This window comes from Acetobacter malorum, from assembly GCF_001580615.1.
Taxonomy (GTDB): domain Bacteria; phylum Pseudomonadota; class Alphaproteobacteria; order Acetobacterales; family Acetobacteraceae; genus Acetobacter; species Acetobacter malorum.
The window spans coordinates 57227-114897 of the sequence record NZ_LHZC01000050.1; the positions used below are offsets into that span (position 1 = coordinate 57227).

Annotated in this window: 47 protein-coding genes, 2 pseudogenes and 1 riboswitch (2 of these 50 running past the window's edge); of the genes and pseudogenes, 24 read left to right on the forward strand and 25 right to left on the reverse strand. The window is 56.5% G+C overall.

Features of this window, described 5'->3' with window-relative positions:
* A protein-coding gene (locus tag AD930_RS08870; RefSeq protein WP_156476952.1) for a DUF2987 domain-containing protein crosses the window boundary here: on the forward strand, nt 1-430 show its 3' portion. 323 nt of this gene lie to the left of the window's left edge; 430 of the gene's 753 nt are visible here — the last part of the coding sequence; its start codon lies off the left edge, out of view; the stop codon is at nt 428-430.
* Nucleotides 431-1188: 758 nt separating this feature from the next.
* Here AD930_RS08870 and AD930_RS08880 read toward each other — a convergent pair.
* Nucleotides 1189-2193, reverse strand: coding sequence for a ferritin-like domain-containing protein (locus AD930_RS08880; protein WP_043550237.1), 1005 nt, complete (start codon nt 2191-2193; stop codon nt 1189-1191).
* Nucleotides 2194-2322: 129 nt separating this feature from the next.
* The gene (locus AD930_RS08885) at nt 2323-3006 is read right to left on the reverse strand and encodes an ATP-dependent Clp protease proteolytic subunit (protein WP_197056201.1); all 684 of its coding nucleotides are present in this window, start codon (nt 3004-3006) and stop codon (nt 2323-2325) included.
* Between the two features lie 188 nt (nt 3007-3194).
* Between AD930_RS08885 and AD930_RS08890 the strand changes: the two genes are divergently transcribed.
* The 5 genes from AD930_RS08890 (at nt 3195) to recJ (ending at nt 9862) form a co-directional block, all read left to right on the forward strand.
* Entirely contained in the window at nt 3195-4259 is a 1065-nt protein-coding gene (locus tag AD930_RS08890; protein WP_061506004.1) for a hypothetical protein, read from the forward strand.
* A gap of 153 nt (nt 4260-4412) precedes the next feature.
* Nucleotides 4413-5642: an LL-diaminopimelate aminotransferase gene (locus tag AD930_RS08895; protein WP_061502001.1), complete on the forward strand. Its 1230-nt coding sequence runs from the start codon at nt 4413-4415 to the stop codon at nt 5640-5642.
* On the forward strand, nt 5639-6955 hold the full coding sequence (locus tag AD930_RS08900) for a homoserine dehydrogenase (RefSeq protein WP_043550239.1): 1317 nt from the start codon (nt 5639-5641) through the stop codon (nt 6953-6955). The genes AD930_RS08895 and AD930_RS08900 overlap by 4 nt, the downstream gene beginning before the upstream one ends.
* Before the next feature lie 52 nt (nt 6956-7007).
* A complete protein-coding gene (gene glpX, locus AD930_RS08905; protein WP_043550241.1) occupies nt 7008-8009 on the forward strand; it encodes a class II fructose-bisphosphatase in 1002 nt (333 codons plus the stop codon).
* 41 nt (nt 8010-8050) lie between these two features.
* Complete coding sequence (gene recJ / locus AD930_RS08910; RefSeq protein WP_061505957.1) at nt 8051-9862, forward strand: single-stranded-DNA-specific exonuclease RecJ; 1812 nt, start codon at nt 8051-8053, stop codon at nt 9860-9862.
* Between the two features lie 27 nt (nt 9863-9889).
* On the opposite strand, the gene AD930_RS08915 is transcribed toward recJ, so the two are convergent.
* The 3 genes from AD930_RS08915 to AD930_RS08925 form a co-directional block, all read right to left on the reverse strand.
* Nucleotides 9890-10507, reverse strand: a complete 618-nt coding sequence (locus AD930_RS08915) for a GNAT family N-acetyltransferase (protein ID WP_061505958.1) — start codon at nt 10505-10507, stop codon at nt 9890-9892.
* Between the two features lie 17 nt (nt 10508-10524).
* Complete coding sequence (gene rpoH / locus AD930_RS08920; RefSeq protein ID WP_043550246.1) at nt 10525-11412, reverse strand: RNA polymerase sigma factor RpoH; 888 nt, start codon at nt 11410-11412, stop codon at nt 10525-10527.
* A 401-nt stretch (nt 11413-11813) separates the two neighbouring features.
* Nucleotides 11814-12779, reverse strand: coding sequence for an RluA family pseudouridine synthase (locus AD930_RS08925; protein ID WP_244150550.1), 966 nt, complete (start codon nt 12777-12779; stop codon nt 11814-11816).
* Between the two features lie 209 nt (nt 12780-12988).
* On the opposite strand from AD930_RS08925, the gene AD930_RS08930 reads away from it, so the two are divergent.
* Entirely contained in the window at nt 12989-14077 is a 1089-nt protein-coding gene (locus AD930_RS08930; protein ID WP_061506006.1) for a FecCD family ABC transporter permease, read from the forward strand.
* Nucleotides 14074-14889: an ABC transporter ATP-binding protein gene (locus AD930_RS08935; protein WP_061505959.1), complete on the forward strand. Its 816-nt coding sequence runs from the start codon at nt 14074-14076 to the stop codon at nt 14887-14889. The genes AD930_RS08930 and AD930_RS08935 overlap by 4 nt, the downstream gene beginning before the upstream one ends.
* A gap of 10 nt (nt 14890-14899) precedes the next feature.
* On the opposite strand, the gene AD930_RS08940 is transcribed toward AD930_RS08935, so the two are convergent.
* A complete protein-coding gene (locus AD930_RS08940) occupies nt 14900-16363 on the reverse strand; it encodes a protein adenylyltransferase SelO (protein WP_061505960.1) in 1464 nt (487 codons plus the stop codon).
* Nucleotides 16364-16576: 213 nt separating this feature from the next.
* Here AD930_RS08940 and AD930_RS08945 point away from each other — a divergent pair, with 213 nt between their 5' ends.
* The 4 genes from AD930_RS08945 (at nt 16577) to AD930_RS08960 (ending at nt 19683) form a co-directional block, all read left to right on the forward strand.
* The gene (locus AD930_RS08945; protein WP_061505961.1) at nt 16577-17674 is read left to right on the forward strand and encodes a branched-chain amino acid aminotransferase; all 1098 of its coding nucleotides are present in this window, start codon (nt 16577-16579) and stop codon (nt 17672-17674) included.
* Nucleotides 17675-17887: 213 nt separating this feature from the next.
* Nucleotides 17888-18295 (forward strand): PadR family transcriptional regulator, encoded by a 408-nt coding sequence (locus AD930_RS08950; protein ID WP_156476953.1) that lies wholly within the window; start codon nt 17888-17890, stop codon nt 18293-18295.
* Complete coding sequence (locus AD930_RS08955; RefSeq protein WP_061505963.1) at nt 18292-18864, forward strand: DUF1700 domain-containing protein; 573 nt, start codon at nt 18292-18294, stop codon at nt 18862-18864. The genes AD930_RS08950 and AD930_RS08955 overlap by 4 nt, the downstream gene beginning before the upstream one ends.
* Before the next feature lie 27 nt (nt 18865-18891).
* Complete coding sequence (locus AD930_RS08960; RefSeq protein ID WP_061505964.1) at nt 18892-19683, forward strand: GIN domain-containing protein; 792 nt, start codon at nt 18892-18894, stop codon at nt 19681-19683.
* Between the two features lie 75 nt (nt 19684-19758).
* Here AD930_RS08960 and AD930_RS08965 read toward each other — a convergent pair whose 3' ends face one another.
* Nucleotides 19759-20091 carry a DMT family transporter gene (locus AD930_RS08965; protein WP_061505965.1) on the reverse strand — a complete coding sequence of 111 codons (333 nt, stop codon included), beginning with the start codon at nt 20089-20091 and terminating at the stop codon, nt 19759-19761.
* Nucleotides 20092-20345: 254 nt separating this feature from the next.
* On the opposite strand from AD930_RS08965, the gene AD930_RS08970 reads away from it, so the two are divergent.
* From AD930_RS08970 to AD930_RS08990, 5 genes are all read left to right on the forward strand, one after another.
* A complete protein-coding gene (locus AD930_RS08970) occupies nt 20346-21761 on the forward strand; it encodes a TolC family protein (RefSeq protein ID WP_082781795.1) in 1416 nt (471 codons plus the stop codon).
* A 95-nt stretch (nt 21762-21856) separates the two neighbouring features.
* The gene (locus AD930_RS08975) at nt 21857-23017 is read left to right on the forward strand and encodes an efflux RND transporter periplasmic adaptor subunit (RefSeq protein ID WP_167375163.1); all 1161 of its coding nucleotides are present in this window, start codon (nt 21857-21859) and stop codon (nt 23015-23017) included.
* Nucleotides 23007-26111 carry an efflux RND transporter permease subunit gene (locus AD930_RS08980; protein ID WP_061505967.1) on the forward strand — a complete coding sequence of 1035 codons (3105 nt, stop codon included), beginning with the start codon at nt 23007-23009 and terminating at the stop codon, nt 26109-26111. Before AD930_RS08975 ends, AD930_RS08980 begins: the two co-directional genes overlap by 11 nt.
* Complete coding sequence (locus AD930_RS08985) at nt 26099-26767, forward strand: response regulator (protein WP_043550253.1); 669 nt, start codon at nt 26099-26101, stop codon at nt 26765-26767. Before AD930_RS08980 ends, AD930_RS08985 begins: the two co-directional genes overlap by 13 nt.
* Nucleotides 26764-28248 carry a sensor histidine kinase gene (locus AD930_RS08990; RefSeq protein ID WP_082781796.1) on the forward strand — a complete coding sequence of 495 codons (1485 nt, stop codon included), beginning with the start codon at nt 26764-26766 and terminating at the stop codon, nt 28246-28248. Before AD930_RS08985 ends, AD930_RS08990 begins: the two co-directional genes overlap by 4 nt.
* Before the next feature lie 11 nt (nt 28249-28259).
* Here the strand turns inward: AD930_RS08990 and serS are convergent, their stop codons facing one another.
* The 8 genes and pseudogenes from serS to AD930_RS09030 form a co-directional block, all read right to left on the reverse strand.
* The gene (serS, locus tag AD930_RS08995) at nt 28260-29528 is read right to left on the reverse strand and encodes a serine--tRNA ligase (RefSeq protein ID WP_061505968.1); all 1269 of its coding nucleotides are present in this window, start codon (nt 29526-29528) and stop codon (nt 28260-28262) included.
* A 3-nt stretch (nt 29529-29531) separates the two neighbouring features.
* A complete protein-coding gene (tatC, locus tag AD930_RS09000) occupies nt 29532-30359 on the reverse strand; it encodes a twin-arginine translocase subunit TatC (RefSeq protein WP_061505969.1) in 828 nt (275 codons plus the stop codon).
* Nucleotides 30356-31033: a Sec-independent protein translocase protein TatB gene (tatB, locus tag AD930_RS09005; RefSeq protein WP_082781797.1), complete on the reverse strand. Its 678-nt coding sequence runs from the start codon at nt 31031-31033 to the stop codon at nt 30356-30358. Before tatB ends, tatC begins: the two co-directional genes overlap by 4 nt.
* Before the next feature lie 321 nt (nt 31034-31354).
* A pseudogene (gene scpB / locus AD930_RS18465) lies at nt 31355-32161 on the reverse strand (SMC-Scp complex subunit ScpB); the annotation flags it as partial.
* An 83-nt stretch (nt 32162-32244) separates the two neighbouring features.
* A complete protein-coding gene (locus AD930_RS09015) occupies nt 32245-33282 on the reverse strand; it encodes a segregation and condensation protein A (RefSeq protein WP_061505970.1) in 1038 nt (345 codons plus the stop codon).
* 11 nt (nt 33283-33293) lie between these two features.
* Nucleotides 33294-34325 carry an SPOR domain-containing protein gene (locus AD930_RS09020; protein WP_061505971.1) on the reverse strand — a complete coding sequence of 344 codons (1032 nt, stop codon included), beginning with the start codon at nt 34323-34325 and terminating at the stop codon, nt 33294-33296.
* Nucleotides 34325-36112, reverse strand: a complete 1788-nt coding sequence (argS, locus tag AD930_RS09025; protein ID WP_061505972.1) for an arginine--tRNA ligase — start codon at nt 36110-36112, stop codon at nt 34325-34327. Before argS ends, AD930_RS09020 begins: the two co-directional genes overlap by 1 nt.
* A 39-nt stretch (nt 36113-36151) precedes the next feature.
* A complete protein-coding gene (locus AD930_RS09030) occupies nt 36152-37321 on the reverse strand; it encodes a deoxyguanosinetriphosphate triphosphohydrolase (RefSeq protein WP_061506008.1) in 1170 nt (389 codons plus the stop codon).
* A gap of 170 nt (nt 37322-37491) precedes the next feature.
* Here AD930_RS09030 and AD930_RS09035 point away from each other — a divergent pair, with 170 nt between their 5' ends.
* The 4 genes from AD930_RS09035 to AD930_RS09050 all read left to right on the forward strand — a co-directional run bounded on the left by AD930_RS09035 (nt 37492) and on the right by AD930_RS09050 (nt 40758).
* Entirely contained in the window at nt 37492-37863 is a 372-nt protein-coding gene (locus AD930_RS09035) for a HesB/IscA family protein (RefSeq protein ID WP_043550264.1), read from the forward strand.
* Nucleotides 37860-38642: an exodeoxyribonuclease III gene (locus tag AD930_RS09040; protein ID WP_061505973.1), complete on the forward strand. Its 783-nt coding sequence runs from the start codon at nt 37860-37862 to the stop codon at nt 38640-38642. The genes AD930_RS09035 and AD930_RS09040 overlap by 4 nt, the downstream gene beginning before the upstream one ends.
* Nucleotides 38643-38702: 60 nt before the next feature.
* Nucleotides 38703-40079 carry an amidase gene (locus AD930_RS09045; RefSeq protein WP_061505974.1) on the forward strand — a complete coding sequence of 459 codons (1377 nt, stop codon included), beginning with the start codon at nt 38703-38705 and terminating at the stop codon, nt 40077-40079.
* A gap of 103 nt (nt 40080-40182) precedes the next feature.
* On the forward strand, nt 40183-40758 hold the full coding sequence (locus AD930_RS09050) for an energy transducer TonB (protein ID WP_156476955.1): 576 nt from the start codon (nt 40183-40185) through the stop codon (nt 40756-40758).
* 40 nt (nt 40759-40798) lie between these two features.
* Here the strand turns inward: AD930_RS09050 and AD930_RS09055 are convergent, their stop codons facing one another.
* Nucleotides 40799-41494 carry a glutathione S-transferase gene (locus tag AD930_RS09055; RefSeq protein ID WP_061505976.1) on the reverse strand — a complete coding sequence of 232 codons (696 nt, stop codon included), beginning with the start codon at nt 41492-41494 and terminating at the stop codon, nt 40799-40801.
* Between the two features lie 274 nt (nt 41495-41768).
* Between AD930_RS09055 and AD930_RS09060 the strand changes: the two genes are divergently transcribed.
* Both AD930_RS09060 and AD930_RS09065 read left to right on the forward strand, forming a co-directional pair.
* Entirely contained in the window at nt 41769-42122 is a 354-nt protein-coding gene (locus AD930_RS09060; protein WP_156476956.1) for a TonB family protein, read from the forward strand.
* Between the two features lie 563 nt (nt 42123-42685).
* Nucleotides 42686-42964, forward strand: a pseudogene (locus AD930_RS09065) (transposase); the annotation flags it as partial.
* A 127-nt stretch (nt 42965-43091) separates the two neighbouring features.
* Here the strand turns inward: AD930_RS09065 and AD930_RS09070 are convergent.
* The 9 genes from AD930_RS09070 to AD930_RS09110 all read right to left on the reverse strand — a co-directional run bounded on the left by AD930_RS09070 (nt 43092) and on the right by AD930_RS09110 (nt 57075).
* Nucleotides 43092-44567 carry an amino acid permease gene (locus AD930_RS09070; RefSeq protein WP_082781799.1) on the reverse strand — a complete coding sequence of 492 codons (1476 nt, stop codon included), beginning with the start codon at nt 44565-44567 and terminating at the stop codon, nt 43092-43094.
* Between the two features lie 183 nt (nt 44568-44750).
* Nucleotides 44751-46340: a tetratricopeptide repeat-containing sulfotransferase family protein gene (locus tag AD930_RS09075; RefSeq protein ID WP_197056226.1), complete on the reverse strand. Its 1590-nt coding sequence runs from the start codon at nt 46338-46340 to the stop codon at nt 44751-44753.
* A gap of 174 nt (nt 46341-46514) precedes the next feature.
* Nucleotides 46515-47441 carry a response regulator transcription factor gene (locus AD930_RS09080; protein ID WP_061505979.1) on the reverse strand — a complete coding sequence of 309 codons (927 nt, stop codon included), beginning with the start codon at nt 47439-47441 and terminating at the stop codon, nt 46515-46517.
* Entirely contained in the window at nt 47428-49146 is a 1719-nt protein-coding gene (locus tag AD930_RS09085; RefSeq protein WP_061505980.1) for an ATP-binding response regulator, read from the reverse strand. The genes AD930_RS09080 and AD930_RS09085 overlap by 14 nt, the downstream gene beginning before the upstream one ends.
* A 145-nt stretch (nt 49147-49291) precedes the next feature.
* Nucleotides 49292-51106 (reverse strand): allophanate hydrolase, encoded by a 1815-nt coding sequence (gene atzF / locus AD930_RS09090; protein ID WP_061505981.1) that lies wholly within the window; start codon nt 51104-51106, stop codon nt 49292-49294.
* A gap of 4 nt (nt 51107-51110) precedes the next feature.
* Nucleotides 51111-54710, reverse strand: a complete 3600-nt coding sequence (gene uca, locus AD930_RS09095) for an urea carboxylase (RefSeq protein ID WP_061505982.1) — start codon at nt 54708-54710, stop codon at nt 51111-51113.
* 93 nt (nt 54711-54803) lie between these two features.
* Nucleotides 54804-55439, reverse strand: coding sequence for an urea amidolyase associated protein UAAP2 (locus AD930_RS09100; protein WP_061505983.1), 636 nt, complete (start codon nt 55437-55439; stop codon nt 54804-54806).
* Between the two features lie 11 nt (nt 55440-55450).
* Entirely contained in the window at nt 55451-56182 is a 732-nt protein-coding gene (locus AD930_RS09105; RefSeq protein ID WP_208598588.1) for an urea amidolyase associated protein UAAP1, read from the reverse strand.
* A 205-nt stretch (nt 56183-56387) separates the two neighbouring features.
* Nucleotides 56388-56488, reverse strand: a riboswitch (guanidine-I (ykkC/yxkD leader).
* Between the two features lie 266 nt (nt 56489-56754).
* Nucleotides 56755-57075, reverse strand: a complete 321-nt coding sequence (locus tag AD930_RS09110; protein ID WP_061506010.1) for a non-heme iron oxygenase ferredoxin subunit — start codon at nt 57073-57075, stop codon at nt 56755-56757.
* A 482-nt stretch (nt 57076-57557) separates the two neighbouring features.
* On the opposite strand from AD930_RS09110, the gene AD930_RS09115 reads away from it, so the two are divergent.
* Nucleotides 57558-57671: the 5' end (the start) of a TonB-dependent receptor gene (locus tag AD930_RS09115; RefSeq protein ID WP_061505984.1), read on the forward strand. Its footprint extends 2373 nt past the window's final position; only the first 114 of its 2487 coding nucleotides appear in the window; its start codon is at nt 57558-57560; its stop codon lies beyond the right edge, outside the window.

Consider the following 57671-nt stretch of genomic DNA (forward strand, 5'->3'; position numbering starts at 1 on the left):
GACAAAGGCTCTGTGGGAAGAAAATCCGCCTTTGATGGCCAACCTGACATCAGATGAGTTTATCGTTTTCACCTTCCAGGTTGCCGTCGCCACGCCCCAGCCGGACCACTTTACCGATGCCGAAGCGCGCCACTGGCTGCGGCAACTCAATAACTGCATGGAAGATGTGGTGGGGGTAATTGTTGCTTTCATGCTGCCGGATGCGCATCGACTAATTGTCTCCGTAGCCCCGCATAGCCGACTGGAGGCAATCAAAAATGACCAGCCCCAGCTTCTTCTGGATAACCAGAGCGATACACCGCAAACGTTCGTGTTCAGACCGCAGGACTACCCACGCGATACGCTCTTCCGTAGCACCAAGGCGTTCAATCAGGTCCTCATAAAAATCCCGCTTGATCCCCATGCAAGCATGAAGCGGAAATCACATTAAATTCTGTTTTTTTGAATGAATGCTCTTTATCATAAAAAGACAGTAAGAACACATTAGAAAAGCCACCATCACAATTGATACTTTTACGCATTTCGTCAAAATATCCTCGTCGCTTTGAAAAAATGCAAGCTCGTGCATTTTGGCTAAGCACAAGAGCGGCGTGAAGATCGTTGAGAAGCAGCCAATATATAAAGATGTCGATATGAATTTATCGACATTAAATGTGTCTATGGCATATTTCATGCCATCAAATGGCAATGATTTTATTTTTATCCACAAAAACAAAGAATAATAAAGAAAGAATATAAAAAGTACCAAAGAAACAGATATTACCCGTATCAGATCTTCTTTCTGTTCATTCATAGAAAACGTTGTAAATGAAAGCACCAGCATTCCAACAAAATTCATAAATGCACAAAAAGAAGAAACAGGAATGACCTACTTCAAAAGCTTTGTCTGATTTTCCCTTAGTAAAAAAATATAGGGCTTTTGCGTCCTGCTTAATTGCGGAGAAAGAGAAAAGGCACAGGCTTTACCGCTCCTGAATATCGCCACTCACCCTCTCCTGAATGCCATAAAATTTTATGGCGATTAATCCTGCTGAAATCCCTCTAAATTATATTAATATCGAAACAATATTGGTAGAATAAAATACTGACGCGTATTCAATTGGTTATCAGTGAAAATTTGAGCGCTGCGTCTGTCACGCTCTGATGGTGTGCGGGAAGGAGTACTCCCCCTGCCCGCACAAACCTTAATCAGTGCCGGTTGGCGCGCACCAGCCCGGAGACAAACTGCCACCCGCGCCCGACATCACGAATGACGCGTGCAATGGCCGGAGCCGTGGTGGGACGCAGCAGGCGCGGGTCATAGCCCGCAAAGCGCCTGTCATCTTCTTCCAGACACAGATCCATAAATTCCGGCAGGTTCAGATCAACGTTGGCAATGTCTTTTGCACCGGTGACCGTGAAGTTGTTGTCCTGCGTATGGACCTCACCCTTATCATCCACAGAGGTGGCAAGGCTCATGCGTTCATAGGCAAGAAATGCCCAGACCGCCCAGACTTTCATCTCAAAGAACGGACGACGCCACCAAGGCATGACTGCCCGATACCAGGCCAGCCAGTTGGCAAACAGCAGAATGTGGCGACATTCTTCCTGCATCACCGGCTCGAACGTATCAATCAGCTCGGGCGGGAAGAAACCGGAACGCTGTGCCAGTTCAAACAGGCCAAAAGCGAAGAAGCTGTCCACGCACTCAGAAAAACCGGTGACGAGATAGGCCCATTCGACGTCTTTCGGCTCAATATACGGCGGTTCCGGCGCCATTTTGATGTCGTAGGCCTCAACCAGCTTGGACAGAACTTCCTTATGCCGGTTTTCTTCCCACGCATTGCGGGAAATGGCGTCCTTGATGTCCGGATCTGTTACCAGACGGGCGTAAGCTGCCATACGCAGGCGGGCCTTGCCCTCGGTCTGCACGGCAATGTCCCAGATCGGCAGAGACGTAATGCGATGCAGCGTTTCCGGGTCCAGCTTCGGCCAGTCAATGACGGAAGGCCGATAGGGGTTGAAGGTTTCGCGGAACATAGCCGCAATCGCCTTCTTATGCGCGTCAGAGCCCGGCTTCAGCGGGCCTTTGACAGGGCTGAACCAGTGCCGGGCTTTATAATCGGCCTCAACCACAGCCTCATGATCGGGCGGCGGGGGCAGATCATCCACACTGTCTGGCAGGCGGGAATAGATATCGCTGAGAGAACCCATGGCAGGAACCCGTTTACTGGGGGCGCTGCGCCACCCGCCCCTGCCAAAACAGAAGCGGGCCACGCAGGGCCCGGGACAACAAACTGACTCCTCCCCCTCCGCAGAAGGAGAGGAGCGCGGGTCTTCCGTTTAGTGAATGTCGGAAAGCTTCGAAATGATCTTTGTCACTAGACCATAGTCAATTGCTTCTTTCGCGGACATCCAGTGGTTGCGGTCTGTGTCCTTGACGATTTTTTCGTACGTCTGGCCGGTTTCCCGTGCGAACAGGCGGTTCAGACGCTCACGCATCTTGATGATTTCGCGTGCTTCGATGTCGATATCGGTTGCCGGACCACGCACGCCGCCCATCGGCTGATGCAGCAGGAAGCGCGTATTGGGCAGGCAGAAACGACGATCTTTCTGGCCAGCAGCAAAAATCAGCGCACCGGCAGAAGCAACCCAGCCCGTGCCGATCATGTTGACCGGAGCAACCGAATCGACAAAGCGGATCATGTCATGGATGGTGTCACCACTTTCCACGTGTCCGCCGGGAGAGTTCACATACACATCAATCGGCTTGTCCGACTCACCGGCCAGCGCCAGCAGACGCGCCGTGACGTCCCGCGCCACCTTGTCGTTAATCCCGCCAAAAATCAGCACTTTGCGCTGTTTGAACAGCTTGTTCTCCAGCTCCCCTTCCGGGGCAGCCGGGGTTTTGGCGTCTTCTTTTTCCGGTGCGTCCGGGGACTCCGGGTTCTCATCATCCAGCCGGATAGGATCGCAGGGGGAAATGCCCGTCATGCCAGTCTCCGCATGTTCTGTGTCTCTGTTCATGTCTCTTATCCTGCTCTGCCTGCGCGCCCCTGCCAAGGGGCAATCATGCGAGGGTGATCCCCTATCTCGCCACAACGGCCTGAAGAGGGTAGAGTGCCCCCTGTTTTTCACCCTGCCAGCGGAGCAACCATCACGTCATGCAGCAAGCGTGCCCAGACCAGGACCGGCCTTTCCGGCACCGTGTTTCCATGGCTTTTCAGTCCGGCAGCCCGTTTCGGTCCGGGCTACTGGTCGCAACAGGCGTGCTCTGCCTGACAGGATGCAGCCATAAGGACGCCGTGGATACGACGTTTGAGTGGATGCAGCATATGCGCGGCGGGGTTATTGCCGCACAGCGGCCACCACCACCCGGCATTTATGACCCCTACCCGCATGTGGGCCTGACGCCGACGACAACGCCGGAGGTCCCCTCCCCTCAGGCCCGGTCCCTGATCACGCAACAGCTCATCCGTGACCGTAACCTGATGTACCGCACGGTGGCCGCAAACGGCACCCTGATGCCTGAAATCCCGCCACCGCCCGGTGCCGCTGCATCAACCGCACCCAAAGCGGGCACGGCCTCACAGACCGGGAACGGCACCGCGCAGCCTGCTACGCTCCCCGAGGGCACGGCCGGGGCCATTATGGATGCAGCAGAGGCCCCGCCCCAGCAGGCCGCCGCCACGGCTGCCTCTGCCGGGAAAAACGCTCAATCCGCAGTTCCATCTGCCCCCTCGTCTGACTCCGGCACTCTGACCAAAACCGGGAAAAAGACCGAAGCTGGCAAGCAGGACGCCGAAGTCGCCATGCCGGAAGTCGGGATGCCGGAGGTGAAAGCCACCGCGCAGACCCCGCCCACCCCGGCCAGCGCCATTCCGCAGATCCCGGCAGGGCCACCCGCGCCGCCATCCTTCCCCGGGTTTGATGTTCCGTCAGACGCCTATCTGCCGGATGCGGTTCGCCCTAATTATGATCTGTCTGATGCCAAGGGCACGGCAATTCATTGCATCCCGCAGTCCGACCAGATTTCCTCCGGGCAGGATGATGCGTTTGCAAAACTGGTCGCCAAAACACCGCATGGGCCATTCTATGTGCGGGGCTTTGGGTCTGCCGCCTCACTTGATGCGCAGGATCAGGCTGACGCCGTGCAGCTTGGGCTGCTGCGCGCCCAGAATATTGCCAAAAAGCTGATCAGCCTGAACGTGCCTTCCTCCGCCATTCACATTCGCGGGGACGCGTTTGGCATGGGCGCACGCATTGCCACGACGCCCTGATACGCCTCTCCGCCCTGCCCGTGGGATAATCTTAGAGTTGAGAACAGATTATCCCATTGGGGCGGTTGCCTGTTCCATTTCTGCCATTACTATGTTTTTCCCCCGTAATCGTGCGGGGTCTGACCCCTTTCCTAACAAGGGCATTTGAAGTCCATGACCGAAGAATTCCATCGCATCCGTCGCCTGCCGCCTTATGTTTTTGCCTCTGTCAATCAGGCCAAAGCGGCAGCCCGAGCGCGGGGCGAGGATATTATTGACCTCGGCATGGGCAACCCGGACAGCCCCACGCCGCCGCATATTGTGCAGAAGCTGGTTGAAACTGTGCAGAACCCGCGGGCGCACGGCTATTCCGTCAGTAAAGGTATCCCGGGCCTGCGTAAGGCTCTTGCCGGATATTACGAGCGCCGCTTTAACGTGAAGCTCAACCCGGATACGGAAGTCATCGCCACACTGGGCTCCAAGGAAGGGCTGGCCAATCTGGCCTCCGCCATTACCAGCCCGGGGGACACCATTCTGGTGCCTAACCCGTCCTACCCCATTCATCAGTTTGGCTTTATTATTGCCGGGGCTTCTGTACGCTCCATTCCCGCCACGCCGGATGATACCATGCTGCGGGCGCTGGAACGCGCTGTGCGCCATTCCGTCCCCAAGCCGACGGCGCTGATTGTCAACTTCCCATCCAACCCCACGGCCTATCTGGCGGATCTGGATTTCTACAAGGAACTGGTGGCGTTCGCCCGGCGGGAAGAAATCTTCATCCTGTCTGACCTCGCCTATGCGGAAATCTATTTTGGGGATCTCGTGCCGCCCTCCATTCTGGCGGTGCCGGGGGCGAAGGATATTGCGGTCGAGTTCACCTCGCTCTCCAAAACCTACTGCATGGCAGGCTGGCGTATGGGGTTTGCGGCAGGCAATGAGCGGCTGATTGCGGCCCTCACCCGCATTAAATCCTATCTGGATTATGGGGCCTTTACCCCCATTCAGGTCGCTGCCGTGGCTGCTCTGAACGGCCCGCAGGATTGCGTGGCCGATATCCGCGCCCTGTATAAAGAGCGCCGGGACGTGCTGATCCGTGGCCTGCATGCCGGTGGCTGGGACGTGCCCTCACCGGAAGGTTCCATGTTTGCATGGGCCCCTATCCCCGAACCCTTCCGGGAAATGGGCAGCGTTGAATTTTCCAAACTTCTGCTGAAAGAAGCTGGTGTGGCCGTAGCCCCCGGCCTTGGGTTTGGCGAGCATGGGGAAGGCTTTGTGCGGATTGGGCTGGTGGAAAATACCCAGCGTCTGCGTCAGGCCACCCGTGCCATTCGTGGTTTTCTTTCAGCCCATGGCGTAAAAGCGCCTCCTTCTTCTGCCAGCAAGCCGGAGCCTGTTGAATCGTGACGTCTTCTCCCTCCACTTCCCCCCTTCGTCTTGGTCTCGCTGGTCTCGGCACCGTCGGCGCTGGTGTTATCCGGCTGCTGAACACCAATGCGGATCTGGTCACCGCCCGTGCGGGCCGCCCGCTGAAAGTCACCGCCGTCAGCGCCCGCGACCGCACGCGGGACCGCGGGGTCGATCTGTCCGGCATGCGCTGGTACGATAACGCCCCTGATCTGGTCGCTGACCCGGACGTGGATGTTGTGGTTGAACTGATTGGTGGCTCAGAAGGCACGGCCCGCGCCGTGGTGGAAGCCGCCCTTGCCGCCGGAAAACCGGTGGTGACTGCCAATAAGGCTCTCCTTGCCATTCATGGCCCGGCTCTTGCCCGGCTGAGTGCTGAAAAATCAGCACCGCTGCTGTTTGAAGCCGCCGTTGCGGGCGGCATTCCCGCCATCAAAATGGTGCGTGAAGGTCTGGCCGCAGACCGTCTGTTGCGGATTGGCGGCATTCTGAACGGCACCTGCAACTATATCCTGACCGTGATGCGGGAAACCGGGAAGGACTTCGGCACCGTTCTGGCTGACGCCCAGCAGCTGGGCTACGCGGAAGCTGATCCCTCCACTGATATTGACGGACTGGATGCCGCCCACAAGCTGACCATTCTGGCCGGTCTGGCCTTTGGGCAGCCAGTGGCGTTTGAATCCCTGCATGTAGAAGGTATCCGCCGCATTGGCGCGCTGGACCTCACCTTTGCCCGCACACTTGGCTATCGCATCAAACTGCTGGGCATGGCCCGTATGGGCGAGACCGGGCTTGAAGCCCGCGTAACCCCCTGCCTTGTGCCGGAAAATGCCCCCATCGCACAGGTGGATGGCGTGTTTAACGCCGTAGTGGCGGAAGGCGCTTTTGCTGGCCGGCTGATGATTGAAGGCCGTGGCGCAGGGGCTGGCCCCACCGCAAGTGCTGTTGCGGCTGACCTTATCGATATCGCCCGTGGGCATACCATTCCTGTTTGGGGCGTGCAGGCCACAGATACGCCTCCTTTGCAGGCTAACCCGGTTTCTGCAGGCACTGGCGCGTTCTATCTGCGTTTACTCGTGGAAGATCGTCCCGGTGTGATTGCGGACATCACGGCTGTCCTGCGTGATTGCGGCGTTTCTCTCCGCAGCATGTTGCAGCACACGCCAGAGCAGAATGATGCCGATCCTTATGTGCCGCTGGTACTGGTGACGCATCAGACGTCTGAAGCCGCCATGCAGGATGCTGTCGCGCGGATTGATGGTCTGGATGTGGTGACGGATACGCCGGTGATGATCCGGATTGAAACGGACTGAGCGTCTTATAAAAGCCCAGCCCTGGCCTTAAACAGAGAGGATTATCTCTAGAATGTCTGACGCGATTGAGCCGATTCCGAGTTTTGTGGTTTCTGACCGCAATCTGGCCCTTGAACTGGTCCGTGTAACAGAAGCTGCTGCTCTGGCCTCTGCCCACTGGACAGGCCGTGGCAAGAAGAACGACGCCGATGGTGCTGCTGTTGAAGCCATGCGCACGGCGTTTGACACCGTGGCCATTGATGGCACCGTGGTAATCGGTGAAGGCGAGATGGACGAAGCACCGATGCTGTATATCGGTGAGAAAGTCGGCTCTGGTGGCCCGGCCATGGATATTGCCGTGGACCCGCTGGAAGGCACCAATCTTTGCGCCAAGGACATGCCCAACGCTATTACCGTTGTGGCACTGGCCGAAAAAGGCAACTTCCTGCACGCACCCGATGTGTACATGGATAAGATCATCGTCGGCCCCGGTCTGCCCGAAGGCGTGGTGGACCTTGATTCCTCCATTGAAAACAATCTGCGCAATCTGGCCAAAGCCAAGGGCAAGGCTGTGCGTGACCTCGTTCTCTGCACGCTGGACCGTGAACGGCATGAAGAACTGATTGCCAAAGCTCGGGAAGCTGGCGCTCGCGTCCGCCTGCTGACCGACGGGGATGTGGCCGGGGCGATTGCCGCGTGTCTGGATACCAGCCAGGTTGATATTTACGCAGGTTCTGGCGGCGCGCCGGAAGGCGTTCTGGCTGCTGCGGCGATCCGCTGCGTCAACGGCCAGATGCAGAGCCGCCTGCTGTTTGAAGATGACAGCCAGCGCGAACGCGCCCAGAAAATGAACCCCGGCAAGAACCCGGACCGCAAGCTCGGCCTGCATGATCTGGCTGCTGGCTCCGTGCTGTTCTCTGCCACGGGTGTAACGTCTGGGACGCTGCTGAAGGGCATCCATCAGTATCCGAACCATGCCGTCACGCATTCTCTGGTCATGCGCTCCAAGTCCGGCACGGTGCGGTTTATTGAAGGCTATCACAACTTCAAAACTAAAACCTGGACCCCGCAATAAGGCGCTCACACACCAGAATGAACGTTTTATTGACTGAGAAAATGGACACACTCTCCCCCATGCCAGAGGCCCGCGCGGCCCTTGGCGTGGAAAGCAGCCTGACAGGCCGCCGATGGGTATGGCGGGACGGGGCGGAAGACCCCGCCCTGCTCCGCATGGGGGCGGCCATTGCCCAGCGGGCAGGCCTTCCGGAAGTCGTCGGGCGGCTTTTAGCCCTGCGTGGCATTCCTCTGGAACAGGCTGCCCATTTTCTCGACCCGAAACTCCGCGCCCTGCTCCCCAATCCGTCCAGCCTGCAGGATATGGATAAGGCCGCTGCCCGCATGGCGCAGGCGGTCCAGCAGGGTGAGACCATTGGGATTTTCGGGGATTATGACGTGGATGGTGCCTGTGCATCCGCCATCCTCGCCTCGTTTTTTGAAGAACTCGGCTGCACTGTTCACACACATATTCCAGACCGCATGACGGAGGGCTACGGCCCGAACGTGCCGGCTCTGGAAGGGCTTGTGGCGCAGGGCGCGTCCCTTGTTATTTGCGTGGACTGCGGCACGGCTGCCGGTTCTGTTCTGGGTGAACTGGCTGGTAAGGCCGACCTGATTGTTCTCGACCACCATAAATCAGAAGATGCCCTGCCCCCCATTCTGGCGACGGTAAACCCGAACCGGCCAGACTGCACCTCCGGCCTTGGCCATGTCTGCGCTGCGGCTCTGGCCTTTCTGGCAGCAGTTGCCACCACCCGGGACCTCCGCGCTGCCGGATGGTTTCATGACGCCCAGCCCGCGCCGGATCTGCTGCGCCAGCTTGATCTGGTGGCCCTTGCCACCGTGTGCGACGTGATGCCGCTGCATGGGCTGAACCGTGCGTTTGTGACGCAGGGCCTGAAAATCATGGCGCGTCGCCAGCGCACTGGCCTGAACGCGCTGATGGACATTGCCGGTGTCACCAAAGCGCCGGATGCCTTTACCTGTGGATTTGCACTCGGGCCGCGCATTAATGCAGGCGGCCGTATTGCGGAAGCCGGACTAGGGCTGACCCTGCTCCGCAGCACGGACGCCCATGACGCCCGCACCATGGCTGAGCGTCTGGATGCGGTGAACCGCCGCCGACAAGGCGTGGAAGCTGAAATTCTGGACCGCGCCATGGCACAGGCTGCCGAACAGCGCGAAGCGGGCCACCCGGTTATTCTGCTGACTGGCAAAGACTGGCACCCCGGCGTGGTCGGCATTGTCGCTGGCCGCATCAAGGAACAGTTTAACCGCCCTGCACTAGTGGGTGCGGAGCAGGAAGACGGCTCCATTAAAGGCTCCGGGCGCTCTGTGCCGGGGCTGGATCTGGGCACCGTGATTATTGCAGCGCGTCAGGCCGGTGTGCTGACCAGCGGTGGCGGGCACGCCATGGCAGCCGGTTTCTCTCTGCCTGCGGAAAACATTGAGCGCTTCCATACATTTCTGGATGAGCGACTGGCCGATGCGGCTGTTTTGCCGGATACGGTGGATGTTGCGCTTGATATCGCTTTGTCTGTCTCCGGTGCCACAGTTGAGCTTGCGGAAAATCTCGCCATGCTGGCCCCGTTTGGCGCCGGCAATGCTGAGCCGCTCATTGCGGTTTCCAATGCGCAGATTATCCGGTCTGACCGAATTGGTCGGGATGGCAACACCCTACGCCTGCTTTTGAAAGGGCAGGATGGTGGCCGCCTGAAAGCCTTGCTTTTCCGTGCGAATGACAATCCGCTGGCTATTGGGCTGGAAGACAGCACGCGTCCCCCGGTTCATCTGGCGGGCTATCTCCGTTCGGAAACATGGAATGGGCGAACAGACGCGACCTTCTTCATTCAGGATGCGGCCCGCGCCTGATGGGCGAGCGTCCTGCCTGATGATTGTTCAGGTTCGCTGATATTTTTCTGTCAGACACCAGTGCAGATGGTTCCGCACGGCGGGCCATTCTGCGGCGGTCACGCTATACACACAGGTATCGCGCAGGGAGCCATCGGGCATCCGCTGATGGCAGCGTAAAATACCATCCAGTCTGGCCCCTAGCCGCTCAATAGCCCGGCGGCTGCGCTGGTTGAGGTAATGCGTGCGAAACTCCACAGCCAGACAGTCCAGCGTTTCAAACGCGTAGGAGAGCAGAAGCATCTTGGCTTCCGTATTGACGGCGGTTCTCTGCACACAGGCTGCATACCATGTGGAGCCAATTTCCACACGCGGCCCGGCCTTATCGATATTCATGAAGGTCGTCATACCGACAATGCGGTTATCTGGCAGGCTGACGACCGTATAAGGCAGCATGGTGCCACGCTGCAGCAAAGCCAGACGGCGCTCAACCTCAGCCTGCATGGCCTCGGGTTTGGGCACCGACGTGCACCAGACTTTCCATTGCGCTCCATCCTCCACAGCATGCTGCAAGCCCTCCACATGAGCGGGGGACAGCGGCACAAGCTGAACGTGCTGGCCGGTCAGGCCAACAGGAGCATCGGGGAAGGCACGTCGTGTCGTCATAGGAACTCAGGAGGGCCTTAGCCCTCCTTTGCTGCTCCGCGACGGGCTTCGACTTCTTTCTTCATCGCGGCCTGAACTTTTTCAAAAGCCCGGACTTCAATCTGGCGCACGCGCTCGCGCGAGATGCCATACTGATGTGCCAGATCTTCCAGCGTGGACGGCTCGTCCGTCAGACGACGTTCGGTAAAGATGTGCCGCTCACGCTCGTTCAGAGAACTCATGGCATTGGCAAGCAGGGCTTTACGGCCAGAGAGCTCTTCGTTTTCCGCGTAGGTTTCTTCCTGATTGACCTGATCATCCACCAGACGATCCTGCCACTCATTATCCTGATCAGCCCGCATCGGGGCGTTCAGGCTGTGGTCGGGTGCGGCCATGCGGCGGTTCATGCTCACCACGTCCTGCTCGGACACACCAAGCGTGGTGGCAATCTTGTTCACCTGTTCGGGCTGAAGGTCCCCATCATCAATCGCCTGCATCTGCCCTTTCAGGCGGCGCAGGTTGAAGAACAGTTTCTTCTGAGCGGCAGTGGTACCCATTTTAACCAGAGACCAGCTATGCAGGATGTATTCCTGAATGGCCGCACGGATCCACCACATGGCGTAGGTTGCCAGACGGAAGCCCTTATCCGGGTCAAACCGGCGCACGGCCTGCATCATGCCGATATTGCCCTCACTGATGAGTTCATTCACCGGCAGGCCATAGCCGCGGTAACCCATAGCGATTTTTGCAACCAGCCGCAGGTGAGATGTCACCAGTTTGTGCGCGGCCTTTACATCGCCCTTGTCCTTCCACAAATGGGAAAGACGGAGTTCTTCTTCCGGGGTGAGAAGGGGATATTTGCGGATATCCTGAAGATATCTTGAAAGATTATTTTCAGGACCAACATTGATGACAGATGAGACCATCGACTGAGCACTCCTCTTAACTGGAAAGCTCCCTGCAGCGCCTCAGGTTCCGTGAAAATCTGATAAGCGTTGCGTAGAGTTAGGCAAGTTTCCGGTTAACAAGCGGATAAAAATTATGTCCTCTTCCATCGCCCCCCGAATGGGCAGCGCGAAGGAAAAAACACCCGGTCCGACGGCCCTCTGGGCATGTCGGAATGGACGTTGACGGTGCGCCGGAATTAGTTTTCTGTCAAGAAAATCCCCGCAAACCCGCAGTTTGCTTAGGGCATGACTGCTTTCTGCCTTTCAGGCGAAGAGGCAGACTCGGAACCGGACGGAAAGGACTGGCATAGTCTTTGTGACGCACGAGGGTCCGGAAAGTTCCTCGCCCAGTTTTCAAACACATATCCGGTTTGATAAAGTCAGACGATCACAGCTTTCTTCGGATTAAGCCCCAGCGCCTCACCCAGCGCCAGCATGTCTTCGGGCATCGGGGCGTCAAACAGCATCTGTTCACCCGTGCGCGGGTGGGTAAAACCCAGACGCGCCGCATGCAGGGCCTGACGGGGGAAATCCAGCGCTGCCGCCCGCGCCGTGGCGGAAAGGCCTTTGGCCGCTGCCGGAATACGCCGCAGATAAACCGGGTCACCCATCAGGGGATGGCCATTGGCGGAAAAATGCACCCGGATCTGATGCGTGCGGCCTGTTGCCAGACGGCACTGCACTAAGGCCGCGCCCATCTCAAAGGCCTGCAAGGTGCGATAGCGGGTGAGCGCCCATTTGCCACCGTGGGTAACAATGGTCATGCGTTTGCGGTCCCGCTTATCCCGACCAATGTCACCCTCATACTCCCCTTCCGCTGGCTGCGGGCAACCCCAGCAAAAGGCCAAATAGGCCCGGTCTATCCTTCGGGCGGCAAAATCAGCTGAAAGGGCAAGGTGCGCCTGTTCCGTTTTGGCCGCCACCATCAGGCCGGATGTATCCTTGTCCAGCCGGTGCACAATGCCGGGCCGCCGCTCCCCGCCAATACCTTTCAGGCTTTCCCCGCAATGGGCAATCAGGCCATTCACCAGCGTGCCGGTCTCATTCCCCGGGGCGGGATGCACCACGAGGCCTGCCGGCTTGTTGAGCACAATCAGATCCGCATCTTCATACAGAACATCAAAGTCCACGCGCTCGCCTTGCGGCACAGCAGGTGTGGCGGGGGGTATGGTCAGAACGTAGGTGATGCCCGCCCGCACGGTCTCGGCAGGTTCTGTAATCGGAGCCGCGTTGCCGACCAGATGCCCCTCTTCAATCAACACTTTGACGCGTGAGCGGGACAGCGAGCCGGATTGTGCGGCCACAAAGCGATCCGCACGATCTCCGGCATGCTCCTCGGCAGCGATAAAAACCAGAGAGGTGCCAGAAGGACTCCCGGCAGGCGTTGAGTCGGGCTGAGGCGTGCCGGTTTGCGTCAAAACTGTTCTACTTCTTTCAGGCGGGGCGGAAAGCGCGAGTAAAAGCCTTTTATCCTCTGTGGCGTCAAGAACGCAGCAAAACAGCTCGTGCAGTGCCTATGGTTTTATCATGCCGCAACGGGTGCTACGCAGGTGGCATGACACCCCTCCGCCCTTCCGGCCCCTCTCAGCCTTCCGGCACGCCGTCTCTGGTGCAGATCAGAGCCGCCTATCAGGCGTTGCTGGCCCGGCGGCTGAGTATTCTGGCCATTCTGGGGGGCGCTATTGTCCTTTCCGTGCTGCTGGATTTCTCTCTGGGGCCAGCCGGGCTTTCCCCTGCACAGCTTATCCATACGCTCCTGCACCCATCCACTGTGCCCGCCAGCCAGCGGATTATCGTCTGGCAGATCCGTCTGCCTTACGCGCTGATGGCGGTGTGTGTAGGGGCAGCCCTCGGGCTTTCGGGGGCTGAGATGCAGACCATTCTGGCCAATCCGCTGGCTAGTCCGTTTACTCTGGGGGTTTCTGCCGCAGCCGCTTTCGGGGCATCTCTTGCCCTCGTATTAGGCCTGCATCTTCCGGGCCTGCCCGATACCTGGCTGATTGCTGGCAATGCGTTTGTTTGCGCCCTTGGCTCGGTCTTTCTGCTCGATGTGGTCGGGCATCTGCGCCATGCGCGCACCAGCACTGTGGTGCTGTTTGGCATCGCGCTGGTCTTCACCTTTCAGGCGCTGGTGTCCCTCATGCAATTTATGGCCAGTGAGGACGCGTTGCAGGACCTAGTGTTCTGGACCATGGGCAGCCTGACGCGCACCACATGGCCCAAACTTGGCTTGCTGGCAGCCATGGGCGCTCTTGTTATGCCATTCTCTTTCCGGGCGGCGTGGAGCCTGACGACCCTGCGCATGGGGGAAGAACGCGCTGCCAGTCTGGGTGTGAATGTGCCCCGCGTGCGTCGGGGGGCGCTGCTGCGGGTCAGCCTGTTGTCCGCTCTTGCGGTCTCATTTGTTGGCATTATCGGATTTGTCGGGCTGGTGGCACCGCATATTGCCCGGAGGTTGCTGGGAGAAGATCACCGCTTTTATCTGCCGGGCAGCATGCTGGCGGGGGCGCTGATTCTCTCGCTGTCCTCTGTGACGGCCCGTATGCTGATCCCGGGTGTGATTATCCCCACCGGGATTGTCACGGCACTGGTGGGGATTCCCTTTTTCCTGAGCATCGTGCTGCGGGAGCGTGGTTTGTCATGACCTCACCACCCTCCGCCCAGACCGGTCTGAGTGCCACGCATGTCACGGTGCAGTATGGCAGACGCACCGTGTTGCAGGACGTGACCGCTGGTCCTTTTAGACCCGGCACCGTTTGCGCGCTGCTGGGGCCAAATGGTGGCGGAAAATCCACCCTCATGCGGGCCATGGCAGGGCTGGTGCCGTCCTCAGCCTGCGTCACCCTGAATGGTGTCGAGCTCTCCCGTATGAGCCTGACAGACCGCACTGCGCGATGCCTGTATCTGCCGCAGGCGTTGCCTGCTGCGGTGCATTTGCCAGTTTTGGAAGCGCTGATAGCGGCCCGTCATACAACTGGCCGCGCCCGCGTTCTTTCGGCCTCAGGCGCGCCGGAAGAAGACGCCATTCAGTCTGCGCTGGAAAGCCTCACCCTCTTCGGCATTCCACATTTGGCCATGCAAGCCATGGACGAACTTTCCGGCGGCCAGCGGCAACTGGTCGGGCTGGCGCAGGCACTCAGCCGCAAGCCGGACGCTTTGCTTCTGGATGAACCGCTCAGCGCGCTGGACCTGCACCACCAGTTTGCCGTGATGGAAATTCTGCGTCGGGAAAGCGCTGCCCATCAGCTTGTCACAGTGCTGGTGCTGCATGACCTGAACATTGCCCTGAACATGACGGACTTTGTGACGGTGCTGCATGACGGCCAGATGGTTGCCTCCGGCCCACCTGCTGCGGTGCTGACCCCGGACCTGCTGCGCGAGGTTTATCGCGTCCACGCCCGTGTGGAAGAAGGCGCGGACGGCAGGAAGTTTGTCAGCGTGGATGGCATTGCGTGAGGTCTTCGCCTCAGGTTCCGCAAAATGTATGGCGCACCCGCTCACTGGCCTGTGCCGGGCGGGCATAGGCTTCTTTGCCGGGCTGGTCGTCATACGGGCGGGTGCAAACGGCAAGCAAGTCTTCAAACAGCGAGAAATCACTCTCCTCCACTGCCGCCTTGATCATGGCTTCCACCAGATGGTTCCGGGGGATAAAGGCTGGGTTCACCTGCTTCATGGCGTTTATGCGGGTTGAGACGGAGACGCCCCCCTCCTGCGCCAGACGCTGCCGCCAGCGTTCAAGCCAAGCTTCAAACCCGGCGAGAGGCTCGGGCACTCCCTGCCCGCTTATCGCGCCCTCGGAGCTAAGGGCGCGGAAGGTTTGCGTAAAGTCCGCCTCTTCCGCCTGCATCGTCTCCAGCAAGCTGCGCAGCAGGCCGGCATCCTCCGGTTGCACCGTGTTCAGCCCCAGCTTGGCCCGCAGACCAGCCAGATAGGTTTGCTGAAAACGTCCTTCAAACGTCGCCAGAGCCTGCTGCGCCACAGGAACGGCCTGTTCTTCATCCTCTGCCAGTAACGGCAAGAGCGCTTCTGCCAGACGGGTCAGGTTCCACAGGGCCATACTGGGCTGATTGCCATACGCGTAGCGGCCGCGTTCATCAATGAAGCTGAACACCGTGGCCGTGTCATACTGCTCCATAAAGGCGCAGGGGCCGTAATCAATCGTCTCGCCAGAGATTGCCATATTATCGGTATTCATCACGCCATGAATGAAGCCTTTGAGCATCCACTGAGCGACCAGATCAGCCTGTGCGGCAATCACCTGTTCCAGCAAGGCCAGATAGGGAACGGGAGCCTGTGCGGCATCAGGGTAATGGCGGGCTATGGCGTAGTCAGCCAGCAGCCGCAGGCCTGCAAGATCCTGACGGGCTGCAAAAAACTGGAACGTTCCCACTCGTATGTGGCTGGCGGCCACGCGGGTAATCACAGCCCCCGGCAGAGGGGTTTCACGCATCACACGCTCGCCAGTCACCACAGCGGCCAGAGAGCGGGTTGTGGGGATCCCCATCGCCGCCATGGCCTCGCTCACCACATATTCCCGCAGCACGGGGCCAAGTGCGGCGCGCCCGTCACCCCGGCGCGAATAGGCGGTGCGGCCTGAGCCTTTCAGCTGAATTTCGCGCACGTGCCCTCTGGCGTCCGTCACATCCCCCAGCAGAAGCGCCCGACCATCCCCCAGCTGCGGCACGAAATGCCCGAACTGATGCCCGGCATAAGCCAGCGCAAGCGGCTGCACCCCCTCTGGCATATGAGAGCCGGAGAGCATGGCGACCCCCTCCGGCCCGGAAAGCCAGACCGGATCCAGCCCCAGAGATTTGGCCAGAGGCACATTCAGTTTGATCAGCTGCGGTGCCGCAACGGGCGAGAGCGCTGCAGAGGCATAAAAATGGTCAGGCAACTGGCTGTAGGTTTGCCGCAGAGAAAAGGAGGTCATGCAAAGGCCCTTCATGGTCACAGCCAGTGGGGAAAAATCCGGGTCTGGCGCGCAGGAAACAGCCAGACCGCAAGCGTGAAGCTGATATGGGGACGATGGCCCTGCTCTGGCAACACACTTATGATCATGTTATTTAACCGCCACCATCGCAACAAACCCTGTCAATGCAGGCACAGACACACTGCACAGCAGGCCGCGGAGACGCCAGACGTTATGAGCACCCCTACCAAGACCGCTTTCCAGATTACGCCAAAAGCCGACCGGGTCTCCCCGGAAGAGCGGGCCGCCCTGCTTGCCAACCCCGGTTTTGGCCGCGTCTTTTCCGAACATATGGCCGTTGTCACCTACACGGAAGGCAAGGGCTGGCACACACCGCAGATCCTGCCGCGCGGGCCGCTGACGCTGGACCCGGCTGCCTCTGTCCTGCACTACGCGCAGGAAATTTTTGAAGGCATGAAGGCTTACCGCGCCCCCAATGGTGACGCCCTGCTGTTCCGCCCGGATGCCAATGCCCGCCGCTTCCGCCATTCTGCGGAACGCATGGCAATGGCGCAGCTGCCGGAAGAGCTGTTTCTGGATGCCGTGACGCAGCTCGTCACCATCGACAAGGACTGGATCCCGGCGGCTGACGTTGGCACGCTGTATATCCGCCCCTTTATGATTGCGACGGAAGCTGCTCTGGGTGTGAAGCCTGCTGCGGAATTCAAGTTTTTGGTCATTGCCTGCGCAGCCGGGGAATATTTCTCCAAGGATGCTGGCCCGGTGAGCGTGTGGGTGGAAGAACGCACGGTGCGCGCCTCCCGCGGCGGCACGGGTGAAGCCAAATGCGGTGGCAACTATGCAGCCAGCCTCACGGCCCAGATGGAAGCCAAGGACCATGGCTGCCATCAGGTGCTGTTCCTGGATGCGGTTGAGCGCAAATGGATTGAGGAAATGGGCGGCATGAACATCGTGATGGTGTTTGATGACGGCACCATCCTGACCCCCCCGCTGGAAGGCACCATTCTGCGCGGCATTACCCGGGATTCCCTGCTGACGCTGGCACGCGATAAAGGCCTGACGGTGCGTGAAGAACCCTATGCGATTGACCAGCTTTACGCCGATGCCAAATCCGGCCACCTGAAAGAAGTGTTTGCCTGCGGCACGGCTGCGGTTGTGACCCCCATCGGCACGCTGAAAAGCGCTGAAGGCACCTGCGTAATCAACGAGGGCAAAACCGGAGACATCACCACGGCCCTGCGCAAAGCCCTGTGTGACATCCAGTATGGCCGCGCGAATGATGAGCATGACTGGGTAAAGCGAGTTTCCTAACCTCCTTCCTGCTTTTTCCGCACTTTTTAATCCCGCCCGGAACAGTGTTTCCCGGCGGGATTTTTTTATGCCGAAAGTGGGCAGGATCTTTTTATAAACCACTACCTTGCAATAAATGGTTCTGGTTTGTATTGAATAGCTATCGACAGCCACCAGCGAGTCGTCTGCTTCTGCCAAATGCAGGCAGCAGGCCCCTCCGGAACAGGAAAAACCGTGGAACCCAACCTTGTTCAGTTCAAGAAAGGCGTGCTGGAGCTGTGTGTGCTTGCCCTTCTCTCCCGGACAGATTCATACGGTTATGACATTGCCAGCCGCTTGTCTGAGGCCATTGATATGGGGGAAGGCACCATCTATCCGCTCATGCGGCGGATGCAGAAAGATGGTCTTGTCTCAACCTATTTTGTGGAATCATCCTCAGGGCCGCCCCGCAAATATTATGCGCTGACAGAGCATGGCCGCCAGAGCCTGAACAGCCAGCGCACGGCATGGACCGCCTTTACAAAAGCCGTCCACGCCATTCTGGGGTCTGACGATACAGCACCCGCCGCCGCTTCCACCGAACCCTCTCCTACCCCCACCACTCTGACGGTGCAGAAAACCGTAAGGAACACAAAGGCATGAACAGCAGACAGATGTTCCTGGACCAGTTGCGCGCAGGGTTAAAAGGTCTGCCGCGTTCTGTTGTTGAGGATATTCTTGCCGAATATACCGCGCATTTTGACGAAGGTCGTGCTGCTGGCCGTTCTGACGGTGAGATTGCCGCCGCTCTGGGCGACCCGGGCCGGCTGGCGCGGGAAGTGCGGGCCGAAACCGGTGTGCGTCGGTGGGAAGATGAACGGAGCCTGAGCAACGCGCTGGGCGCGATTGTGGGCATTCTTGGGCTTGCGGCGCTGGACCTTCTGGTCGTGCTGCCTGTGCTGATGACGGTGGGCTCCGTGGACCTCGCGTTCTTCATTGCCGGGGCCTGCATCTGTCTGGCAGGCAGCCTGATGCTGCCATTTGCGTTGATCAACATGCTGCCGGGGTTCGATGGAGACTGGCTTCAGGGCCTGCTGATCAGCCTTGGCATGGCCAGTGGCGGGGCTTCGATTGTGGCGATGTGTGCCCTCTTTACCATCGGTACGCTTAACCTGCTCATTCGCTATGGCCGCGCCCATTACCGCCTGATTGCCAAAGCCAACCCCTCCTGATCCGCCTGTCCTTCAAGGAATTTCATCATGATCCGTGGCATTACAATGATCGCGCTGGGCGGCGCTGCCCTTTCCGCTCTTTGCTTTGGGACGGCAGCATCCCGTGGGCCTGTCCTCTTCCCGGCCACAAAATGGACAGTTGACTGGACGGGTACCGAAGCCGCAGGCCCAACCCAGACGCGCACGCTGGACTGGCAGGGCAGCAACGCTCTGACCCTCAATCTGCCCGCACAGATTATCTATAAGCAGGGGGACAAACCGAGCATAACCGTAAGGGGTTCGGAAAAGCTGGTAGAGCGTGTCAGCCTGAAAAATAACACGCTGGATATTTCAGAAAGCAAAAGCCACCATATCTTTTGGCGAAACAGTTCACTGACCATCATCATCACGGCCCCGGCACTCAATACGCTCACGCTGAATGGCTTTGGCTCTCTTGATCTGCAGAATTACCAGCAGCCGCATCTGGACCTCACCATCAACGGCGCTGCCAGCGTGAAAGCCCATGGCCATACGGACAGCCTTAAACTGGCCATTGATGGCGCAGCCTCTGTCAATCTGTCCGACCTGACACTCTCTGACCTTGATCTGTCTATGGATGGAGCCGGGTCTGTCAAAGCCGGACCGACGGGGCGGGTTAAAGTGTCCATAGATGGGGCGGGGTCCGTCAAACTCACCAACACGCCGCAGTCTCTGGCACAGCGGATCGACGGCATTGGCTCGGTCTCACTCCCGCACGACACAGCAAAACCTGCGCCCAAAACCGCTCCGCAGTCTGACAAAGACAGTGACGGCGAGGAGAATGAGGATTTGTCCTTCTAAAAACAGAAGGCATCGTGCTTCACCGCGCAACAGGCTGGCACCGGGTGTCAGCCTGTTTTTTCATGGCCTGTGGGTTCAGACAGACTTTGAGAGCAGGTTGATCACCAGCACCCCGGCCATAATCAGCGCAATGCCCGCAAGGGCTGGCAGGTCCAGTGACTGTCTGAAAACCGTCGCACCAATGAGCGACACAAGCACAATCCCCACACCGGACCAGATGGCATAAACCACCCCGACCGGAATGGTCTTGATGGGGAGGGACAGGAAGTAGAAAGCCACCCCATAGCCCAGCAGGCTAATGACACCGGGCAGGCGTTTTTCAAAACCATGAGACGCGGTCAGGCAGGAGGTTGCAAACACCTCGGCGAGGATGGCCACCGCCAGATAGAGATAGGGTTTACCGGGCACGCGTGACCTCACCAGACAGAAAACAAAAAGCGCCGCACGCGCCGCGCAGACCCTGCCAGACAGCAGGGAAAACAGGCAAGAGCATGACCTGAAAGGAATGCACCCCTCACGGCGTGTTCAGCTTCCTGTCAGGTTCAGGCTCTATGCAGGTGCTCATCCTCATCTGGCGTGTGCCATGCCAGAGGGAGCAACCATGTTCAGACCCGGGTGTATGGTATTTGATGAAGCCCTCTCGCTGTTGCTTAGTTCTGCTGATGGCACTCAGCCTTCCGTATCCGGCCCATGCACAGAGTGTTTCCGCTTCACTCAACGTGGATGCCTCCCCTCGTGAGCGCCTCTCCTTCCCCGAGGCCCTTGCCCTGGCATGGGCGCAGGACCCGCTCCGCTCGGAACTGGGCACCAACCGCCGCTCTGCCGAAGCCCGGGCCAGAGCTGCCGGAAGCTGGTTTGCTGGTGGCCCGTCCCTCTCCGGCTCTTATTTTGATGATCACGCCATAGGCTCCAACCTTGGCTACACCACCTATCAAGGCGGCGTGAGTGTGCCACTCTGGCTGCCGGGGCAAGGCAACGCCACCCGCAAGCTGGCCCGCGCAGATGCGGAAACCGCTGCTGAACGCAGCAGTGCTGAGCATATGGCCCTCGCCGTCCGCCTGCTGGACGCTTCCGCCGCCGTCCTGCTGGCGCGTAAGCGCGTGGCCACCACGCTGGCGCTATCCAGCGCTGCCGCCCGCCTGCGCACCAATGTTGCCCGTGCAGCCCACACGGGGGAGATGACGCAGGCCGACCAGCAGATGGCGGAAGCCGCACTCGCCTCAGCTCAAACCGATGCCGCCATGGCGCAGGAGGAAGCCCAGACGGCTACCGCCGGACTGGTGACATTGCTGGGCTCTCCGGTTGTGCCGGACCTTCTGGCGTTTTCCGCACCGCAAAGTGCTGAGCAAAAACTTGTGGCTCACACGGTGGAAGAGAATGACCCGCGCGTGCGGACGGCGCAAAAAGAAACCGCCGCAGCCCGTGCGGATCTGGTTCTGGCCCGTCGCTCCTTCATGCCCAACCCGGAAATTGGCGTAGGAGCGCTTCATGAAAAACAATATGGCAGCCCGTGGGATAGCCGCGTGGGCGTGAACTTCACCATGCCTCTGCCCAGTGCCGTGCATAATGCGCCCCTGCTTGCAGAAGCCCGCAACCGCGTGGCGGCAGCAGAAACGCAGGAAACACTGGCCCGCCGCATGGTGCGGCAGGAGCTGGTGCAAATCCGCGCCCGTCTGGCCTCGGCCTCTGCCGCTCTGAAGAGTGCTCAGACTGCCGCCCAGCAACTGGACCGCCGGACGGACCTGATGGAACGCTCCTGGAAACTCCAGGAAAACTCGCTGGATGATGCGCTCCGGGCCAGACAGGCCGCCTATACGGCTGATCTGGTAAGAGATCGCGCGGAAATCCTCTGGCATAGCGCCATTCTGCGCGCCCTGATTGCCGCAGGAGCAATACCGGGGCTGGAGCAGGCACCCATCGCACGGCCTCAGCAGGCCGCAACACTGGTTGTGCCCGTAACAGCAGAGACCGACCATATGAACGACGACGCCCCTCCGCATACACGGCAACCGGGGGAAGCGCTCCGTATCCCGGACATGGTCTCTGCCCCACGCAGTAGCGGGGCACCCATGCCATGATTATGCGCCCCCCTGCCCCACACACCACACTCTCTGCCAGCAGAACGGCGTTGCTTTACAACCACTCATTTTTTCAAAAACTGAAATTTTCACGCATGAAATCTCTAGCCGCGGTTTTGTTTGGCCTGACAGCTCTCCCTATGCCGGCTCTGGCGGAGGGGACGCCTTTGCCACCTCTCACACTCTCCGCTGAGGCCATTCGGAATGAGGGGGTTCATGTCGTTCCTGTCACGCAAGGCACACTGGCGCATATGCTGCCGGCCATGGCCCGCGTGCTGCCGGATACAACGCGCACCGTCACGCTCCATACGGCGGGCGATGGGAAAGTGCTTTCTGTGCTTGTTTTGCCGGGGCAGACCGTAAAAACGGGCCAGCCTTTGCTGACGTATCAGAACCACACGCTGCATCTGGCCCGCCTGCAGGACGCCCAGACACGGGCCGCCCTTGCCGCCGCCAGCGCAGACCGCGCCAATGCGGCTGCTGCGTATGAACGGGCTCGCGCACTGGCAGGCACGACCGTCTCGATTGGGGAAACACGCCGCCGGCTGGCTGTGCTGAAAGACACCCAGAATACCGTAGCAACCCATGAGGCAGAACTGGGCGTGCTGGCCCATCGCCTGCAGGAAGAATATACCTCCCCCACGGAAACACATGGTGAGGATGAAACCTCGACCATCATTTCCCCCATGGATGGAACCGTCACACAGGTTGAAACAGCAGTAGCGGCAGACGTCTCCCCACCTGTGCCTCTTCTGACCGTCAGTGACACCGCCCATGTCTGGGTTGTTTCAGACGTGCCGCCACAGGATGCGCAACGGCTTGTGCCGGGCGGCAGGCAGGAGAGCTTTTTTGCATCCACGGGTGACACACCCCCGTCCCCGCCCCTGCACTCCACCATTGAAACCATTGATACTGCGGCCGACCCGACAACAGGGCTGGTGCATGTCCTCAGCCGTGTTGCCAATCCGGCCGGACAGTTGCGCCCCGGCACAATGCTGAACAGCCTTTTGCAAACCGCACAGACAGGGTCCGGCCTTATTGTACCGGCGCAGGCCGTTCAGACTCTTGGTGATCAGACTGTCGTTTTTGTGCAAACCGCACCAGACCATTTCCAGCCAACCCCGGTCCGTATCGGGATGGAGGAGAATGACAAAACCCTTGTTCTGTCAGGCCTGAAAAATGGTGATCAGGTTGTGAGTGATGGGAGTCTGGCGCTGAAAGCCATGGTCATTCTGCCCGGTATGGATGCGGACTAAGCCCGTGCAGACATTTTTTGAAAAACTCAATCAGGCCCGCTTTCTGCTGCTCTCCTTTCTGGTTCTGCTTATGGTCGGGGGCTGTGTGGTTCTGTCCGGCCTGCCGGTGGAGGCTGTACCTGACATCTCCCCCCAGCAGGTTCTGGTATCCGCCGTAGCGCCCGGTCTGGCGACGGAAGAAGTGGAAAAACTGATTACCTTTCCAGTGGAAAGCAGCATGGCGGGTATTCCGGGCGTGACAGATTTGCGCTCTGTTTCCCGCTCCGGGGTTTCGGTTGTCTATATCCAGTTTGAAGATAATTCGGACATCAATCTGGACCGCACCCGTGTGAACGAACGCATGGCACAGGCCCGCACCCTGCTCAGCGTCCCCGGGGTCAGCCTGAACATGGGACCACTGACCACCGGCATGGGGGAGATTTTCCAGTTCCAGCTCAAAGGCCCCGGCCTGTCGCTCATGGCGCTTAACCGCCTGATGAACTGGACCGTGGCCCCGCAGCTCAAGCTGGTGCCGGGTGTTGCGGAAGTTAATATTGGCGGGGGGGCAGAAGAAACATGGGAGGTCACGCTCGACCCCAACCGCCTGCTGGCCTACGGCCTCTCCGTAGGTGATGTGTATCGCACCATAGACACCAGCAATGCGGCATCCGGGGGCGGCTGGATTGAACACCATGCCGAACAGCAGGTTATAGCCGGGCGCGGGCTTTTACGCTCCCTTGCGGATTTCGGGGCGATGACCATCAAAACCGGACCCGGGGGCACCGCCATCCGCCTGCGGGATCTGGGCCGCATCAGCACAGGCCCCCGCACCCGTCTGGGGGCCGTCACCCGCGATGGAAAAGGGGAAATTGTCACCGGCGTGGTGATGATGGAAAAAGGTGCCAGCTCCAACGCCACACTGGCAGGTATCCGCGCAGCCCTGCCCGCCATTACGCAATCCCTGCCAGCAGGTGTCACACTGGCCCCCTATTATGATCGCGCCATGCTTACCAACCGCACCATTGCCACGGTGCGGGAAAATCTGCTGATTGGCGCAGCCCTTGTTGTCGCCGTTCTGCTGGCGGTGATTGGCAATCTGCGTGCATCCCTTCTGATTGCGTCCGTCATTCCCTTCGCGCTGGTGTGCGCCATGACGGGCATGCGGGTGTTTGGTATTTCCGCCAACCTGCTCAGTCTGGGCGCCATTGATTTCGGCATGATTGTGGATAGTTCTCTGGTGGTGGTAGAGCATGTGCTCAGCCGTCGGCTCAAAGAACCTGATGTGCCGTTTGGCACGCTGGTCCGCTCCTCCGCACAACAGATTGTCCGGCCAGTCAGTTTCGCCATTCTGGTCATCATCATGGTCTATCTGCCAGTGCTGACGCTGGAAGGGATTGAAGGCCGGATGTTCCGCCCCATGGCGCAAACCGTCATCATGGCTCTGGCGGCGTCCCTGATTTACTGTCTGGTGTGGGTGCCCATTCTGTGTGTTTCCGTTCTGCGCACAACACGGGTGCCGCAGGAAACACGACTGATGGCATGGTTACGCAGGCATTATCAGCCACTGTTCTCACGCTGTGCCCGCAGGCCCCGGCTGCTTGTTGGGGGAAGCCTTGGCATGTGTGTTCTAGCCGCGGCCCTGACCCTCACACTGGGCAGCGAATTTGTGCCGCAACTGGAAGAAGGTGCGCTGGCACTGCACACCATGCGCCTGCCGTCTGCGTCTCTGAACACAGTCCTGCATTCTGTCCAGCAACAGGAGCGTCTGATCAAAATTTTTCCAGAAGTAGAAACAGTGGTCAGCAACACCGGCACCGGAGCTATCCCGACAGACCCGATGGGGCAGAACGAGACCGATAGCTTCATCCTGCTCAAAGAGCCTCGCACCGGACGCTCTCAGGCGGAACTGGTTGCCGCCATGGGCAAGGCCTTGCAGGAGAACCTGCCTGACGCCCTCTATTCCTGGAGCCAGCCGGTGCAGATGCGGATGGATGATCTGCTGTCGGGCGTGCGCACCCCGATTGCCGTTTCCATTTACGGGGATGACCTGCCAACCCTCACCCGTCTGGGCAACCAGATTGTTAAAACCCTCAATAACGTGCGGGGGGCGGCTGATGTGATGGCAGAAGATGAGGGCACGGTGCCGTTTGTGCATATCGACGTGAACCGGGAAAATGCAGGCCGCCTGAATGTGCGCGTGCAGGATATTCTGGATATGGTGGAAGCCATTGGTGGCCATATCGGGCGCCCTGTAACGGCACAGAATGCCATTATCGCAACGCAGGCTCAGCTTGACCCGGCACGAACACACTCACTCGCCGCAATTGGTGCGCTGCGGGTGCCACAGGCAGATGGACGCGGGACTGTCCTGCTCTCTCAGGTCGCTGATATTAGGCAGCAGGATGGTCCGCCCCGCATCAGCCGCGACGGCATCCGGCGGCGGGTTGTCATTCAGGCCAATGTGCGCGGGCGGGATCTGGCGTCCTACGTCGCCGAGGCCCAGAAGGCGGTGCAACGCACCATCACACTCCCGCACGGCTATACTATCCGCTGGGATGGGCAGTTCCGAAACCTTCAGTCTGCCTCAAAAAGGCTGGCCATTGTTGTGCCCGTAGCGCTGACACTTATCTTCCTGCTCCTGATTGCCGCCCTCGGCACAGCACGGCTCGCACTTCTGGTGTTCTGCAATCTGCCACTGGCTGCCTCTGGCGGGATTTTTGCGCTGGTGCTGCGTGGGCTTCCCTTTAGTATTTCCGCAGGGATCGGGTTTATTGCACTGTTTGGTGTCGCGGTGCTGAATGGCGTGGTGCTGGTCAGCACCGCTGAGCAGATCCGCCGCCGGGGTGTGGGTGCCGCACGCGCTGGGTTTACTGCGGCCAGAGAACGCTTCCGCCCCGTAATGGCCACAGCCCTCGTCGCCAGTCTGGGATTTTTCCCCATGGCGTTTTCCGCCTCTGCCGGGGCGGAAGTGGAGCGCCCGCTGGCAAGTGTGGTGATTGGCGGGCTGGTCACCTCCACCCTGCTCACATTGTTTGTTTTGCCTCTGCTCTATGCGCGTTTTATGAAACAGAAGACCCGCCAGACAGAGGATACTAAGCCCGCATGCGCATCCTGATTATGGAAGATGAACCCCATCTGGGCGCAGCCGTGCAGGAACGGGTGCGGCAGGCGGGGCATACGGTGGACTGGTTCACCACGCTGGAAGATGGCCGGGCCGCTCTGGCCACGGTCCATTATGACGTGCTGTTACTGGATCTTGGCCTTCCCGATGGCAGCGGCCGCACCCTGCTGCGGGAAATCCGCCAGACCAGTTCCCCGCTGGCGGTGCTGATTACCACGGCGGAAGATCAGGTGAGTGACCGCATTGCCGGCTTATCTGAAGGCGCGGATGATTATCTGGCCAAGCCGTATGATCTGGATGAACTGGTGGCCAGGATTGCCGCCGTGGGCCGCCGCTACCGCCCGCTGGTCGATAACCGGTTAAAAGTGGGCGATATCGACATTGATCTGGAACGCTCCCGCCTGACGCGGGACGGACAGGTGATTGACCTGACAGCACGGGAATGGGCGCTGGTGGAACTGCTGGCCCGCAGGCCCGGTGCAATCTGCTCACGAGAGCGGATAGAAGATGCGCTTTATAGTCTGGAAGAAGAAGTTGGCAGTAATACCATAGAGGTCTTCGTCAGCCGGGTACGCAAAAAGCTCGGCGCAGACATTATCCGCACCGTGCGCGGGCGTGGCTACTGCCTTGAACAGCCCGCAACCTCATGACCCCCTCCGCCGAAAAATCTGCACGCCCCTGGCGGCTGGCAACGCGGCTGATCCGGGGTGTGACGGGGGTCGTGATTGGCTGTCTTGCAATTGTCGCGCTGATGACAGCCGGTTTCACAAAATACGAGATTACGGAACGGCTGGATGACTCCCTGCAGGAAGTGGGCGAGCGACTGCAATTTGCCGTTCTGGCCCTCAACCAGCAAGGGCCGGGCCATGATGTGGCGCATCTGTCCGACATCAAACCCACATCGCTGGCCTATCAGATTACCGATACCGCAGGGCATGTTCTGCTGCGGTCCTCCAATGCGCCCGCAACCCGTTTTACCGTGCCGCTCTCCAGCGGATTTTACATGCTGCCGCAGTTCCGCGTGTATGTAACACCTGCAGCACAGGTGGACCGGTTTATTCTGGTAGGTGAACCCCGCCTGCACCGCACACAGGCCACCCATAAAGCCATTCTGATTGCCGTGCTGCCCATTATCGGCTCGGTGCCGTGCATCTGGCTTCTGGTCATCTGGATTGTACGCCGGGGGCTGCGCCCGCTGGTGCGCTTGCAGGATGAAATCCGGGAACGTGGCAGCGGCAACCTCAAGCCGGTGCCGGAACTGGCTTTGCCAGTTGAACTCTCAACCATTCAGGTCGCTGTCAATTCTCTTTTAGAGCGTTTGCAAAAAGCACTTTCTGCAGAACGCGCTTTTGCCGCCAATGCCGCGCATGAACTCCGCAACCCCATTGCCGCCCTGCTGGCACAGGCGCAGATGCTGCGTTCCATAGCCCTCCGCAAAGCCTCTGACGCAGTTACTCCGAAACCAGAAAATGACACTGCTCAGGAGACTGCAAACATCCCACAACGGCTGGATGCACTCATCAGCCAGATCCATCGCCTAAGTAGGACGGTGGAAAAACTGCTGCAACTGTCACGCGCCGTAGCAGGCACGGCCTTGCGGCGGGATCGGTTTGATCTGCTGCCTGTGCTGCATGTGGTGGCGGATGAGCTGGACCGGCCCGACCACGCCTCCCCACGTATTGTGATTGAAACTGGCGACCTGACTCATCTGGATGTTCTGGGAGATCTGGATGCGGCAGGCATCCTGTTCCGCAATCTGCTGGAAAATGCCCTACGCCATAGTCCGCAGGGGTCTGCCGTGCAGGTGCATGTCTCGACCAATGCTGCGGTTCCCCCTTGCTGCGTTGCAGAGGCCCCTGCTGCGGCTGGTCAGGCACAGGCGGTGGAACAGAGCACCTGTGTGACGATCCAAAATACCTGCCCGCCGCTTGCGCCGGATTTGCTCACCCGTCTGACTGACCCGTTTGTACGCGGCAATGCCAGCACGGAGGGCAGCGGGCTGGGGCTGGCCATTGCACGGACAATCGCCCGGCAAATGGCCATTCGGATGGATCTTTTCTCCCCCATCCCCGGACAGGACGACGGGTTTATGGTGCAGCTGACATTCCAGAAAGCACCACCCCGCGCCTGACAGAACGGCTGTTAGCCGATCCGTTCGAGACCGCCCATGTAGGGCCGCAGAACTTCTGGCACCGTGATGGAGCCATCTTCATTCTGGCCGTTTTCCATCACCGCAATCAGCGTGCGGCCTACAGCCAGACCGGAGCCGTTCAGTGTGTGCACAAACACCGGAGCGCCACCACCCTGCGGGCGGAAACGGGCATTCATGCGGCGCGCCTGAAAGTCCCGCGTATTGGAGCAGGAAGAAATTTCACGCCATGCTGCCTGACCCGGCAGCCATGCTTCCAGATCAAACGTCTTGGCAGCGCCAAAACCGGTATCACCCGCGCACAGCAGAACCCGGCGATACGGCACTTCCAGCTTTTCCAGAATTTTTTCAGCACAGCGCGTCATGCGCTCATGCTCTGCTTCACTCTCTTCCGGAGTGGTGACGGACACCATTTCCACTTTTTCAAACTGATGCTGACGCAGCATCCCCCGCACATCCCGCCCGGCAGACCCGGCCTCACTGCGGAAGCACTGGCTCAGCGCCGTCATACGGCGGGGCAGTGTGCTGGCATCCAGAATATCACCTGCGACAGACGCCGTCAGCGGGACTTCCGCCGTCGGGATCAGCCAGCGGCCATCTTCCGTGCGGAAGGACTGGTCCGCAAATTTGGGCAGCTTGTCCGTGCCATACATGGCGGCATCATTCACCAGCACCGGCACCTGAGTTTCCTCGTAGCCGTTCTCATCCGTGTGCTGATCCAGCATGAACTGCCCCAGTGCGCGGGCCATACGAGCCAGCGCGCCACGCAGCACCACAAACCGTGCACCGGAGAGTTTGGAGGCCGTGGCGAAGTCCATCAGGCCCAGCGCTTCACCAAGTTCAAAATGCTGGCGCGCGGCAAAGCTGAACTCACGCGGCGTGCCCCACACATGCTGGACCACATTGGCTGTCTCGTCCGGGCCATCCGGCACGGAAGCGTCAAGCCGGTTGGGCAGGCTGGCCAGAATCTCAGCACTCTGGCCTTCCAAATCGGCCACACGCCGTTCCAGTATTTCCATCTCAGCGCGGATTTCAATACCTTCGGCTTCCAGCGCACTGCTGTCTCCACCGGTGCGCTTCATGCCGCCGATTTCACGCGCCAGAGCCTTCCGGCGGGCCTGTTTTTCCTGCAGGGCTGTCTGAGCCTGACGCCGTTCTTCATCCCATGAGACAAGCTTCTGCGCGACGGGGTCGATCCCGCGGCGGGCGAGATCGGCATCAAAAGCGGCAGGGTCTGCGCGCAGAGCGCGGATATCATGCATGGATCAGGAAGCCTCTTCCTCTGGAGTGGTTTCTTCGGACAGCGGGTCCGGCTTAGTCTTAGGTTCAACAAGCCGGGCTGCCACAATGGAAATTTCGTAAAGAAGGACAAGCGGCACCGCCAGCCCTACCTGGGTAATCACATCCGGCGGCATCAGAATGGCGGCGATGACAAACGCCCCCACAATGGCATACCGACGGAAGCGCTTGAGCATATCGGCGGTGACAATCCCCACCCGCGCCAGCAGGGTGAGCACCACCGGCAATTCAAACGCGACCCCAAACGCCATAATCAGCTTCATGACCAGCGAGAGATATTCAGACACCTTGGCCTGAAGTTCAATCTGCACGCCGCCAGAGCTGCCCGGTGTCTGGAAGGACAGGAAGAACCGCCATGCGATGGGGAAAATGAAGTAATAGGCCAGCGCCGCACCCAGCAGGAACAGGATGGGCGTTGCAATCAGAAACGGAGCAAAAGCCCGCTTTTCCGACCGGTACAAACCGGGTGCGATAAAAATCCACGCCTGAATGGCAATAATGGGGAAGGACATAAATGCCGCCCCGAAAAATGCCACGCGGATATAGGTGAAAAAGGCCTCATACAGCGCCGTATAGATCAGATGCGGCTGCTCACCCTGCTGCCGCATGATCTCACCCAGAGGCCGGGCCAGAAAGAGATAGATGTCACCTGCAAAATGGTAACACAGCGCAAAACACACCAGAAAGGCCGCGCCGGACCATAAAAGGCGGCGGCGCAGTTCAAGCAGATGGTCAATCAGCGGCATGGGCTGATCGTGAATGGGATCATCCTGCAGAGGTTCGTTCTCCTTCATAGCCCGCGCCCGGCCTCCATGCCGTCAGCCGCTTGCGCAGGATATTCGCCTGTTGACTGGCCCGGCACTGCTGGCCCCGGTGCCACCCGGCGCTGCCCGTGTATCAGCCGCACCGGCGGCAGAATGGCAGGCGGGAAAAGCCGCGTGCGTTCCTTAACAATCCGCCGCACGTGGTTGGGCGGCAGTTCCGGCGGGGCATCCACCACTTCATCTTCTACCAGTGGGTTGAGATCATCCAGCCCAGCACCGCTTGCCGCAGAAGGAGGCAAGCTCGGCAGACCGACGCTGCGTTCTTCCAGCATGGCAGTCGAAGCACCGGTCGTGCCAGCAACAGCGGTGGGGCGCGGCGGCGCATCCAGTCCGCGCGGGCCTGCGGGGCGAACGCCCGGCGGTTCATCGAAAGACCGTGCCAGCGTGCCATCACCATCGATAGCTTTCATGATGCGGCCCCGCACATTCAGGTTCCGCAGATCCCGCACATGGTCGCGCACTTCCGTCAGGTCCGCCTCGCGCACCATTTCATCCACGTGCGACTGAAACTCACTCGCCAGCTTGCGTGCTTTTTTGACAAACCCGGCCAGCCCCCGGATGGCCACAGGCAGATCCTTCGGACCAATGACGACCAGCGCCACCGCTCCTATCAGCGCAATTTCCGACCAGGCAAAATCAAACATCCGCAGGACCACCCATCAGCATGAAGCGGGAGAACGGGCCTCTCCCCCCATGCGTCTCTCTTGCACGCGCAGCCCCGCCCCTTAGCAGTATGCCGGAGAAGGCAGGATTTACGCGCAGACGCCGCAGATCTATCACGACCGCCCCGGCTCGGAAACAGTTGGCGCTCCGGCATCTGCTTCCGGCTCAGCAGATACGTCCTCAGGCAGAGTTTCCGCGTCCGGTTCCAGTTCCGGCTGAACGGGGGCAATCTCCCCCTCAGCAGGGGTTAAGTCAGGGTCCGTTTCAACCGCATCGCCTTCTGCATCGCCTGCGGGGAGAACAGTTTCCTCGGCATTACCCAAATGCTCTTCAGGCGCTTCCGGCTCTGAAGTGATATGCTCTGCAGCCTTTGTTGAAGCGCTATGGACCGTCGTTTCCCCATCTAGAGACAGGACCGTGCCTGACAAAACGATGCTGTGGCTATCATGCGCCTCATCCGGCCCACTTTCCTGCGGCTCCGCTGATCCATCGTGTGCGGACTTTCTGCCAGAGGTCAGCGTATCCGGCACATCCACCAGAAGCTCCTCGCGCCGGGGGAGGTCCGACAGAGCACGCAGGCCGAAATGCCGCAGGAAATCGGGCGTTGTGCCCCACAGCACCGGGCGACCCGGCACTTCCTTGCGTCCGCGCGGGGCAACCAGAGAGGCCTCGATCAACGTATCCAGCACATTCTGGCCGAGGCTGACGCCGCGAATTTCTTCAATTTCCACGCGGGTACAGGGCTGGTGATAGGCAATAATCGCCAGCGTCTCCATAACCGCACGCGGCAGCCGACGGGGTTTTTCCAGCACACGGGTCAAAGCCGGAGCCAGATCTGGCGCCGTGCGGAACTGCCAGCCGCCAGCCACTTCCACCGGCAGGACGCCGCGTCCTTCATACCGCGCCACCAGCGCCCCCATGACAGCTGCCACGAAAGCCCCGAGGTCTTCCACGCCCTCTGGCACCAGTTGCCGGAGTTCCAGCAATTCCGCCAGACGCCGAAGGCTGACCGGTTCGGTGCCCGCAAAAATCAGAGCTTCCGCCAGACGCACGGCATCATCCGGCACGGCAAACGCAGCATCTGTCCCTTGCGGTTCAGCACCAGACAGAGCGGCTATGATTTCCGGCGCACCCGCCGCCGCCTGTGAGGGCGATGCCTGCGAAGCGTGCGGGATCGTCTCAGATTTTTCGCTCATGGGGTCTCCCTGCCTGTGCGCCGCGTCTTGCGTCCGGGCCTGTCATCATCCGCGACTGGCGTAGCACTTCCCTGCGCTGCTTCAACGTCCTTTGGCTGCGTGCTGGCCCTTGCGGCATCATTCACATAGTCAGCATCCTCGTCCGGCGGAACGTCCTGCTCCTCATGCGGGCGCAGCATGATTTTGCCGAAGGTTTCATCCTGCCGCAGTTCCAGCCGACCGCTTTTGGCCAGTTCTAATCCCGCAATCAGGGTGCCTGCCACGGCAGCCCGACGCTGGCGCATGGCTTCTTCCCCCACGCCTTCTTCCGGTAACTGCTCCGGCAAAAAAGCATCCAGACTGTTCCAGCCCGGTGGAGTTTTGCCCAGCAGGCGCGTCAGGCGGGCAAGTGCATCCTGCACCGTCCAGAACCGGATGGTGCGGGGCGCGTAAATACGCTTCCGGGCGTTACGCCGCATGGCCGCCATATAGGCGCGCATGAGTTGCGGCATATCCAGCGCCAGACCCGAGCGGTCAATTTCAATCAGGGTTTCGCTTTCACCTCGGGCAAAGACATCACGCCCAAGCCGAGGCCGGACCTCCAGCCAGCGGGCCAGCTCCGTCATGCAGGCCAGCTCAATCAGCCGTTCCTGCAACAGCTCGGCGGCATCTTCCCCCTCCGCAGCCAGTTCATCTTCTGCTGGCAGCAGCAGGCGGGATTTTAGCCAGGCCAGCCAGGCTGCCATAACCAGCCAGTCCGCCGCCAGTTCCAGTCGCACTTTGCGGGCAGATTCCACAACCGCGAGATATTGTTCCACCAGTTGCAGGATGGAAATGCGGGACAGATCAACCTTCTGCGCCCGCGCCAGATCCAGCAACAGATCCAGCGGGCCTTCAAACCCGTCCAGTGACAGCAGGGGCACACGCGGCACACCGCCATCCCCGCCAGCGTCCGCGCCTACCGCAACAGCAGCGCCAGAAGCCTCTGCCGGGTCTGGCAGAGGCTCTGATGTTTCCAGCTCTGGCACGCTCTCAGGCGGCTGCGCGGCATCCATTCTGTCTGCCCTTAATGGACCTGTGTGCAGCCCAGCCCGCGTTCCCGCACGGCACTACAGAAGCTGCGCGTTTCCGCCACAGAGGCAAAGCCCCCCACCCGCAGGCGATAGAATACAGCGTTATCCCGCTGTACTTTTTCGATCACCGGTGAGCGGTCTGCAAACAGGGTCGGGTAGCGCGTTTTCAGGCGGCTCCATTCCTGCTGTGCCTGAGCTTCGTTCTGGAGTGCCGCCAGCTGAACGCGGAACTTCCCACCGGTGCCTGCACTGGCCGCCGGGGCGGCCTCTTCCGTTTTACGGGCGGCTTCAGTGTCCTCCGCAGGCGCAACCTTTTTCGGTGCGGGTTTGGGAGCTACCTTGCTGGGCACGGGAGCAGCGGGGGGTGCTGCCGGTGCGTTGGCTGCGGCATCCCCGGAAGCGGAATCATCCGCAACACCTGTGCCCGTTTCAGGCAGGCTTTCAGGCTGCTGAGGAGCATCGGTTTGTGCAGACGTGCCCGCAGGAGCAGACGCGTCACCTTCCGGCGCAGCCCCATCCGCTCCGGCGGGGGGAGCTTTGGCCTGATCGGCAGATGCTACGTCACCGGGGGCGGAACCTTCCGTGGCTGCCGTTTTGGCTGCCTGCTGGCCATATTGTGCGGCCAGCGCCCCCGGATTAGGCTTTTCCGGCGCGGGAACCGGATGCGCCTGCCCATCATCAGCCTCCGGTGTGCTCAGGCCATCAACCTGCATCCCGCCCGGATCAACCGGTTTGGTCTTCATGGCAACCGGCGGCGGTCCGAGAACGGGCACACCACTCTGGTGGTGGCCCATCAGCGCCCAGCCCCCAATGCCCAGCACCAGCAGGCCACCCAGCCCGGCAGCCCCGTAAACCAGCCTGCGGGTTCCGGTATCGCTGCTCAGAAACTGAGAAATCACGCCTGCCCCTACGCCGCCTGCAGGGGCAGCCGGGCGGCGCGGAGGCGGCGCATCATAATCCGTGCTCATGCGTTCCCGCGCACGGTTGATCCGCTCGTCAAAAGAACCTTTGTTGTCTTCGCTCATTAACGCATCTCCTCCACAGGCTCTACGCCCATGACAGCCAACCCGGACCGGATAACAGTTGCGGTTGCTGCAACCAGTGCCAGCCGCGCCCGCGTGGCATCAGGCGCATCGGGCTGGAGAAAGCGCAGAGACGCATCATCCCGCCCACGGTTCCACAGCGCGTGGAAGTCACCCGCCAGCTCCGCCAGATAGAAGGCCACGCGATGCGGTTCCCGCGCAAGTGCCGCTGCTTCCACCAGACGCGGCCATTCTGCCATACGGCGCACCAGTGCCATTTCTGCATCGGAATTCAGGCAATCCAGCGGCACGGCAGCCAGAGCGTCCGGCGTGATGGCCCCATAAGAGCCTTCTTCCTGCGCGGCCCGCAGCACGGAGCGGCAACGCGCATGGGCATACTGCACGTAAAAGACCGGGTTATCGCGCTTTTGCGCCACAACCAGATCCAGATCAAACTCCATCTGCGCATCGCTTTTGCGGGTGAGCATGGTGAAGCGCACGGCATCCTTGCCCACTTCATCAATCAGATCCCGCAGCGTGACGAAGGTGCCTGCCCGCTTGGACATTTTCACCGGCTGGCCGTCACGCAGGATATGCACAATCTGGCACAGCACTACTTCCAGCGGCACAGCATCATTCGTCACAGCGCGCACGGCGGCCTTCATGCGTTTGACGTAACCGCCATGGTCCGCCCCCCACACATCCACCATCATCTGCGCCCCACGGGCCACCTTGTCCGCATGATAGCCAATGTCATTAGCGAAGTAGGTGTTGGTGCCGTCCGACTTACGCATCGGGCGATCCACGTCATCACCAAACTGGGTGGAACGGAAGAGAAGCTGCTCGCGCTCTTCCCAGTCATCCGGCAGCTTGCCTTTGGGGGGCTCAAGCACGCCCTCGTACAGCAGGCCCTGTTTTTCCAGCTTATCAATGGCGGCATCTGTCACGCCATCACGCAGCACCTGTGCCTCAGACGTAAAGACATTCTGGTGCACACCAAGGGCTGCCAGATCATCTTTGATGACCAGCAGCATCTGCGCCACGGCAAAGTCACGCACCGTATCCAGCCAGGTCAGTTCCGGGGCCGGATTTGCGCCGGGTTCCGCCAGATTATCGCCATACTGGGCAACCAGCGCTTCCCCCACCGGGATCAGATACTCACCACGATACTGCAGGCCGGTCGGGGTCAGAGCGTCAAACGCCTCTTCCGTCACGGTGGTGCCCAGAGCCTGCAGGTAGCGCCAGTAAACTGCCCATGCCAGCGCCTTAACCTGCGCGCCGGCATCGTTGATGTAGAATTCCTTGGTGACGTCAAAGCCTGCCTTGGCCATCAGGTTGGCCAGCGCATCACCCACCACGGCGCCACGGCAATGGCCCACATGCATCGGGCCGGTGGGGTTGGCGGACACATATTCCACATTTACCCGCACACCGGCACCAGACTGCGACTCGCCGTAGGCTTCCTCTGCCTTCAGCACGGCAGGCAGGGTAGCGCGCAGCACGTCCGGGGTGAGCGTGATGTTTACAAAGCCCGGACCGGCAGCGGCCACGCGGGCAACGCCTTCAACCTTTTCCAGCTCGGCAACAAGGTCCGTTGCAATGTCGGCAGGCTTGCGGCGCGCCGGTTTGGCCAGCAGCAGGGCCGCATTGGTTGCCATATCCCCATGCGAGGGGTCACGCGCCGGGGTGACTTCCACACGGGCCAGCGTTTCTTCCGACACATCAGGCAGCATCGCCCGAACGGCGGCCAGAACGTGGTGACGATAACGCTGGAACAAACAGTCTGACATTACACTCAAGATCCCAAAGAAAGCGGTAGAACCGCGTTTTCAGCCTGCTATGGACAGATCAGTCAACCGGCGATGTTCTTCCATCGCGTAGCGATCCGTCATGGAGGCGACATAATCGGCCACTGTACGCCGCAATCCGGCCTCGTCTCCCGCCAGAGCGGGCTCGCGCCAGCCATCGGGCAGCAATTGGGGCGACTCCACCAGAATGGTAAACAGTTCGGACGTCACATGCTTGGCCTTGTAGGTCATGCGGTTGACGCGCCAGTGGCGGTAAAGCTTGGCAAACAGGAACTTCCTGATGCTCTTGTTGGCCTCTGCCATCTCCGGGCTGAAGGCCACAACGGGTTCCGATGCCGCCCGAATCTCTTCCACGCTCTGCGGGGCCAGATCGGCCAGCCGCTTACGGGTGCAAACCAGCACATCGGTTGTCAGGGCATGAATCACACGCCGGACCATTTCGTGCCGGATGCGCTGCTTTATGTGCGGGGTGTCCTTCGGTAAATTGGCGGCCAGCTTGCGGGCATCCCGCAGAGCATCCCCTACCAGCGGCACATCCACCAGATCATCCAGTGAAAGCAGGCCGGATTTTACGCCGTCATCCAGATCATGCCCGTGATAGGCAATGTCATCCGCAAGAGCGGCCACCTGCGCCTCAGCCGACGCATACGTCCCCAGATCCAGCGACCACTGTGCATCAATCTCCCGCAAACGGGCGGAGGGATTCCTTACCGGGCCATTATGTTTGGCCAGCCCTTCCAGTGTTTCCCAAGTCAGATTCAGGCCATCAAACGCCAGATAGCGCCGCTCCAGCAGGGTCACCTGCCGCAGGGCCTGCGTATTATGGTCAAACCCGCCCCATGGCTGCATCTGGGCGGCAAGAGCTTCTTCCCCCGCATGACCAAACGGCGTGTGGCCCAGATCATGCGCCAGAGCCACAGCTTCCGTCAGGTCCTCATCCAGCCGCAGATACCGCGCCATGGAGCGCGCCACCTGTGCGACTTCCAGAGAATGGGTCAGTCGAGTGCGAAAAAAATCGCCTTCATGGTTGATGAAGACCTGCGTCTTGTATTGCAGGCGACGAAAGCCGGAGGAATGCACCACACGGTCCCGGTCACGCTGCCAGGGGGAGCGGGTGAGTGAGTCCTCTTCCGCATGCAAGCGGCGCCCCCGCTCTGGTGCCATATGCACGGCGTAGGGTGCGAGAGACATCTGTGCGGCAGCCTGTAATCCCATAAGTCTTCCGGTCCTGCTTGCTCTGGTGTGGGCGGTTTTACTCCCGCGTCCACAGAAGAGGCACACTAGGCCATTGCGTGAAAATTGACCATGCACGCCCTCACTGCCCCTTCAAACCAGAGCCCGCGCACGCTATCTACAAAGACATGACCCAGCCCCAGCCCTTTTCCGTCTCCGATGCCGCAGCCGCGCGCATTGCCCGCGTGATTGCATCACGCACCGCTTCTGCTTCCGCAGAGGGGAAAGCCCCGCCTGCCGCCCTGCGCGTGGCGGTGGAAGCCGGGGGCTGTAATGGCTTCCAGTATCAGTTCAAACTGATTGGCCCGGATGATATTGAGCCGGATGACATCAGACTGGACAAGGGCGAGGCTCTGGTGGTGGTGGACCCTGTCAGCCTCGACCTGCTGGCCGGTGCGCAGCTGGACTTTGCGGACAAGCTGATGGGCGCGCATTTCACCGTGAACAACCCGAATGCAGCCTCCTCCTGCGGGTGCGGCACGAGCTTTTCCGTCGCATGAAAATCGCCAGCTGGAACGTCAATTCTGTCCGTCAACGGCAAGACCTGATTCTGGACTGGCTAAAACGCCACGAACCAGATGTGCTGATGATGCAGGAAATCAAATGCGAAACCGCGCAGTTTCCTGCCGAAATCTTTCAGGATGCTGGCTATAAATGCGCCGTTGTGGGCCAGAAATCCTACAATGGCGTAGCGACACTGGTGCGGGGTGAGTTTGAAACCACGACCGACCACCTGCCGGGGTTTGAAAACCCCGCCGCCCGCTATGTTGAAGTGCGCACACAGGGCGTGACACTGGGCAACCTCTACCTCCCCAATGGCAATTCCGGTGGGGAAGAAGGCTATGCAACCAAACTGGCGTTTTTCGATGCCCTCGCCAGCCGCGCCCAAAGCTTCATGCAGTCTGAAACCGATTTTGTGCTGGCTGGAGATTATAACGTCTGCCCAACTGCTGAAGACTGCGCCCCCGGCGCTCTGGGACCAGACGATGCACTGGTGCGGCCTGAAAGCCGTGCCGCATGGCGGCGTCTGGTCTGGCTGGGGCTGACCGATGCTCTGCGTGCCGTCCACCCCACCGGCACCGCGTATACATTCTGGGATTATCAGGCTGGCGCATGGCAGCGTGACTGCGGCCTGCGTATTGACCACGCCCTGCTCTCCCCCCGCGTGGCGGAGCGGCTGATTGATGCACAGCCCGACAAGGAAGAGCGCGCCATGGAGCGCCCGTCCGACCATGTCCCGCTGATTGTAACGCTGAAAGACCCGGCTCCCACAGCCTGATCGCACACCCTGGATTAAGTCGCCCCGCCTGACGCGGGGCGCAAGACGGAGTTTGTCTGCATGAGCACTGCCCCTCAGTCCCTTCTTTCTATGGCAGAGGCTCTGGCAGACGGCAGGCTGCGCAGTCGGGATCTGGTGGAACAGGCGCTGGACCGCATTGCGGACCCACAGGGTGAGGGTTCCCGCACGTTTGTCGCCGTGCATGCCGCTGCCGCTGCCGCTCGCGCTGCGGCGGATGAGAGTGACCGCCTGCGCAAGCTGGGCGGTCCCCTTCCCGCTCTTTCGGGCCTCCCGGTCTCAGTCAAAGATCTGTTTGATGAAGCCGGGTCCGTGACCAAAGCAGGCTCCCGCATTCTGGAAGACGCCGCTCCCGCCACACAGGACGCTCCCGCTATTGCTAATGTGCGCAAAGCAGGGCTGATTTCCATTGGCCGCACCAGCATGACCGAATTTGCGTTCTCGGGCGTGGGCATCAATCCGCATACAGGCACTCCCGCCAATCCGTGGGACAGAGCAAACCGTCGCATTCCGGGGGGCTCTTCCTCGGGGGCGGCCATTTCGGTCACAGATGGGATGGCTGCGATCGGCATTGGCAGTGATACAGGCGGCTCCTGCCGTATCCCCGCAGCCCTGACCGGACTTGTTGGTTACAAGCCCACCGCCTCCCGCATTTCCACAGCAGGCACAGTTCCGTTGTCTTTTACGCTGGATTCCATCGGCAGTCTGGGGCGCACCGTGTCCTGCTGCTGGGCGGCGGACCGCGCCTTGTCCGGGCAGAGCATCAACCCGACCGATGCGCCTGTGGCAGACACCGTCAGCGCCCCGCGTCTGGGGGTGCTGCGTAACTACGTGACTGCGGGTGTGGATGACACTGTGGCCCGTACCTATGAGCAGGCGCTCCAAAGGCTTGAGCAGGCTGGCGCTATTCTGACGGATGTGACCTTCCCAGAGCTGGGCACCCTGCCGGAGATTAACGCGCTGGGCGGTTTTCCCGCACCCGAATCTCTCACATGGCATGCAAAACTAATTGAAGACCACGGGGATCTTTATGATCCCTTTGTTTTAAAGCGCATTTTGCGTGGCAAAGAACAGACTGCCGTAGACTACATTACACTCCGGCTGCGTCGCCGCTCCTTGATTGCCAAAGCTGCCGAGGCACTGGACGCGTATGACGCCATCCTGATGCCCACAGTGCCTATCATTGCTCCCCGCATTGATGACCTGCAGGATGACGCCGTGTACGCCGCCACCAACCTGCTGCTTCTGCGTAACCCGACAATCACCAATTTTCTGGACCGCTGCGCCATCAGCCTGCCCTGCCATGAGCAAGGCTCCGCGCCGGTTGGGATCATGGCGATGGGGCATCATATGCGCGATGACCATTTGTTTAGTGTTGCTGCGTGGATGGAGCAGGTTTTGGGACAAACTCCTTCTTAAATTAGCCCCGCTCCCCTTATGATTCTCAAAAGAACTTTTACAAAATTCTGTTTTTAAAAAGATCAGAAACGCCTGCTCCCGAAAGGAAAAACTCAATCATGAGATGGTTCAGGTCACGCCTCATTTGTCACCTTCTTGGACATCAATGGTCTCCGTGGGTGCTCCAGCGTTCATGGGATGGGAAGCAGGATTTTCTCCATCGCCACTGCACGCGGCAGGGATGCCTGGCAACCGAGAAAAAAGCCCCTTGATCCTGAGCAGAACGAAGACGTTTCCAGCTTCGCTCCATCCGGCTATCGTCTTCCCAATCGCGCAGGAGGCGAATTTGAAAAGAATTATTCCGGCAACACTCACATTTTTTTTGGCGGCATGCGCAACGCAGGAAAAGCCCCTGGCACCTGCGGACGATATGAGCACGTCTCAGCCTGTCCCGACTGCACCGGCTTCTCCAGAACCGACGGCACAGAACAACGCGGAAGCCACCGTTGTGATGAAAGCCGACATCAGCAAAGACGGCCACAACGTAAACTGTCGAATTGTTTCAAGCGAAAAACCTGATCTTGACGATATCTCTCTGGATTATTGCCGTAATGAGAAATATCGCCGCCCCATCAAAAACGGTGTTCCTGTGATCGAGCATGACCATCTGGTGACCGTTAAATATCACGTGGACAACTGACTAAGGGACCGCCGTCTGACTACGCGGCACGTCTAATTCCTCAGGAAGCAGGCTTGCTGCCATCATTTGCGTAAGCATAAGCCCCACCACGATGCAAGGCGCGTTGATAAGCCGGACGGGCATGGATACGGCTCAGGAACGCTTTCACATGAGGCCGACCGTCCGTTGCCTCGGCGCGGGCGGCGGCGGCTTCAAGGGGGAAGCTCATCTGGATATCCGCCGCGGTAAAATCATTACTGGCGAACCATGCGCTGTCGGACAGGCTGCGTTCCCAATAATCCATATGCAGTTTAACCTGCGGATTGATAAATTTTGTCTGTGCTCCTTTTGCAATCAGGAAAGCAAAAGGACGGAAAGGCAAAGGAGCCTTTTCGGGCAGCATCCCGAATATCAGTTTGAGCAGAAGCGGCGGCATAGCCGACCCTTCTGCATAATGCAGCCAGTAGATGAAGCGGATATACTCGGGTGTATCGCGCGCAGGTGCCAATCGGCCGTTGCCGTACTGATTAATAAGATATTCGATAATCGCCCCGCTTTCTGCCAGCGTCACATTACCATCAGTATTTGTGATGACGGGAGCCTTGCCCAGAGGATGAACGGCCAACAGAGATTTTGGGGCCATCATGGTTTTGGGGTCGCGCTTATAAAACTTAATGTCATAGGGCAATTCCAGTTCCTCCAGCAGCCAGAGGATCCGCTGGGAACGTGAATTATCCAGATGATGCACGGTAATCATGATAAGCGATCCTTCCTGTTGGTATGAGGCCTCGACCGCCCTCTCGCCCGTCATTCCGGACCAGATTGTAATGTTGATGTGGACCTGAGCGTCGCCCCAGACAGTGTCTATAAGGACCCGATCATGACTTTGGTTCCGTGCATCGGGTGCGGCATGCGCATCTATGGTCTATTCCAGAACACGTGTTTAAGAAGATGCGCGCCGCGATGAGCTTTTGACTCCCCCACCCCGTCCCGTACGGCTAACGTCTCCTGTATTGTAATGGGAGGCGAATTTGAAAAAACTTATGGTCATTACCGTCGGGCTTCTTGCCTTTTGCGCTGAGGCCAAAGCTGACGGCACAGCCCAACTCCAACAGGTCAGTCATCAGGCTCTCTCTCACAACCCAATACGCATGAGCCCGTCTGAGTTAAAAAAATGGCAGGATAGCGCCGTTACCATTTACGCAGATATCAGCGAAGACGGGCGTGCAATAAATTGCAGAATAACACCAAACCCTAATCCCGATTTCAATGCTGAAGCACTAAAATACTGCCAAACCGCCAGATACAAGCCTGCTATGAAAAATGGCGTTCCTGTCGTCGAGCATAACCGAAAAATCGTTCTAAGATTTCACCCTGATGATTAATCGCGTTGCCTGATCTTATTGGAGCAGTCCGATTGAAGGTCCTTCATTCTGGCTGCGCTGGCACGCCCACTTATTAACAGACCCAAGCTATACGTTAGCTTTGCTTATCCACAGGGAAAGGTTCCTTCTAACCGGCAGCCACATACTCCGGCGTTCTTTTTAAGCGTAAAAGAGCTAGCGCAGGAGCACTACCGACAAGGTCGATGGAGCTATCAACCACTGTTTGTAAGCTAGTTATTTTTATTTGGGATTTTGTGGCTGACGGAGAGAGAGAGACAATCAATAATTTTAAATAATTATATGATTTACATAAATCATATATAGCGACATTCCGATGGAATACCCCTTTCTATACCCCAACATTCACGTTGCTGCATAACATAGTAGTCAGATGGTTACGGGGACACGCAAGCGCCGATACCGACAATTACTGACATTTTCAGTATAGGTGCATAGATCACTCAAACGCACCATGGATGCAAATGGAGGATTCGAAAAAAGCAGTGGTTTTTGGCCCTTTTTTGTGACTCCATTCCTCATAGGGAGAGTGAGGGAATGGCTGCATGAAGCAACTAGATTTCTTTGATGTTGAAGAGGGACTTGCTGGGCTGAGCGGGCTTAGTGATCAGCTCGAAGCATTTTCCCGGACTGTGGATTTCGAAGCATTTCGTCCTGACCTAGATAAAGCTCTGGCCTATGCAGACGGTAGTAGAGGCGATCGTCCACCGTTTGATCCGGTGCTGATGTTCAAAATCCTAGTGATCCAGACGCTGAACAATCTGTCCGACGAACGGACGGAATACCTGATCAATGAGCGTCTCTCCTTCATGCGCTTTTTAGGGCCAATCGACATTTAGGATCCCCATCACCCTCTCCTCCTATCAACACGGAGACCTATGAAGCAGCGATTAGCCTATTTGGGAATCCTGAATGTCGATTAGCCATAGCGGGCTTAAACGGTAACCCGGCTTATTTATTCTTGTATTTATATGTAATAAGACCAAAAACAGACGCAACAACCATAAAAATAATCGGAAAATAATGTAGATACCAGTGGGTATTGCCGGGGTCAAAAACAGACAATCTTGGCCACGCCACATTAACAAGTAGAAGAGCCCCAATAACAACAGCAACAAAATTAATGATAAGCCCTTTACTCCGTCCCAAATAAAAATACTCCATACCCCCTGAGACAGGGTTAACACCCTTGATGCGTAAAATAAGCATAGGGAGGGTAACCAACAAATAAGCAAAATAAATTGTAACAGTCGTAACAGAACACAAAGCACTAAAAATAGCGGAGTCACCGTAAGACAGCCACAACAGTGCTATAGCCAGCACAGTTACTACGAGTGTTGCAACCCAAGGTGTTCCGGTTCTGACTGATACGCGTGTCAAAAAAGGAGACAGAGGCAACGCACCATCGCGCGCCATCGAAAACATAACTCTTGCTGCCGCGTTTTGAATGGCAAGAGTGGCAGAGAGAATGGAAATTGCGACCATTGCAAACAGTACGTGCCCTGCAAAACCACCTGTTACAGCAGCCAAAACATAGGAAACACCATCTTTGGCCAAATTGCCGTCTGTTAACGATGGCGCGGCCATAAGAGCCCCCATGACCATAAGAGCCCCGCCAAAAAATGAAACCATAAGACACTGAATAATAGCTTTGGGCGTGGTGCGTCGTGGGTCATTGGTTTCTTCTGAGAGCTCTGCTGCGCTATCAAACCCATACATGACATAGGCCGCCATTAAGGTAGATGACAAAAAACTCCAGAATGTGGGTGATTGCACTCCGCCGCCCAGCACAACAGACGGGCCACGACTGGTATGGGTAAACAAAACAACAAGCAGGATAATCAAACCGATTATTTCACAATACACACCGATTGCTGTTGCCGTAGCTGCTGCCCGCACCCCTAGGGAAGAGATTAGGGAGCAAATAGCAATGGCCACTGTTCCTAAAATAACAGCATTGGCCGCCCCTGTTGGCGAACCCAAGGCTGTATCACCCCCAAGAACCTGAAAGCCAATCCAGACACTTGGCAACACAGATTGCATGGCAATAGCAATGGCCGCCACACTCATAATATAGCCAAGCAGCATAAACCAGCCCGCAGACCAGCCTATGCTGTCATTGGATAAACGCCGAGACCATTGGTACACCGCTCCGGCCACAGGATAAGAAGCAGCAAGTTCTGCAAAGCAGAGCGCAGTAGAAAACTGGCCGATAAAAACGATCGGCCATGTCCAGAAAAAAAGCGGACCACCAAAGCCATAACCCGTAGCAAAAAGTTCGAAAATTGTCGATAAAATAGATACAAATGAAAAACCAGATGCAAAAGATGCAAATGGCCCTAATTCTCTGCGCAATTCCTGACCATAGCCAAACTGCGCAAGATCTTCCGCCCCAGAGAGCTCAGATACAGCTTTAACAGAAGACATTTTTTGAGAACATGACATCAGTTTACCCTCGACAAGCAATCATAACAACACTGAACATGGGAGCAGACCTAAAAGAACAAAGAGCATCATGCAGAAACTAACTATACCAAACATTTTGCAGGAAGAATGATACAACGGGGTAAAAAACCACCACTTTTACACACGTCAAAAAAGGATGGTTTTCTACAATGTAATTCCTGCCTGCTCCAAAATATGACGTGCAGGCATTAAATCTTCCTCATGCTGCTTCCAACGTTCTAAAGCATCTCGGTAAAGTGGACGGCGCACCTGAGCCGCGCTCGGTGTAGACACTGCGGCATTGTTCTTATGAAAAGAAAGGCAGGCATCGTTCCAGCTTAAACCGCAATGTTCGAGAATACTCCTCGTGATGTTTTCTTGGTCTAGAACAATATTTTCATACTGCACCTCCAAGATACGCTCCGGTATTTCCTGTTGCCAAAAACGCATTAATCTATCAAAACGCACGTAATATCTGGCAATATCCTCTATGCTATAGCTGTAGTCGTAATAACGTGATGTTGTAGCAAATAGGTTTTTGAAATTACTTAAAACGGTATCCATCGGATGTCTGCGCAGGCAAATAATACGTGCAGAGGGCAGCGCTCTGGCGATAAGCCCTGCATACATAAAGTTGCCGGGAAATTTGTCGCTAAACCGCATGCCTTGTGCTGGCAAATGTGAGCGTGCACGCGCAATATAGTCGCGCCCTATCATACCAAGGTTTTTATCTGCAGCTTTCGCAATTGTCTCCACATCCAGAACCAATCTGGTTCTGACACCAGAGGCGGCTTTGACTGCGATGGGAAAAGCCTGAAGTTCACCAGCGCTCACCATATCTGGATGAGAGGAAATAATACGATCCACCAAGGTTGTACCTGTTCGTGGCATACCTATAATAAAAACCGGTTCCTCTACAGGCGCATTATTGACGGGCGCTTGAGCATAAAGCGGCCAATTTTGTTCTATAGCATCAAAAATTTTTTCATCCTGCTCAATGCTATACGCCAACTGCTTTTTATGTGCTTTGTTGGCATCAAACAAAAACTGAAAAGACTCCTTTGCCTGCCCAATTTCTTCGAGTTCTTTTGACAGCGCATAACCCAGCAGTAAACGCGCTTCTGGGTCTTCTGCCCGAGCTAGTGTTGCGCGTAAACGGGGCACATGGTTACGCTCTGCAGTTTGCCGCCGCAACCCACTCAAACCGTGGTGAGCCCGTGCATTATCAGGAGCACGGGCTATAAGGGCCTCAAAAGCCTTATCCGCCTCATCTATCCGCCCAACAAAGCTTAAAGCTACTGCCCAATTATAAAAAAATGCTGTATTACTTGGCGCACCACGGGTTGCCGCTTCAAAATGTGCGAGAGATGCCGCGTGCATACCTAAACGCGAATAGGCACAGCCTATTGTATCGCGCGTTATAGCATCAGATTCTTTGCCAGTGTTTAAGCAAGCTTCGGCTTCCTGCAACGCAGCTAAGGCATCTGCATCGCGCCGCAATAGTAAAAAAACACGTGCTAGCTGGGCGCAACCTTCCACAGAGGGTTCAAAACCAACAGATGTTTCTAAAAGATCTTTTCCTGAACGTATGTTTCCCCTTGTCATTTCACAAACACCGAGCAGAAAATATGCAGCGGCTGAACGAGCATCTTGCGCCAAGACGGCCATGGCAAGAGATTGTGTTTTTGGCACGTTGCCCTGTTCAAGCGCGCTACGAGCCTGCTTAAGGTTGCTGAGAAGAAAATTCGGCATCATGACAGCCTATTCTTGCAGCATACTGATATTCCTGCGCTCTTTACCCTAAAAGGGGCATTATGAGCGACGGGCAATGTCGGCATCTATTTTATACTCCCTTAAGTGATAGCTACGTGAAGGAAAAGACTTATTCTATTTTGTTAGTCAATAGATTTTTATAATATTGATCTGTCCTCACTTAGTCATTGTTGCCATAGCAATAGCTGCGGCTGATGTTCTGTTTTCAATACCAAGTTTAACAAAGATCTGCTCAAGATGTTTGTTGACCGTGCGTGGGCTGATGTTCAAGATAATACTCACGTCTCTGTTAGACTTACCCTTGCTGATCCAGAGCAATACTTGTGCCTCACGCACCGTAAGCCCAAGGCGTGTTTCAAGCAAACGCTCCTCGTCACCTGGGCGTTTTAATAAAAGCGATATTGCGTTTATGCTGTCATCCATTGTCCCCATCAACACACACTCTATCACCCCACCAGCAACCTCTATTGTTTGCCGCATCGCAAGGGAGCGCTGCTGGAGGAGGTTGATGATGACGGCACGCAGTGGCTCTGGCAGAGGCTGATTAATGGCCCAACCGGGAAAAGCACTAGTTAAAACAACAGCGGACTGTGGGGTGTGCCACAACAAGATGCCCTGATTATCGACACCAACGGTTGGGCGGTGACCAAAATCGAGTGCCTGCGTAACAGCCTGCCCTGTTCTGGCATTGTGCAAATGTACATGTACACGTGCCACCAGTTCGTTCACATCAACCGGCTTACGAATATAATCAACGCCCCCCGCTTTAAGGCCCTGCACAACGTGCTCAGTTCCGGTCAGGCCTGTCATAAAAATAACCGGCACATGAGTAAACGTTGGATCGGCCCGTAGCCGCCGCGTAACCTCAAAACCATCTAGACCCGGCATTAACCCATCCATCATAATAATATTGGGCACCACCTTCTTAAGAAGGTCCAGTGCCGCAAAACCATCACGAGCTATAAGCACGGTCATGCCTGCTTCCTCCAGTGCAGCTGTCACAAAATGCAGTGACTGAGGCATATCATCGACAACCAGAACACATGGCTGTGCTCTTTCTGTCAGTTGATCATAATTCGGCATCGTTAATTGCTCTGGTTATTGCTGCCAGGTCAAAGTCACGCACATACCGTTTTATTATCGCAATAAATATTCTATCAGATTCCGTTTCGATTGCGAGAGAATTCAGCACGTTTTCCACGCCTCGAACATGCCCCAGCTCTGATGCTTGGCGAATTTTGTGGAAAGACTGTCGAATTTTCGATGAAAGACCCGAAAAATAATCGTTAGAAAAATCAGGTATGTCGATTTCCACCTCATCGTCATTCACGTAAATCCACTCTAGGTGTAGTACGTGGCCGATAGTGGTGAGTAAGGTGTTACTATCAACGGGTTTTGTAACAAAAGCATCATAATCTGCGGCTCTGTCTGCATCTGCATTTAGTTCGGCATTGCAGGCAGAAACTATAATGATAGCTGGTTTGCGTGGGTGTTCTGAGCGTATTTTAGCCGCCGTTACCAGATCGTTTTCACCGGGCATTTTCACGCTCAGCAGCACCATATCTGGGTGGAATTGCGCCACGGCGTGAAGGCCTGAAAGGCCGTCATACGCTTGATGCACACCAAAGCCTAGCGGCACCAACAAGGCCTCCAGAAAGTCACGCTGGAGCGCATCATTATCGACCACCAGCACGGAAAGCGGTTTGCCTCTATACCCTACAATCTGACCTTTAGAGGGCGCGGGTTCTGCTGTGTCGGACAGGTTATGAACGATGGGCAGCATAATTCTGAGGCAAAATGTGCTCCCAACACCCACCTGACTGTCTACTGTGATCTCGCCTCCCAACATCTGCGTAAGCACTCGTGTTATGGCAAGGCCAAGTCCTATGCCGGGCTTGCCCCGAATTTGCGCACCGCAACCACGTTCAAAAGGTTCAAACACACGCTCCAGATCATCTGTGGCAATGCCTGCCCCTGTGTCATTCACGTCAATCCGCGCCACCTCATTTCGATAGTGCACGGAAAGCGTTACGCAGCCTTCATCTGTATATTTAATGGCGTTTGAAAGGAGGTTTACGAGAATTTGGCGAAGCCGTTTTTCATCTGTCCTGATCGTGGTTGGTAATGGATCATGTGCAATGAAGTCTAGTTTAAGACCTCTTGCTTGTGCTTGTACCCGAAACATCATGATAACATGTTCAAGCAAGTCTCGTATTGAAACAACGTCTGACTGGACTTCTACATGTTTGCTTTCTATTTTTGAAACTTCCAGCAGGGCCTCGACAAGGCTTGTTAGATACTCGGTTGATTGACGAATAACAGCCCCAGCTTCTTTGGGGGGAAACGGGTTGCCACGCTCTAACAGTTGGGCATAGCCATAAATGGTATTTAGTGGTGAGCGAACATCATGACTGACAGAGACCAGATAACGTGTTTTTGCTTCATTAGCGGCAAGAGCGGCATCGTGCGCTCTACGTAGGGCCGTCTGCGCTCTGGTGCTCTCATCAAGCTCTGCTTTTAACGCATTGAAGCGGTTTTGCGCCTCTACCTCTGCTGTGCGGTGGCGTTTTTCTTGTAACACCAACTGCCATATACCAACCCCTGCCTGCAGGCAGAGGCAAAGAATAACACTCACACTATACCAGATGAGTGTAGCCCACCCCACCAAAACCACACCACACCAAAACACGGCCCCAAACAAAACAACAGCAAGAAAACACGCAGTAAGTAGCATTGTCGCAATAAGCAACCAATGCTGTTTCTCCCACATTTTTTTGCGTATCTTCATGCCATTACCTGCCTTGTATGCACGCTATTACAATACTTACCTAACGTAGCTCCCCACGCCAATGATAAAGGCTATTGCAGACCCATTTTTAAGACTATTCAATGAATCATTACTTCATTGGAAATGGAGCCGAACCCGCCTCGCTTTATGAAGCGCGTGACTTCAGCCATGCACGCCACCCCCCCCAACTGGTAATTTCCTGTGCGTCGGCAAGGGCATAGCCATCACAGACAAAGCCTGTCTCCCATGAGCCATCTGCCAGTTCCACTTTACCAAGGGCTAATGGGGCTGGAATGTTGGTTAAGAAAGACCCAAGCTCTGCTGAGGGCACTTCCCACACTTCTACTTCAATGGCCTGCCCGCCTTCGCTAGCGCGTACCATGGCAGGGCGCATAGGCGGCCCACCCGGCAAGGCATATAGGCGGTAATGCGCAGAGGTTGTGGTGGCAGAGACCAAACGCCCCTGCCGCTCACGCAGTTGCCAGTTAAGCGGCAAACCTTCCAGATGGGCACCGCAAACAACAACGCGAGCTCTGTCATTACTTGCCCGGCGCATTTTACCTACAGAATCCGGCAGTGTGTTGCCGCCCACCAGCGCTAACTTGGTAGTATGCTGGAATTTGTTGGCAACAGACAGAAGGTACTGATCTGTAAATACCCGCCCAAACAACGTAATGCCCCATGGTAGGCCATTGGTCATAAAACTGGCAGGCACGGCTACAGCAGCGTAGTCCAGCAGGTTCATGAAGTTGGTGTACCAGCCCAATTTTGAATTGGCCGCAACAGGTTCCCTATACAAGTCATTAAGGGTAACCGGGTGGGGCATGGAAGGGGTTATTACAAAGTCGAGGTCAGCCATCAGGGCATCACACACCATTTTTAGGTGTTGCAGCCGGTATAAGGCCTTGAAGTGATCGAGTGCTGAATAATGCGGTGCTTTTTCAAGAACATCATGAATAACCGGCAAAACGGCTTCTGGGGTTTTTGTTATTAATGGACCCGCAACCAGGTAACGCTCTGCCACCCATGGCCCTTCATACAGTAAGCGGGCGGCTTCCAAAAATGGAGAAAAATCTAAGGAGACTTCTGTTCCACCCATGTTTTTGAGTTTGGCGATAGAGGCGGCAAAGAGTGCTGCGCTTTCATCATCACCAAAAAATTCTGTTACTTTTGGCACACCAAACCGAAAACCCGGTTCAATGTCACCAAAGGCTGTTGCATCGTTCCATGCCGGGTTGTGGCGGCTAAAATCATCACGGGGGTCGTGCCGGGCAACCAACCCCAGTAAGCGGCTGGCTTCTGCCGCCGTAGCGGTAAAAAGGGTCGTGCAATCAAGCGTGCGACAGGCAGGCACAACACCAGCTGTTGAAATAAGTCCTTTACTGGCTTTAAGGCCAACCAGATTATTATACGCCGCAGGAATACGCCCACTACCGGCTGTATCTGTACCCAAAGAGAAACTGGCCACACCCAACGCAACCGCCAATGCAGAGCCCGCACTTGACCCGCCTGAAGGATACTCCGGCAGAACACTGTTTTTGCAGATACCGTAGGGGGAGCGTGTGCCGTTAAGCCCTGTTGCAAATTGATCCAGATTGGCTTTTCCTACAGGTAAAGCCCCTAATTCAATTAGCTGTTCAACAATGGTCGCACTTTCCTTAGGCATATAGGCAAAAGCCGGGCACGCGGCTGTGGTTGCAACACCTTTTAGGTCAATATTATCTTTTATAACAAACGGAATACCATAAAGCGGTTTGGTTTTGGCTGCCGGATTTTCAAGTCTTTCCAGATAAGGCTCGAGTTCTGCTTCATCTAGAATATGTATAAATAGATTAAATTCTGCATTCAGTTTTGTCGCACGGCGTTTCAGCTGTGCCATCAGGTCGCGCGGGGTTATGTCGCCGCGAGTATAAGCTGCGGAAAGACTATCAATATGTAAATTAGGAAAATCGTTTTTCATGAGTTCAGTCTTCCTTGATTACAATGACGCATTGTCCGGATCTGACTGGAGCGCCAGGTTGAATGCGAATTTCCATAACTGTGCCAGAACAGGGTGCAACAAGAGATATTTCCATTTTCATGGATTCCAGAACAACAACAACCTGACCTACTTCAACTCTGTCGTTCAGGCTAACAAGTACCTGCCATAGGTTGCCGGCAATGCCGCTTTCAACGGCCTGCAGACCGTTGGCTAACGGTACATCTTCCCCTTCCCCTAGGGCTACATCGTTACTTTCAAAATTAGCCGTACCATTTTCTATCCAGCGTTGGCGTTCTGCATCAAAAGCGGCCTGCTGGCATTTTTGGAACGTGGAAATTGCCTCATGATGCTGCTCAAGAAACGCATGATAATCTGAAAGAGCGATTTCTGTTTGTTCAATTTTGATATCATAACGGCCCAACGGAAAGTCTCGGCGGATAACTTCAAGCTCTTCGGCTGAAACCGGATAAAAACGGATCTGGTCAAAAAAGCGCAAGAGCCATGATTTACCCTGAAACGCTTCTGGCAAGCGATACCGCATCCACATTTGCAAGGTACGGCCTACAAACTGATAGCCCCCCGGACCTTCCATACCGTAAACGCACAGGTAAGCCCCGCCGATGCCAACCGAGTTTTCCGCTGTCCAGGTGCGGGCTGGGTTATATTTTGTGGTTACCAACCTATGACGCGGGTCTAGCGGCGTTGCGACTGGAGCGCCCAGATAGACATCTCCCAGCCCCATAACCACGTAGCTGGCGTTAAAGACAATGTTGTACACGTCATCAATGCTGCCAAGGTCATTAATACGGCGGATAAATTCTAAATTACTGGGGCACCATGGTGCATCTTTACGCACGGTGGTCATGTATTTACGAATGGCCAACTGGCAAGCGGGGTCGTCCCATGAGAGAGGGAGGTGCACAATACGAGACGGAACACGTAGATTGGTTTTTTTTAAAACATCTGCCCACAGTTGCTTAATGATGCTGAGCAACTGCCCAGAAGTGATTAGATTGGATGCATAATGAATCTGTAAGGAACGAATGCCGGGCGTTAGATCAATAATGCCGTTGAGATTTTCTGCCTCCATTGCGCGCATGAGCGCATGCGCCCTAAACCTGAGTGTCAGATCAAGTTCGGGATCGCCAATTTCAAGCAGAAGGTTTGCATCACCAGAGAGCCGGGCCACAAGGCGTGTGCTGCCCTCCCCTTCGGTCATGACAATAGGGGAGGAAAGCTGTGCGCGCTCCCACGATGGGCTTTGCTCTTGCAGTGTCTGGACTTCAGCTTCATCCGAACGGGCCAAGCTGTGCGCCGTGGGGAGGTCAACCGGTACAAAGCGCACCAGATCACCTGCCCGTAGCTGCCCCAGTTTCCATAGGTCCGCGCTTATAACGGTTACAGGACACACAAACCCACCTAGGCTAGGGCCGTCTGGCCCCAGAATAACCGGCATATCTCCCGTAAAATCGACTGCCCCAATGGCATATGGATTGTCATGAATATTGGAGGGGTGAAGGCCTGCTTCTCCACCACTTTCACGCACCCATTCCGGCTTGGGGCCAATAAGGCGAATGCCCGTGCGACTGGAGTTAAAATGGATTTCCCACTTTGTAGCGAAAAATGTTTCCATATAAGCGGGTGTGAAATATTCCGGTGCGGCATGGGGGCCATAGATCACACGCACGGTCTGCACATCGGGCAGTGTTGGGGTAAGCGATACAGGCAGCACAGCACCATCGGTTAGGCTCTGTGACGGCGGGAGATGCAATACATCACCTACACGCAACGCGCGCCCCGCATGCCCGCCAAACTGACCCAGAATAAACGTGCTGCAACTGCCCAGATAAGAGGGAACAACAATCCCGCCGCGAAGGGCCAGATAACTACGTGCCCCTTTTCTGACGATACTACCCAGCTTTAAAACAGACCCTGCACAAACACGGAATACGGTGTTCATTGAGCAAGCCTGCCCATCAAGCTCAATAACAATTTCGGCACCGGTAACGGCAACAACAGCGTCTGTGTTAAAACGCAGAGTTGGGCCATTCATGGTTATTTCAAGACCAGGCGTTCCTGCGGCATTACCCAAAAGCCTGTTAGCCAACTGGAAGGATCGGTTATCCATAGGGCCAGAGGGGGGAATACCAACAGCCCAGTACCCCAACCTGCCGGGAAAATCTTGCACGGTGGTTTGTGTGCCAGCGACAAGAACTTCAAACGTATTGGCTTTATAGGTTAAGCCCTCAAGGCATCTTGTCCATGGGTTGCTTTCTACAAACGGTTGATAGGCTAGAATTTGCCTAAGATAGGCACAATTAGTTTCAACCCCGTAAATCTCTGTTTTGGCGAGTGCTTCATCCAGCCGGGCAACGGCTGCTTGCCGCGTGCTATCATGCGCAATAACCTTAGCCACCATGGGGTCAAAAAACGCAGGGATTTCTGCGCCAGCTTCTATCCATGTATCTATACGCAGAGCTTTTCCGTCTGCTGGTGGAAAGTGAACATGCGTGACAAGGCCAGGAGAGGGCTGAAAATTACGGCCGGGGTCTTCAGCATACAGTCTGGCTTGAATGGCATGCCCCTGCGGCGTTAAGCCAGCCATGAGCATGCTGAGCGGGGGCAGTGTGCCTGCCGCCAGTTCAACCATCCACCGAACCAGATCTACACCCCAGACCTGCTCCGTTACCCCGTGCTCAACCTGTAGCCGTGTATTAACTTCTAGAAAGTAAAATTGCTTGACATCACTATCATAAACAAACTCTACAGTGCCAGCACTGCGGTAGTGCGTGGCTTTACCGAGCCGAATTGCAGCTTCACACAAGGCTTCAGCTATGCCATCGGGCAGGCCAGGGGCTGGGGTTTCTTCTATAACTTTCTGGTTTCGGCGTTGTATTGAACAGTCGCGCACTCCAAGGGCAATAACTCCACCTTCTCCATCACCAAATATCTGAACTTCAAGATGCCGTGCATGCTCAATATATTTTTCAATAAATACTCCTCCATCAGAGAAGTTGTTAAGGCCTAACTGACGAACTTTATCAAAGGCCTCTATCAATTCTTCTTCAGAGTAACAGACACGCATGCCTATGCCGCCACCGCCGGCCGTACTTTTGAGCATGACCGGGTACCCGATCTGGGTAGCGGCATCTGTTGCGTCTTGCGCTGTATTGAGCAAAGGGGTGCCACGCAGCATAGGCACGCCTTGTGCGGCGGCCAGATCTCGCGCGGTATGTTTTAAACCAAAAGTACGAAGCTGCTCCGGTGTAGGTCCAACAAACGCAAAACCTTGACTCTCACACTTTTCAGCAAAAGCGGCATTTTCAGACAAAAACCCGTAACCAGGATGAATAGCCTGAGCCCCCGCCTGCCGAGCTGCGGCCAGAATTTTATCTATTCTCAGATATGTCTCGGCTGCAGCGCCTTCTCCAAGCGAAATAGCCTGATCCGCATTGCGTACATGAAGACTGCAAAGGTCTGCTTCCGAATAGACAGCCACCGAACCAACATGCAGGTCTTGTAAAGTCCGCTCAATACGGGCTGCAATGGCACCACGGTTAGCTATGAGTAATTTTTCAAACATTACAATTTCATTCAGAAGAAAGTGGCTACCCACTACGGGAAAAAGATTCGCCTGGCTCTACAACCCACCTAAAAACAGCCAAAGTGGCTGTTTTTAATTCCAGACTAGCACTTCAGCAGGTGTGGGATTCCACCCATTGCAGGGATTGTTCAATTGCGGACAATTAGAAATAAGAACCATAACATTTTGTTCGGCACGCATTTCAACATATTTTCCGGCGGCGGAAATACCATCTTCAAACGTAAGCCCACCATCTGGTGTAACAGGCACGTTCATGAAAAAGTTGATATTGGCACCAATATCACGCTTGTCTAATCTGCCATCATGCAGACAGGCACACAAGAAATTGTCACGGCAACTATGCATAAACCGGCGGTCGTGCGCGTAGCGAACGGTATTGCTCTCTTGCGCGCAAGCGCCACCCAAAGTGTCATGCCTACCGCATGTATCTGCCACAATTGTCAACATAGGATTACCCATATTGGAATACAGCACTGTGCCACACGTAAGGTAAACGCTATTTTGGCGCCGTATTGTACGCTGGGGGTCGTAACGCTCCCGTGGCGCTTGAGCGTTATAAAATAAAGTATCTATGGCCTGATTACCTTCCAGATCGAGAAGGCGCAGTGTTTGACCAGCTTTTATTTCAAAAAGAAACGGTTCACCTGCGGGAATCACATGGCGGAAAAACGCTGTTTCGGGTGATAGAGCACTTGGCGTCAATTTCATGTCCGTTTTCCTTACACGCAATAAAGAGCTGTATTGAAAAAAGCGCGCCCATTTTCTGGCCGAGAGGTGTGACAACCAAAAGAAATACCGTCTTCCGCAACATCATGTACTGAAAAAGAGATAGGTTTTGGGTTGTACTGCGGTGAAGGGTCCATGGGGTGCTGCAACGCAGTCAGAATAATCAGCACATCCATCGGAGCGTACAAGTCGATATAATCACCCGCAGAAGAGTTGCCCTCCACAAAGGAAAACTGACCCGTTTCATCAGCTATGACTTTACTGAAAAAATTAACAACCATCAGGAGGTCTTGAATATTAAGGTTCCACTTTCCCATTTCTACAAGAAGGTTATCGTGTCCATTGCGATGGAATTTATTGCGCAGCTCCTGATAGCGGCCAGGGCCGTATTTTTCTTCTACTTCCTGCGCGTTCAGTACGCCGCCAAAAGAGTCGTGCCAGCCACAGCTATCCTCTGATATAGCGAGTAAAACGCGTCCCATATCAGAATACAGACAGTGCCCCGCAGTCAGTTTTGCAGTATGCTGCCCCTTTAGGGTATCTGGTAGGTTAAAACGCTCACTTTTCTGATCTGCATTGAGAAAAGTGGCACTTACATTTGCACCGCCCTCTATATCTTTAATGCGCAAAACACGCCCACGCTTAAGGATAAAAGACGTATGCCCCCCACCAGGGACAAGTTCTTCGTAAAGACACGGACGTAACGTCGACATATCATTTTTCATTATAGACTCTCAGCTCCTGGAGGGTGGAAAGCGCAACAGCGTGAACAAGCACGCGCAGCAGCAGGAACAGAAAACTCAGGCCTACAAGATTGTGTAAGCGAGAGTCCTATCTCATTGATAAATAAGGCGGAAGGAGAGAAATGCATTTTAAAGACCTCCGGTTAACACGACGACAAACAGAGCAGCGCGACACAAAAAGTGTGCTGTCTCCCGGGCTTTTGTCCCGCCGTGTAACCTCAACCAGAGGTCGTTCGCTCTCGGACCAGGCACCTGCATAAACAGGTCGGAACCCTAGCGAACCATTGCATATTGTTACAGTCTAACTAAGACTGCATAACGCTTTGATAGCAGAGTCTCTGACATTGAATCAATACCGTAATGGATTTTTTGGAAGAAACATTTATTTTACCGGAGCGAAGCTTGCCTATACGCCATAAAGAACATGGTTAACGTATTGTATTGTAAGTGTTTTTTATCTAAAATTAAGGGGTGCTTTCAACTAAGGTCAAAAGCACCCATTTTTCTTTTTTGACGTAAAGATGACAGCTTAAATCCGCATAAGATGGGGAAGATTAATCCTCCAACAAACCGAAAATATCATCACCCTCAACAACGGTGGAATATGTTTTGAGCGGAACAGTACACGGCGGAGAAACAGCCTTACCCGTACAAACATCAAAACCACCACCGTGCAATGGGCAGTAAATGGTGGTTCCCTCCAGATCACCCTCCCTAAGAGCTACTTTACCATGGGTGCAAAGGGCGTCTGTCGCATAAACCTTACCCTTAACCTTATAAACCACCAGTGAGGCATCTATTCCCGCAACGGCCACCTGGCGCATAGCGCTCTCTTTAAGCTCGCTGTTACGGCACAAAAAAACTTTTTCGACCATTGCTTTCTCCAGCATACATTTTTGTAAATTTGTAGACCGTTTCGATCTGAGAATTGAAGCTGACATAGGTTGCCTAGTTTTACAATCACCATGCCCTCCCTATGCCACAAAAAATATTTTACCAAACCAGATTATGCCTACAGCACGCTTAGTACGTGTCGTTATAGCACCGCACAGAAACCGCAGGATATATTGTATTTTTTATTATTTTATCATTATTTTTTATAATTATATAAATTAGGAAAATCGCTGTTTTGCATTTGATATGCCTTACCATATCTCAATGATAACGATCATTTAATGCACTTCATTTTTGAAAACCAACGCTTTTTTGATGACAAACACCTTTAATTACGTCAAACGACATATATCGGTTACGAAATGATTGATCTACGCTCCACATGAATTTGTTTAGCAACTTTCGTCTTAGTTGCTCAAACTGGCAACTGAGATACTCACCAAAGTGAAAACAGGAGTAATGTATGCAGGATTGTCCGGCTAAAAGAAGGGCATATCTGTTTTGCGCCACCATGTTGATTAGTGGCGCTCCCTTTGCTCTCGCTGCCTCTGCTCATGCAGCCTCGTCTGACCAGAAG

Coding starts and splice junctions, on each gene's coding strand:
- AD930_RS08880 (WP_043550237.1), bottom strand. CDS start 2,193: ATGGGTTCTCTCAGCGATATCTATTCCCGCCTGCCAGACAGTGTGGAT.
- AD930_RS08885 (WP_197056201.1), bottom strand. CDS start 3,006: ATGAACAGAGACACAGAACATGCGGAGACTGGCATGACGGGCATTTCC.
- AD930_RS08890 (WP_061506004.1), top strand. CDS start 3,195: ATGGCTTTTCAGTCCGGCAGCCCGTTTCGGTCCGGGCTACTGGTCGCA.
- AD930_RS08895 (WP_061502001.1), top strand. CDS start 4,413: ATGACCGAAGAATTCCATCGCATCCGTCGCCTGCCGCCTTATGTTTTT.
- glpX (WP_043550241.1), top strand. CDS start 7,008: ATGTCTGACGCGATTGAGCCGATTCCGAGTTTTGTGGTTTCTGACCGC.
- recJ (WP_061505957.1), top strand. CDS start 8,051: ATGGACACACTCTCCCCCATGCCAGAGGCCCGCGCGGCCCTTGGCGTG.
- AD930_RS08915 (WP_061505958.1), bottom strand. CDS start 10,507: ATGACGACACGACGTGCCTTCCCCGATGCTCCTGTTGGCCTGACCGGC.
- rpoH (WP_043550246.1), bottom strand. CDS start 11,412: ATGGTCTCATCTGTCATCAATGTTGGTCCTGAAAATAATCTTTCAAGA.
- AD930_RS08930 (WP_061506006.1), top strand. CDS start 12,989: ATGACACCCCTCCGCCCTTCCGGCCCCTCTCAGCCTTCCGGCACGCCG.
- AD930_RS08935 (WP_061505959.1), top strand. CDS start 14,074: ATGACCTCACCACCCTCCGCCCAGACCGGTCTGAGTGCCACGCATGTC.
- AD930_RS08940 (WP_061505960.1), bottom strand. CDS start 16,363: ATGACCTCCTTTTCTCTGCGGCAAACCTACAGCCAGTTGCCTGACCAT.
- AD930_RS08945 (WP_061505961.1), top strand. CDS start 16,577: ATGAGCACCCCTACCAAGACCGCTTTCCAGATTACGCCAAAAGCCGAC.
- AD930_RS08955 (WP_061505963.1), top strand. CDS start 18,292: ATGAACAGCAGACAGATGTTCCTGGACCAGTTGCGCGCAGGGTTAAAA.
- AD930_RS08960 (WP_061505964.1), top strand. CDS start 18,892: ATGATCCGTGGCATTACAATGATCGCGCTGGGCGGCGCTGCCCTTTCC.
- AD930_RS08970 (WP_082781795.1), top strand. CDS start 20,346: ATGGCACTCAGCCTTCCGTATCCGGCCCATGCACAGAGTGTTTCCGCT.
- AD930_RS08975 (WP_167375163.1), top strand. CDS start 21,857: ATGAAATCTCTAGCCGCGGTTTTGTTTGGCCTGACAGCTCTCCCTATG.
- AD930_RS08980 (WP_061505967.1), top strand. CDS start 23,007: ATGCGGACTAAGCCCGTGCAGACATTTTTTGAAAAACTCAATCAGGCC.
- AD930_RS08985 (WP_043550253.1), top strand. CDS start 26,099: ATGCGCATCCTGATTATGGAAGATGAACCCCATCTGGGCGCAGCCGTG.
- AD930_RS08990 (WP_082781796.1), top strand. CDS start 26,764: ATGACCCCCTCCGCCGAAAAATCTGCACGCCCCTGGCGGCTGGCAACG.
- serS (WP_061505968.1), bottom strand. CDS start 29,528: ATGCATGATATCCGCGCTCTGCGCGCAGACCCTGCCGCTTTTGATGCC.
- tatC (WP_061505969.1), bottom strand. CDS start 30,359: ATGAAGGAGAACGAACCTCTGCAGGATGATCCCATTCACGATCAGCCC.
- tatB (WP_082781797.1), bottom strand. CDS start 31,033: ATGTTTGATTTTGCCTGGTCGGAAATTGCGCTGATAGGAGCGGTGGCG.
- AD930_RS09015 (WP_061505970.1), bottom strand. CDS start 33,282: ATGGATGCCGCGCAGCCGCCTGAGAGCGTGCCAGAGCTGGAAACATCA.
- AD930_RS09020 (WP_061505971.1), bottom strand. CDS start 34,325: ATGAGCGAAGACAACAAAGGTTCTTTTGACGAGCGGATCAACCGTGCG.
- argS (WP_061505972.1), bottom strand. CDS start 36,112: ATGTCAGACTGTTTGTTCCAGCGTTATCGTCACCACGTTCTGGCCGCC.
- AD930_RS09030 (WP_061506008.1), bottom strand. CDS start 37,321: ATGTCTCTCGCACCCTACGCCGTGCATATGGCACCAGAGCGGGGGCGC.
- AD930_RS09035 (WP_043550264.1), top strand. CDS start 37,492: ATGACCCAGCCCCAGCCCTTTTCCGTCTCCGATGCCGCAGCCGCGCGC.
- AD930_RS09040 (WP_061505973.1), top strand. CDS start 37,860: ATGAAAATCGCCAGCTGGAACGTCAATTCTGTCCGTCAACGGCAAGAC.
- AD930_RS09045 (WP_061505974.1), top strand. CDS start 38,703: ATGAGCACTGCCCCTCAGTCCCTTCTTTCTATGGCAGAGGCTCTGGCA.
- AD930_RS09050 (WP_156476955.1), top strand. CDS start 40,183: ATGGTTCAGGTCACGCCTCATTTGTCACCTTCTTGGACATCAATGGTC.
- AD930_RS09055 (WP_061505976.1), bottom strand. CDS start 41,494: ATGATTACCGTGCATCATCTGGATAATTCACGTTCCCAGCGGATCCTC.
- AD930_RS09070 (WP_082781799.1), bottom strand. CDS start 44,567: ATGTCTTCTGTTAAAGCTGTATCTGAGCTCTCTGGGGCGGAAGATCTT.
- AD930_RS09075 (WP_197056226.1), bottom strand. CDS start 46,340: ATGATGCCGAATTTTCTTCTCAGCAACCTTAAGCAGGCTCGTAGCGCG.
- AD930_RS09080 (WP_061505979.1), bottom strand. CDS start 47,441: ATGCCGAATTATGATCAACTGACAGAAAGAGCACAGCCATGTGTTCTG.
- AD930_RS09085 (WP_061505980.1), bottom strand. CDS start 49,146: ATGAAGATACGCAAAAAAATGTGGGAGAAACAGCATTGGTTGCTTATT.
- atzF (WP_061505981.1), bottom strand. CDS start 51,106: ATGAAAAACGATTTTCCTAATTTACATATTGATAGTCTTTCCGCAGCT.
- uca (WP_061505982.1), bottom strand. CDS start 54,710: ATGTTTGAAAAATTACTCATAGCTAACCGTGGTGCCATTGCAGCCCGT.
- AD930_RS09100 (WP_061505983.1), bottom strand. CDS start 55,439: ATGAAATTGACGCCAAGTGCTCTATCACCCGAAACAGCGTTTTTCCGC.
- AD930_RS09105 (WP_208598588.1), bottom strand. CDS start 56,182: ATGAAAAATGATATGTCGACGTTACGTCCGTGTCTTTACGAAGAACTT.
- AD930_RS09110 (WP_061506010.1), bottom strand. CDS start 57,075: ATGGTCGAAAAAGTTTTTTTGTGCCGTAACAGCGAGCTTAAAGAGAGC.